We start from the raw sequence: 57,671 nt of genomic DNA on the forward strand, positions 1-57,671 counted from the left end.
TCGCCCACTATCCCAACACTGGTCAACAGCCAAGTAAGCCCAAAAATCTGTGGCAAGTTAAAAGGTGTCAGTAACCGACCAATCGGCAAGCAGATAATGGCGGTAAGAATTGAGCCAAATAAAGCCCCTTCGATGGTCTTATTCGGACTGATGGTCGGTGCAAGTTTACGTTGAAACAGCTTATGCCCCAACCAACGTCCCATCAAATATTGCCCAATATCATTGCTTTGAATTGCAAAAATCACGAATAACAAAACTCCCAGTTTGGCTTGATGATTGAGTAGCCCACCCAAATCCAAAAAGCTCACGATAAACAGCACAAATACCACGACAAATAAGCCATCCAAGTATTTTTGCAAAATCCGTACTTCTTTGAACACCCATTCCGACTGAAAAGTGGTCACTACCTTTAAAAAAGATATCCAGCCGTTCTTGCAACAACTGGACACTTTCACGATTAGGCAGTAAATTTTTGCAAAACAAAAATTCATTTTTTAACAATGCGATTTTTTCTTAGCGATTCACCTTTAAGTTCAATCAAATCCGCGCGATGAACAATACGGTCTAAAATTGCATCAGCTATACTACTGTCTTCAAAAAAACCATGCCATTTTTCAGTTGGAAACTGACTGGTAATCATTAAACCACCAGTTTTTGACTGTTCATCAATAATCTCATGAAAAGTTGGGCATAGACTTGCATCAATGCCACCGAGTCCAAAATCATCAATGACCAGCAGGGTTGGTTTCATATACTTTTATTTTGTCTTATTAATTGAACCATCAAGCGTTGATAGATGTAAATCCTCAAACATTTGGTTAGCAGTAACAAACAAAGTTTTTATTTCCAGCCTGCACGCTTGACTAGCAAAAGCACAGCCAAGCCACGTTTTCCCAGTCCCAGTTGCCCCTGTAATAATTAGTGAATGATTGTTTTTTATCCACTCACAATCGAACAAATGACTGATATCAGAGCGTTTTAACAGCCGAGAAGCTGAATAATCAATATTCTCAAGCCGTGCATCACTGTATCGAAGTTTTGATGATTTTAACAGATTTTGAATCCGATTATTATGACGCTGATTGATTTCAGTATCTAACAATAAATTCAAAATTTCATAAAAATCATAATCTTGATTCTTATAAGTTTGAAAATTGGATTCAAGATTTTTAGCAAAGTGGCTCAATTTTAAAAACTTTAGTTTATCATAGACGACAGAGTTAGACATGAGCCAGCCCTCCTACTTTGAAATAGTCCGCTCCACGTACATTTTTATGCGTATCAAAGTAACTATCAGCATTTGCAGATTTTTGCTTTTGTAGATATGATTTGCTTTTAAAAATGCTTGTTAAACGGTCAATACTATAAATTTTTAATTTTTGTGCATATTCAAAGCCTTGTTCAATATCGACTGGAGAGATTTTTGTATCAATCAACAACTTTTTGAGTTGATTGAGTTTTTTAAGATTGTTCGCATAGTTACGCTTGTTCTCGAGCATATAGTCAATGCTGTCAAATGTCGCTTCACCAATATCCATTGCCCAATTTAACAAGCGGTCAGGCTGTAAGTCTTCATGGATTTTATGATTTTCAGGCATATGTTCATATTTGATGCTGTGTCCTTTAGTTTTGCGTTCATGAACAGCGATAGATTGACGTTTTAAAAATATTTCAACCACGTTTTCAGTAATTTTGACATCAACTTTTTGACTGATAAATTGATACGGTACAGAATATTCAACATTATCAACGCTAACTGTGTAAAACTCAGTCACTTTGACATCATGTACCCAATCACTAATCTGAAATTCATGCTCAGACAAAGGTGTTAGCAAGGGTTTATCAATATTAAGATAAGACTGATACCGTCCTTTTGGAAAAGTCTTTGTTATCTTGTTGTTTAGTAGTGCTAATTCTTCTTGCAGTGTTGCATTGAGTTCAGGCAATGAAAAAAACTTACGATTGCGTAGTTTTGCTAAGATTGTCATTTGCACAATTCTAACTGACAGCTCTGCAAGGCTTTTATCTTTTGGTGTGCGAGGTCTTGCTGGCATAACCACAATTCCGTAGTGGTCGGCAAGTTCAGCAAAAGAAGGCGTAATTGTGATACCTTGATTTGAGTGTTTCAATACAGCGGATTTTAGGTTATCTGTCACTAATTTTTGTGGTGTACCACCATAAAATTCAAACATCTTAATATGGCATTTTTGCCAATCCTTGATTTTTTGTGAAGGCACAGCATAGCAAAATATATACTGTGATGCAGATAATACACCAACAAAAATTTGTGCTTTGATTATCACTTCTCCAGTTTTTTGACAGTAAATTGGCACAATCCGACCGCAGAAATCAACTTCGACAAATTCTCCAGCTTTGTAGAATTTTCTTTTTGAAGGTGGTAATTTGTTAACAAATTCGTTATAAAGCTCGCAAAATCGTGAGTATGCAAGTCCATTTGCATTGGCTTCACGATACTCACGCCATAACAGTTCTAATGTTACATCGGGTTTGGATTTCTCCTCTTGGATGTATGCCCAATCAGGATATTGCTTTTTCTGACGATTTGCTTTGGCTCTGCGAATACCCAACTGATTTTCAAAATCAGTATCGTTACACTGAAGTAATTGTTCGGATGGTAAAATGCTTTTTTCAAGCATTGACTGGACTTTTGAGACAGTTGTCGGTGAGACCTTCTCATTTCGTCCGATTTGGCGAAAGCTCATATCTTTTGATAATTGCATGACGATGCGACGAATCGCACGGGTTGGTAAATTCATGATGAATTCCTCTTTTAAAGTTACGAATGAAAATTAATGTCATCGCCTACCGCCCTAAGACAGTAGGCGATTTTGTAACAATTTAAGAGGATTGCAGAGGTGACCACGCTTGACAGTATTAAGCAATGACCCCATAATAAAAGTATCTGTTAGTTCCAATTAATAGATACCCTGTGCAACGGTTGTAGCTCCAACTACAATCGTTGTGCAATCCTATTTTCTTTCAAAATAAAAAGATAGCTTAACTGGCTTTCATATTACCCTCCTTATTTAGTTGTTTTTCAAAACGTTTTTGTTCTTCATCTAAAACTTTAGCAATAAAACCTGAGAGCGACTGATAGTTTTCAGTCGCTCTTTGTTTTGCCCAGTTTTTGAGCTGTGTAGGAACTTTGACATTGATTTGTTCAGTTTGAAGCATGCGATACTCCGTATTTCGTCACTTTGTTGATAGCGATTAATATATCAGTAACTATATTATACATCAAGTGTTTTTATAAAATAATATTAAAACAATATTTTTTATTATATTTTAATATTTTTAGCGGGGTAATTTAAGCTATAATATTGAATAATATTATTTTTCCATCATTTTTAATATTTTTCTAATATATTTTAACAAGGGTTGGCTATGTCTGATGATGTTCAAGTAAACTTGCGTTTGCCTATTACGTTAAAAGAGAAGATTCACGATGCTGCAAGAGAAAATAACCGTTCATTAAATGCGGAGTTAAATGAACGTTTGATTAATTCCTTTGTAACAATGCAAGATAATTATTCAAATGTGGTTGAGGCTGTGTTGGAGTTAGCCAGTCGTTTTCAGGTTTCCGATAGGATTTCTGATATTAAACAGCGATTGGATTTTTTGCTAGAAGAGATACGAGAGATTCCACACACCCCTTATTTCACGCCTTCGTTAATCGCTGCTAAGTTGGGCTATGAGTATGCCAGTGAGACGGAGAAATGGTTTAAAGGGCAGGCAGAGCCGTCTTTTAGTCAGTTAAAGCAGTTGGCTCATTTTTTTGGTTGTGATGAGAGTTGGTTGCAGTTTGGCATTGGTAAGCCATTTCCAACTAAGCGTCAATCCAGTTTTCATCAGGTAGTGGGCGTAGTAGATTTTTGTACTACTCCTGATGATGGCTATGATAAGGTAAGTGAGGTGTTATTTATTCGCAATGATTCTACTGCTGGGGAGTTGTTGATTGTAAAGGTATTTGATAGCTATCGTTGTCAGGTATATCAAACCTCGGTGCATTTGAGTGATGTTGTGGGAGCGACTGGGACGAGATATCGTGCTGTGGTGACGTTGGTATTGGAGGCGTTTTTTCGTAGTCAGTGGAAAACCAAGGCAAAGAGCTTTTTGGTACAGCCTGCGATGTATGATACATTGATTAGCGGTCAGCAAAATGCGTTGCGGACGTTGGCTCGGTATCATTTTTCGACTTGGATGGATGATATTTGGGATAGGTCAATGTATGAGAAGGATACGATTGATTATTGGGAGGGGTGGCAGGATTTGTGTTTTGCGATTGCGTCTGATATTGAGAGAGATAAGGGGATGAATGAGGATAAGGCGATGATTAAGAATGGGAATCATGAGGCGACTACGTTGTTGAATGAGCGGTTTTATCAGTTTTTTGATTGATTTTTGATTTCCTGTTTTATTGATGTCTTGCTGGAAAAATATAATGGATAAATCTAAAATTTTATTTTTAATCAATTGGTTAGGTGGTTTTGGCGTGTATGGCGACTTATGAATTTAAGTCGCTTTTTTATTGTAAACATTTTTTCTTATTTTGGATAAACGGTAGTTTATTTGTCATAAGGTTATGATATATTATTTTTGTTGACTACTGTTTTTTGGAGATGCCAAGTTGAAAGGTTATCAGTTTTTTGCGTTAGCGTTGGTTATGATGAATCTTAATGGCTGTGATAAAAATGATTCAAGTCGCTCTCTTGGTAGTTATTTTGAGGGGTTGCCTTTTTTTTCTAATCCTTGTAATAGTTTACATAAAGTCACTAGTCGAGATGATTTATTAAAGCAACTATATGAGACTGCTTATAAAGACGACTGCCTTTATAAAATAACCGCATCAGAGTTGCAAAATATATGGCAAGTACCAGTATCCGATAATAGCTTTCGTCGACAATACACAAAAGAACAGCTAGATAAAGATTATAGCTTAAATCTCTATCCTAACAAGTCCCCATTTGAATTTTATGTTTTTTATTATCCTGAAGGACAGGGGTTAATAGGTTTATCACTAACGAGAGATGCTTGGCGGTCTGGACATTACACGCTTTTTCCCGAAGGAGATTTCCCTAATTTTTTGGGGCAACCAACAAAAATTTATAGCACAGTAACTTATCCTGGTTGGAGATATGTAAGAACTCCTTATCAACCAGAAAATGGAACTAATATTCAAAGGTACGGGGGCTATAGCTGGCTTTCAGGATTTCCGTATTATAGAAAAATGGAAGCTGATACTCAACCCAACAGTGAGGTATTATATTTTAGCTTTCGTAATTCACATGACTATAACAACTATAGATAAATTGGCTAACAAGGAGCTACTATAATGACAAATCAAATTAACGAAGTTTCAAGAAGAGAACTTGAAAAATTGGGGTTTAACCAAGACCAAATAAATACAATAAATTTGGTACCTGAACTGGTTAACCAAATCAACCAATTTCATACTGGAAATCCATTAAACCCTTTTGATGGTGGACATTTTGTCAGAGGTGAGGCAGGGGCTGGGTATATAGTTGGAACTGGAAACATAGAAATCAACCCTGACAACAATAATTATATCAAAATCAAAACTATTGCTCATGAACTTGGGCATGCTTTAGGAAAACAACAAGATGTAATTTATAACCAAGGTGCAACTAAATTTGCTGAATCCATGGTGAAATCAGAAGGCGATGCTGTCTTAAACGAATATAATATTATTCAAAATGCAATTGAAACAAATGGTTCAAACCTGCGTATTGGAATGTCTAATACCCAGCATTTAGATATTAAAGGTGATAGTCTGTACAATAGAATTCATTCAATGAAGCAAGCTGGTATGGATGAAGGAGCTATTAGAAAGTTTATTTGTCAAGAATATGGTGACTATGGTGAATTTAGCACTAGTGATACAGGTTTGAATTATTTCGAAAATTATATTTGGCAATATTTTGATATGATTGATAAGGGATTAAAAAGTAGTTATTTTGAAGTTACAGGAGAACAGCTTAATTGGGACAATCACAGCAAACAAATTACTGGCATGATTAAAAATCATCTATATGGTGAATTGGAATCTGATAATTTAAATGCTAGTGTAAAAGGATTGTCAGAGGGGGCACTAATATATGGCGATAAAGGCAAAGATATACTAATCGGCAGTACATTTGATGATATTATTTTGGGTGGGTCAGAGAATGACCAAATAGATGGAAAAGATGGATTTGATAAATTAAGCGGTGATAGTGGTGATGATGAAATTCATGGTGGTAGTGGTAATGATGTAATTTATGGTGGAACTGGTGGAGATGCACTATATGGTGAAGGTGATAATGATACCTTATTTTTAGCGACTGCATTAAAAGATGATAATTTGTATAATTTAGAAATTTATGCTCATGATGATTTGTCCACTAATTATGCAAAAGGAGGAGAGGGTAATGATACGATATATGGTTCAGATGGTACAGATGTAGTTTATACAGGCACTGCTATAAGAACTAGTGATGAAGGCTCTACGAATACTGTATATGGATTTAAAGGCAATGATGAAATTGTTGGTGCAGCAGGAATTGATATCTTGTATGGCGGTCAAGATAATGATTTATTAGAAGGTGGTAAGGGGCAAGATAAACTGCATGGTGGTGAAGGAGAGGATGTATTGGATGGTGGAGCAGATGAGGATGAATTATTTGGTGATGAAAATAATGATATTTTAAATGGTGGATATGGAAAAGATATTTTACATGGAGGGAATGGAAACGACACACTCTATGGAGGACATAGTATTACCCAAGGGCATGACAATAACGCCCAAAACGAACTTTACGGCGAAGATGGCAACGACACCCTATACGGCTCAGGTCGCCTAGAAGGCGGTAAAGACTTCGACACCTACTTCGCATACGACACTGCAATCATCAAAGACGAAGACGGACAAGGCAAAGTCCACATTGAACTTAATGGCTCACCCACCCTACTTACAGGTGGTACACACAAACTCGGAGCAGACGACAATACCTATGAAAGTACTGACGGTAAAATTACCTATATTTGGGATAAACAAGCCAAAACACTAAAAATAAATGATAACCTTACCATCGAAGACTGGGAAAATGGGCAATTAGGCATCAAACTCACTACAGGGCATGATATTGCTTTCGTCATTGATGTCAGTAATAGTATGGATGACGACATGAGAGCAGTCGTTAACGAAGCCAGTAGAATCACTAATGCCCTATTTAACATAAATGATACCTCAAAAGATAACCGCATCGCTATCGCAACCTATGAAACAAATACTTCTATCTTACAAACTTTCACCAACCAAGATACAGTAGCAGGTAAAGTTGCTGCCTTTGACCAAGCAGTCTCAAGCTTGCCTAGTATGGTAAATGGTGGCACAGAAAATATATTTCATGCTTTATATGATGTACTAAAAGGTAAAGTAGGAGAATGGCGAGAAGATGCCACCTCTCGCACCATATTTGTCATTGGGGATGAACCTGGTGATGATACAGACTTAGCAGCCCAAGTATTTGCCCTAGCTAAAGATATCGGAGCTACCGCCAATATTAATACATCAGCTAGAAGTATGAACATGATGAATGTTGCTAGCTACGATGTCACTTTCGCAGATAATATGCAGATAAAGTCACCACTGAATGTTACCATTAAAGCCATTAGTATTAATAACCCAGCAAAATTTGGTTATAATATAGACTATATTGCTAGTGCAAATAATGCTAAAAGCTATCATGCACAAGGTGCTAGTGATATTGTCGACGTTATTGTTCAGGCAATAACTGATATTAGCCTTCAAGAGAATAATCTATTATTAGGAACAGATGGCAAGGATACTCTTTATGGCAAAGGTGGACAAGATGAGTTGCATGGAGGAAAAGGAGAAGATATTTTAGACGGAGGAAGTGATAATGATAAACTCTTTGGTGAGGCAGATGATGACCAACTAGATGGTGGAGACGGCGATGATATCCTCGAAGGAAATGGTGGAAATGACAAGCTAAAAGGAGGCGATGGTAATGATAATCTTCAAGGTGGTGAAGGAAATGACAAACTTCAAGGCGGTGAAGGAAATGATACCTTAGAAGGAAATGAGGGTAACGATAATTTAAATGGTGATGTAGGTGCTGATAAATTACTTGGTGGTAATGGTGATGATACGCTTGATGGCGGTGAAGGAGATGATGTTCTTCAAGGAAATGATGGTGATGATAAACTAACGGATATATCAGGAACAACTGACCAATTGACGATTAAAGATTTCTTCTTGGGCGGTGAAAATGCTGGGGCAACTATTAATTTTGCCAGTGGTGGTAGTTTAACTAGTGAGCAAATTTTTGGGGCGTACGGCTTAACCAATCCAAGCCCAAGTACCAATACAGCGACTGACTATCAATCATCATTATCAACGATGTTGAACTTGATGAGTGATTATAATAAGTTAAGCCCATTGGCGAATGAGTCAACGGTATTGTAATACTCAATATATATTAAATATTTGTTTGTTATTAAAGAAGCTGGTCAATCGACTGGCTTTTTTAGTTAATGACCACTTTAAATCGGAATGGGTGGTCAGGTGAATTTTGGAGAGGGTGAACAGATTAATTGGAATATACAATTTTTGTTGAACATTTTGTGGAATGTCTTGCTGAGTGTTTTGCGTAGCGTTTTGACTAGCATTTGGATTGGCAGGCTGATTGCCAAATTTGCTAGCAGGCTGATTGGCAAATTGGCTAGAAGATTGACTAGAAGATTGGCGAAATAGACGGCAGATTTCATGCTGACCTTTGACCGCCATCAATAGGGCTAACAACCCAATACCAAAGGCAATCTTATCGTTATTGGCAATAAAACCCACTAACAACGCCCCTAACAAAAATATCCATGAGCGTACCGTATGATATACCGAGCCAAACCGCTGATAACCACCCATCAACTTTAAGGTCAGCCAAGCGATAACGGCAATACTGATAAGGCATAACAGAAAAATAATAGGCGTTGAAAATTGGGCATTCACATAAACTTACCAGTAATGATTTTCAACGATTGTAGCATAGTTTTTTACTAGACCATCAATGTTTGGTGGATTTTTGTTTTAGATTTAATAAAACCATATCGCTTAAATAGTCTGTTGAAACATGATGATAGGGATAGTGCGTATCGAGCAACTGGCGAATTTCTGCAATAGCAAGCCGACTAAAATACGCCAAACAACACGCCATCATCGCCACACTTCTTGACCATCCCATACTACATTGACACACTATCAACACAGATGGGGCTTTTGCCAAAGTGTTTGCCAAGTCGATTTGAGCGTGATTGATTACATGGGCTAAATGCCTGTCGATTTGGGCGACAATGTCTTGAAGTTGCTGAGTTGGCAAACTGTCAAATGGCTGTAAATCCATTAACGGAAAGTAAAAATAGGTGACATTTGGTAAATTGTCAATTAAAGTAAAGCTAGCACTGATTTCACTGGCGACATCTAGCCAAATTACCTGTTGGTATTGGCTTAAAACAGCGGTTAAATCTTGATTTGATAACACTTGGTTTGGCATCAGTTTTGCCGTTGCCAACACGTCGACTTGATAAGGCGTGTTTTGGCAGGTCAAAGGCTTTAGCTGATTAAAAGGCGTCAATCGCTGAAATTTGGCTAAACACCACCACAATAGACGATAGCTGATAATAATGGGAGCTTGCCACAAGTAAGCCGACAACTTTAATTGACCCTTATTACCAGTAAAAAGGGTGTTTTTTTTAAAAAAGTGATTGGTAAACTTACTATCAGCTTTCACATACAAGCCACTTAACACGCCTAGGCTTATTAGCCAATACATCGCCATCAAACTACACAGCGTTTCATAAGGGCTAGATAACCCAACAAAAATAGGCAATGTGGCGATTATCAAATACCCCGAAATCACCAATACAATATAGCGAACCGCCAGTTTGACACTGCCCAATGGCAATCTGCGAGCTAGGTAATTTTCAACAGATAAAACGCCAAATGCCAATACACTCCCACCAATGACATCCAAAAAATGGTGTTGCCATGTGAATACTGTGGAAATAGCAATGCCCAAACCCAGTAGCGACAACCCCCACCGATACTCCAGCACATAGCGAGAAAAAAACGCATTGGGTTGCCACAGTGATACCACCAAAACCCACGCATAGGCAACATGGAGTGAGGGAAACTGATTATAGGGCTTATCGACACTGTGCAATAAATTAAACGCCCATTGCCAATTGACACCCAAACTGTCAAAAGCTTGGACATGACTTGGCAATGCGAATGAAAACGTCAAAGGCAACCGATAAAAACACAGACACGCAATCACAGTCGTCAGTAATAAACGCTGGGTCAGATGGTATAAACCAACCCTATCCGCCACCATAAAAAAACTGGCAATCAATAACCATACCGAACAACTGTACAAAATGATAAAACTTGGAATAAAGGGAATATGATGGTCTAATTTTAATGCTAAATTAGCAATTTCAATGGTTTGAGAAAGGATTGCGGTATAGGCATTCATTAAATTATACAGACCAAATACTACAAAAAAATAAATCAGACAGCCAATGCGTTGCCTGATAGATAAGTCATTAGTGGGATAATTGCGTGTCATCATGGTTTTAGATAAATGAGTTTGAATGACTTATTTGGTCAATAGTTAACATAAGATACCGTTGATGACAAATATTTTTGAGATATTCATAAAAAAACCGACCTCAAAAGGGTCGGTTGTGGTTGTGGTTGTGGTTTACCTCATGACACGGTACATGGAAGCCTCACTGGATAGCACCTAAATAGGGTGTCTAGTGCTATAGCTCAATCACGTTTGCGTGATTGCGCCAGCGAGCTATTGCACTAGACACCCTATTTAGGTAACAGCTATCCTGAAACAGGTTTCCTTGTGCAAAATGTAGTGGCTTTATTCAACGGCGACGCAACATCGCCACTCACCTTACGGTGAAACGCTAAATCTCACAACTTGGGTATATTCTGCCTCAATTCTTATTGGCTTGTCAATGTTATTTTTAATATTAAGTTCAACTATACGACAATGAGTGACGTTTTGGTATAAAACCCTATTTTGCGTCATCTACTGTCGTTTTAATTGTATTAAATTAACATTTGTGCTTGATTTTTTGTCAAAAACGTAGTTTGATAGTGGTTTGACAAAAACAATAATCTCATCAATCAAGGCTAAGTCAATGAGTGACCGTTTCCAACAAATTCAGCACGCTTATACGGTGCAAGACCCAGCGTTAATCGACAAATTACTCTTATTGTGTTACCAGCCCGACCCTGCCCCGACTACGCCCATTCCCGATGACGAACTCACCTTTGAGCGGTTTTTAGCCAAAATTTTTAGTTATGAGTTTCGCCAAAAGCACCCAGAAGTACAGTTTGCCGAACGTATCGCCATGATTGCCAAGCTAGAGACAGATGAGGGCGTGTATCCGTTGCCAGACCGTTTTAGGATTCATATTATTTTGCGAAGTCTGTGGGAAGATAATAGTGATTATGCAAGGGCGGTTTTGTTGTCGGCGATTGATAGATTGCCCCTCAGTTATGGGGTGTGGAAAGGGTTTAAGCATATTTTTAAACAAGCCGAAGCCCAGCATGATTATGCGATGTTTGCACGGCTTGCAGTACGCATTGATTGTGAGCGGTTTGACCAGTCGGCTCGCACGCCTGTCAGTAGTGCCACCAAGACCTATATGAGCCTGCGAGCCTGGCGTTTTTTGCGTAATATCGGCGAGCAGTCGGGGTTTTTATATCCCGAAGTGACGGTACAAGTGTTGGCAAGTTATCCCGAAAATTTTGATTTGAACAGTCCGCAACGCTATCAAAGTTGGGTACTAAATCATATTTGTTTTCACAACAGCACCCATTATGGTGTGACTCGCTTCGCCAGTAATCATCGCCGTAAGCTATTTGATGAGAAAGGGCGAGCGTTTGCCAACACGTGGCAACGGGATGCCGAGCCGTTATTGCGGTTGATGCTGACCGCAAGAAACGAGGCGATACGCCAGTTTGCCACCGATAGCCTTAAGCACGAGTTTAAAAATGAACTGCGTGATGTCAGTGTGGCAACCATTCAACAGCTATCTGCGATTAGCGAGCGAAGCAATGCCAAAGATGAGTTGATTGTGTGGCTGATTAGCCATTCGCCCAATTTTGAGCAGTCGCAATTTCGCACCTTGGGCTTGCATGAGGTGGTGCTAAAACTGCTATTTTCTAACGAAGCCCAAGCGTCAAAATATGCGTTTGAGTATGCCAAAAGCTATGCGTTGGATTTGCCCCTTGCGACTTTGTTGTTATTGGCTGATTCGTCAAATGGCGATGCCCGTCAGTTTGCGATTGGGCAGATTTTAAGCCGTGATGCCAGAAAAGACATTGGTTTGGCAGGTTGGGGGCAGTTGCTTGATTCGCCCTATCACCATGAGGTTGCCAGCAAGCAGTTACTTGCCAATTTTAACCGCCGAGATTTTAGCCAAGATTGGTTTGTTCAGCGTTTGCTAAGTCAAAGTGGCTATAGCGTGGATTTTGCGGTCAAAAATCTGCTCAATTTTTACCCTGCTGATGAGCTTGGCATGGCGTTTTTTATCGACCTTACCCAACGCATTGATGATAACGTCATCCACGCTTCGACCATGCAATTAGCATTGGACGGCTTGAAGCAACTGTGTTTGGCAAAAGTTCCTGTCGAAGTTTGGCAACGTTTGTTATTACATCCGTTATCACAAGCTACGGTCAAAGCATGGCTAAATGCCGATTTGATTCATGCCAATACCTTGCCAATGGACTATTGGCACGCCTTGGCGTTTGAAGCCGATTGGCACAGTAGCGAGTGGGTAAAAGCCCTAACCACACCGATTGACGGTCAAATTAGCAATTGGCAACGCTATCTGACTTTTGATACATATTTAGCAGAGCAGGTCATGGACTGGCTCAGTGATGTTCGCCGTTTTGTCCCTGTCAATATTGGTTTTGATTGGCTGATGAAACTGGCAAATAGTGATAACAGTGACGCTCGTCAATTTGCCATTGACCGTATTAACAAAGGCTTTTTACCTGCGGACTTCGTTCCCCAAACTTCTGCATCACAGGTTTCTTCACAACCTGCCACAACCGATGCCAGCCAAACCGAAATCAATGTCGATTTAGCCGAACAAAGCTTTTTATTCACAGGCAAAATGCAAAGCATGACCCGTGAAACCGCTGAAGATATGGTAAAAAAAGCCAACGGCAAAATCTTGGGTGCGGTAAACAATAAGTTAGACTTTTTGGTGATTGGTGATGACGGCTCACCGCTGTACGGCAATGGTCGTAAAGGCAGTAAGCAAGTCAAAGCCGAAGAGCTGATTGCCAAAGGGGCAGGGCTAAAAATCATCTCCGAAACGGCATTTTTGCAAATGCTATCTGGGCAAGCACGCCAAGTCGATGACGACCAAACTTTGGCAGGGGCAGAAGCCTTATGGCACATGGCTGTTAGCGATGCCAACTCGCCAATGAGTGAGCTTGCGACTACGTATCTGTTGCATCATCATACCGAAATTTGCATGGCATTGACCGACCGTCCTGTTGACCCTGATGCGGTGATTCCCAACAGCTTCTTTAGTGCCGAGCGGGTCATTCCGATTTTGAATCATGGCAATGCTCGCTTACGTCAGTTTGCCTTGCAGATAGCCACTTATGAATTTGCCAATTGGCAACTCACCGCCGACCAATGGGTGAGCATAGCGGAGTCAAGCCATAGCGACGTGCAAGACTTTATCAATAAAGCGTTATTGGATAAAGCGTCTGCGGAAAATCGCCGTTATCATGTGCCAGCCGACAAGCTATCTGCCAATATGCTGTATGCCTTGCTTGATAGCCAAAAACGCACGGCTCGCCAATTGGGTGTGACCTTGCTAATGCGAAATCCGCAATTTCACGAACCCGAAACCCTGTATCGCCTTACCGAAAGCACTGATAGAGAAGTGCGGTATGCGTCTGTCAAAATGCTGTGGCAACATTACCGTAAGCGTCATCTGCCTGCCACTTGGCAACCCAAACCTATCAATGCCAAGCTCGAAAAACAGGATACGGCTGTGATTCAAAACAATCCAGTGCAAAATAGGGCGTTGGAAAAAGACAAAACCCTACCTGCAAGCCTTGAGCAGTTGTTATTATTGCTAAAACGTGGGTTATTTGAATTGCCACCTGCTCGTTTGGGTGAAAATACCAAACCCAATGAAGAAGCCAAACCAACGCATAAAGCCAAGTTTTATAACGGTCAGTTGCAACAGCCCAATGAGCAAACACAGCCTAGCAAGCCGATTTCTGCCAGTCGTGCCAAATTGGCATTAATCGAAACTTACCGTGATGTGGCGTTAGGTGATGTCGAGTTTGCCAAATTGGTATTGCCATTGTTGCAACAATTTACTGTATCCGCAGGCAAGATGGAACGCCATGCCTGTTTGGTCGCTGTCACTCGCATTCAGGCAAAATTCCCTGAGTTTGCTGAGGCAATGACGGCATAAACCAACTAAAAAATTGATAACGAGAATAACCATGAGCCAACCTTTAACCACGACTACCTTGCCCTATTGGGGGCAGATTAATGCCTTAATCAGTCAACAGGCGGTGAGCCTATTTACCACCAAAGTATTTGACAAAAAGACGACTGAACAAGCCACCCATTCAAATCAGACAAGCCAAGCCAAATTGTATCGTGTCGATAGCAGTAGCGACCACCCCACATTAACAGCTTTAGCTCTGCCTGTGGGAATGGACGGCTTAACGGCTTTATCAGACGGCACGGTGATGCTGATTGGGCGAGATGGGCAGTTATACCAAAGTGATTGGCAAGCCAAAAAAGTCACGCAAGTCAGCACCCAAGCCACGTTCGAGCTAATCAGCCAAACCGCAAGCGAAGACGATGAGCCAAGCCAACATCTGCCAACGGCGGTGGCGATTGCCAGTTTTGGCGAGGGTGTGGCGGTGTTATACCCCAATCATTTGATAGTATGGGCGTATCAAAAACATAAGCTTGGTGACTGTATTGCCAATATTCGCCTTGATAGCGTACAACAGACTAGCGACAAGACCAACACCACAGGACTTAGCATCAATCAAGCCACGTCGTTGGCGGTATCAGCCGACGGCGATTGGTTGGTGGTGGGTGATAATCAAGGCTTGGTGAGTAGTTTTCATGTCAATGCTGAATGCACAGCGGTACTACATAGCTCAAGCGAGTTATTGCACCAAGGGGCGATTACTGCCTTGTGTTTTGAGCCGATTGCCCAGCAGTTTTTTTCGGCAGGGGCGGACAAGCAACTGTTGCGTACCCATGTACAGGGCAAATTACAAGGCATTGACCGAGGCAAGGCAAGCCAACATACCGAAATGATTCGCAGTATGGTGGTGTCGGAGGTTGGTAAGGGCGAGCGACTTTACACAGGTTCGGATGATAAAAGCGTCAAGTCTTGGCAATTTGACAAAGGTCAGCCCAACACTTGCAAAGATGATTTGGTCAAAGTTCGCCTGTTAAGCGTGTGTCAATATGTGGGGCAAGCCAGCGTGTTGGCGGTTGGCACAGACCAAAGTTTGCGTTTTATCCCTGTTGATAGCGAGGGCAAGCTCACCAATGTGGCTCATGTCATCAAAGACGGCTATCAACGTCTGACCGATTTATTGAGCGATAAAGAGGATAAAGCCTTTAAAGAAGGCTTGGCGTTGCTAGCGGAACACAGCGACAACAATCGCCTCAATATCGTCAGTAAAATTTTGGAAAAATCCAATGACGGCTATCGCAGTGAGCAACTTGCCAAATGGCTTGCCACCAGTCAGCTACCCAAAACCACGCACCAATTAGAGCAGTTACTGGGTTCGCACAGCGTAGAAAAAGTGCGAGCAATTGCGTTTGAGGCGTTAAAAGCCCAAGCCCAAGTCGAAGCCAATGATACTGCCAATAGTAATAGCAATACCACGCCAAATCCCTTGCGTTATCTACAATTAGCCCTTGATAGCAAATTTGTTGATGTCAATGAATTGGCGATTGCTGAATATATTGCCGTTGCCCAAAGCAATCCCAGTTTGCACAGCCAAATCATTGCCGTGTTACAAGTTGCCCTGTCGCACCATGAAGCCCGCATTCGCAAACAGGCGTTATCCGCCCTCGAGACCTTATTACCAAGTGATAGCCCACAAGCGGATTTGTTGGCATTGGCAACGGGCAATAGTGACGTTCAGCAAGCAGGCTTGATTCGCCTATACCAACGAGGGATGTTGAACCATTTTGAGGTCAAGCGTCAGTTAGTGCTGTTGCAAAATGATAACAATGCGGTGGTGCGTCAAACTGCCTTTTATGTGTCAGTATTATCACAACCGACTTTGGCAGAAGCATTGGCAAAATTGGATGACAACCTTACTCGTACCTTGCAGGATTTTAGCGATTTTCGTTTATTGCCAAAAACTAATGCCAAAGCCAATCAAAATAGTGCCAATCAAGGCAATAGCCAAAGCAATGCCAATGAAGTTAATTTATCGCTCGACATTGCCCCCCTTGATGAAACCAAAGAGCAAAATCAAGACCAAGCCAAATCCAAAACGAAAGCCAAACAAAAAGCCGTTGCCGTGCCGACCCTTGATAGCCAAGCGTTAGAGCCATTGTTGCAAGGGTTAAGTAATAGCTATACCGACATTAGTTTTCGTTCTGCCTACAGTTTGGCATTATTGCATGATGACCGAGCGTTTGGGGCATTGATGCGACTGATGCACGACAACGATGATACCACTCGCATTGGTGTTGCCAAGGCGTTTGCCGAACTTGGGCAACAAGACGGCTTGACCGTGTTGCCGTTACTACTTGATGACAAAAACGCCACCGTGCGTCAAGTCGCCATGCAGTCTTATGGCAAACTATCGCAACAACATGGTGTGTCGCTACTGGATTGGGCTTCGGTCGGCTTTGCCAGTCGTGAGCAAGACGTTCACCAACAAGCCTTGTCGGTGCTATTGACCGCTTTGCAAAACCCTGACAACAGCGATTCACAAGGTGCAGTTAATACCCAAGGCATCGACACCCTAAGCCAAGCATTAAATGACCCATTTGAGCCGATTCGTCAAGAAGTGGTGAAAGTGCTAATCAATCGCCTAAACCAAGTCAGCGGTGAGGCGGATAGCAGTCAGCGGAAACAAGCGATTTTTGGTTTGCTAAAACAAAGCCGTTTTGTTGATGTGCATCAAGTGACATTGGATGAATGGCAAACTCTGCTCAAGCAGTCACCACAAGCCAGTGATAGCGTTGTCGCCATGCTTGCCGAATTTTTGGACAACCCATTCCAAGCGATTCGCCAAGGGGCGTTTGACATCGCCCTGCGTGAGCATAAACGCATTGCGGTAAAAACCTTGCTATCACTTGCCTTTAATAGCCAGTTTGTTGATACCCGTCAGCAAGCGTTAAATTTATTGAGTAGCCAAAAAACCGCTGATTTGATGCCGTTATTGAGTGCGTTATTTAATGATGACAATGGCGACTTGCGTTTGCAAGCGTTAAAGGTAGCGTTGGATTATGGCGACCCACAAGTATTGGCAACCGCCCTACAAAGTCCGTACAGCGATATCCAACTGGCGACCGCCCAAGCCCTTGCCAAACAAGGACATGGCGACAGTTATCAGATTTTCGAGCATTTTCTCAATCAGCCGATGCCAGAAATGGCGGATGAGAAAACCAAATGGCAAAAAAACATCATCGAAGCCTTACGAGGCGTGGCAGATTTGGCGGACGGACGTGGTTTTGCGTGGTTTGACAAATACTTACACGATGCCAATGCCGAGTTTGGCAAAACCACCGATTTGGCATCACAGGTGATGTGGGTGAGCCGTGGCGATAACCTTGAGCGATTAGCTGAGTGGCAAAACGATGAGCGAAGCCATGTCAAACAAGGGGCAAGCCTTGCATTAGCCGTGTGGGGCGATAAGCGTGGCGAAATGTTACTTAATGATGACAAACAAGCCAATACCCTGTCCGCTACCCAATGGCTACAGGCTCGTGTTGGCTTGGGCGTGAGCCATGCCAATCAATTACGCCCTGTGCTTGGCAAAGCTGATACCGAACTGGCAAGCCGTGTGTTATTGGCATTTTATGATTTATTGCTTAATCCAACTCAGCCCAAACGCTTGCTTGAGGCGTTAGCCTTTGCCGATAGTGACACTGCCCTGCTGTGTGCAGGGGTGATTGCTCGTTTTGCTGACAGTACACAAGCATGGCAATACCTTGCTGATACCCTTAACCGTCAGTTGCAACAACGCCGAGAACCGCACAAAACCAAGCAAGAAGCCGTATGGTCGCTAGATGTCCCCACCTTACAACAACTAGCTCAATGCGTGGTCTTTGGTGAACCACTCATCAAAGCCCAAGCCGTGAGTTTATTGACACCGCTAAGTCAAAATTTGGCGTATGAGGTGTGGCAAAGCCGTTATTTACGCTTCGTCCAACTCAATCAAGCCTTGCTAAACGACACCAATCGTCAATATCCATTAGTCGCTCATACCAATCCTGCCCACGAGCATCAATGGCAAGCGTTGGCATTTGGGGCGTGGCTGGGTATTTTACGCCAAACTGACTACCGTAGCGTCAGCGTTGCCGAACAAGCGATGCGAGCCTTGTTAAACCTCGCTCAACATCCGCATTGGCAAGACAGCGTGCAACGTGCCTTTATCCCATTGCTTAATCACCAAAACTACAACGTGCGAGAGTTGGCTTGGCAAGGTTTGCAAGATTTGGGCTTGCCGAGTGAGCGATTGGGCGAACACGCCATGAGTTCACCGCATATTGATATGGTGCAAAAAGGCTTGGGGCTATGGCTGACAAGCTTTGAGCAAAACCACAATGCCACCGAAGCCAATCAGCAGTTGCAAGGGCTATTACAGACCAACAGTGCGGTATTGACCCAAGAAGCGTATCGACTATTGGTTCAGCGAGTGGGGGCGTTGTCGGCAGGCGAAATGGCACTTGCCAGTTATTACTTGCCATTGCGTAGCCAAGTGGTCAATGAGTGGCGACAAATCACCACACCAGAGCGTCAAGCAGACCGACTGGCGTTACTCAATCTTGCCAGTGCCAATGACGATTGGCAAACCCGTTTTTCTGCCATTTCACAGCTATTTGATTTGCCAGTTGCCCTGCCTTTTCAACAGCCGTCTAAACAGCTAGTTGGGGCAAGTTTTGACACAGATTTGCTCATTCGTGGCATTCAGCTTTGGCAACATAGCCAAGACATGGGACAACAACGAGCCGTTACCAATTTATTGAGCAACCATGTTGCCGTGATTAGCAAAAAGCTTGCAACCGAGCCAACGCTTGCCAATCCATTACTTGCCCTGCTTGACAGCCCACAACGCAAAGTCGAGTTGGGTAGTACTTATAATTTGCTTGGCGACACTCGTAGCACGGCTTTTGTGCCTGCCTTGATGCAACGCTATTTGGATAAATCCGATGAACGTGCCGATATCGTCAAAACCTTGACCAAAATCAGCGGTTTTGACCAACCGATTGAAGATTTTTATGATGATTATGCCGATAAACGCTGGCTTGAACGTCAATATCCACGCCATGTTGCGGTGTTGTTAAATCTTGCTCAACAGCTACTCCAACACACGGATTATTTACGTTTTACCAATTTATTATATAGTTTAAGTTGGGCAAATGATGCGTCATTGAACCCACAAATTGACAAGCTGTTGCAACGTGCCTACAGCCAAATGCCAAGCCAACATACCGCCAAAATCGTGGAAGCCATGGCATACCGTGCCGACAAACGCCAAGGCGATGTCGCAGGACTGCGAAAAGCCTTGGGCAATAAAGATGCCGAAGTGCAGTTTTTATCCGCAGAAGGCTTGGCAAAACGGGGTATCAAAGACGGCTTTGCCGTGCTTATGGCGACCATTGACTACAATACGGACGGTGAATTGCGTCGCCGTGCGGTGTTGGCGTTGGGTGAGTTGGGTGATGAGCAAGCTTATGACAAGCTGATTAAACTTGCTGATGACCCAGCGCATTATTTGCAAGATGTGGCAAGTGAAGCGTTAGGGCATTTGGGGCAAACCGAATACGGTCAGCGAATCTTTAGCTTACTCCAAACCCATTTACAGCAAGTGACGAGCGAAACCCCTGCCATTGAACATTGGATAAATGGCTTGCGTTGGCTCAATACTTACGACAGTTGGCAACAAATTCGTGACTTTATCAAACGAGATGAAGCCGACCCGTACACCTTTTGGAGCAGTATCGACCATGCGATTAAGACCTTGCAATACCATGTTGCCACGGACGATATCGGCACGGCAAACCGCAATTTGTTGTTAAAACTGATTCGTAGCCATACCAATTATAGCCGAGTTGAGCAAAGTGTGCTTACCGCTCAAATCCTATTTGACAACGAGCCGAACACCGTGTATGCGTATGATTGGGCGGTGCTAGAAAGCCTGTTCCCAACTATTTTGGAGAACCAAAGCCAACACCGTATCAGCCAATTTGCCAGCCTTGATGAATTGCTTGCCTTTATCAATGATTACCCACAACTGGTGCAACGCAATCATGGTTTGCATTTAGAATATTATAACCAAGACACAGGCGAACAAGTCATCCAAGCCTTGATGCAGGCGATTCTTGAGCGAGATAAAATGCCTGCCAGCGACTTGCACAAATTATTGGTAAGCAGTAATCCGTCTAGCCAACAACTGGGGCTACGTTACCTCACCCAACATCCGCAAGACTACTGGCAAAATGAGGTCGAAACTGGGCTATGGCAACAGCTTACCCTTGCCAAAACCGTATGGCAACAACTGGTCGCCCAAGTCAGCGAACAGCCAAGCCTTGCCTCGACCGCTTATAACCGTAGCGTCAATGCCGACACATGGCAACGCACGCAAGAGAACAATGACACCACCGTGAGCCAACTGTTGTGGTTACTGCTTCGCTTTAGCCCTATCAATTCAGCCCACATTGGCGATACGCTAAGTTGGTTGTTAAATCAGCAACAGCAAACCATTGTCCAAGCCGTGCCTGTATTGGCGACCACGTTAAATGGCTGGCTCAAACAAAGCCTACTGGCTCTATTGGTTCGCCCTGCCGATGAACTTAGCACCGCACAGCCTTGGCAAGAGGTGTTACGACAAGTGGCGTATTGGTCAAATGCCGAATTGCAACAACTGGCACAGCAATTATTGGCTCATGCTCAAACTAGCAAAGCTGAAAAAGCGAATAAAGCTGATAAAAAATCCTCGCTGATTGAACAAGTGAAAGGCATATTTGGCAAACGTACCACGCCTGATGCTTCAAACCAAAGTTTAAGCCCAAGCCAACAACTGATTCAGTGGGTACAGCAAAGCGATGTCGAAGCCTTATACCAATGGGGAAGTGATATCAGTTTAGCAGAAAATTTGCGTATCAGTGCGATTGAGGGCTTGGGACAAGTATCGCTAACACAAGCGGATGCGGTGGTGCAACGGCTATCACAGCTTCAACAACATGACAGCGATGCCGATATTCAACGAACTGCCTTTAGTGTGTTACGCCGTTATCAACGCCGTTTAACCCCAAAAATGCCCAAACACACCACCCGTGATTTGAATGTGGGTTAATGAAATCTAGGCAATGAAAAGATTTGATAATGAGCTTCTTTCAAAACAGGACAAATCGTAGCGTGGGTTAGCCGTCTTTTTGGCGTAACCCACGGAATTTAAATGTGTTAGGTAATTATATAGTAAGTAACAGGACAAAATTAAATACAGATATCAAGAACCCCACCCCAACCCTCCCCTTATCAGGGGAGGGAGCGGTTCTCCCCCTGTTAAGGGGGAGTTAGAGGGGGTCAATGAAATTATAATTTAAGATTGTTCAGTTACTTATTCAATTATATTCTAAATTTTTGTGGGTAACGCTTTGCTAACCCACGCTACTTTGTGATTAGCACAGAAGTTTAATAATTAATTTGCCAAAAATTGAAGCCAAAAAATACCAATAGGAATAACAATGACAGCCACCGACCCAAATCCCAATTCAAATTTAAGTGAAGATACCAGTCAAGCTAACGACCCAACTTTGCCACCACAAGGGGTTGCCATGCGGTTGGATTATGCCGAGCCGAGCCAGTTGGTTACGCCTACTTTGACCGACACCCAAGCCGATAACCACACCGACCATGTCGCCCTGTTTGCTCAACTCAATCGCCCCAATGTGGCGTTTCATGCCAACGTAACACAGCCATTGTTATTCCGTGACGGCTTAATGGCGTTATTTGATGTGGTAAGTGCCGATTATCGCTATGTGCCAAAAGACCGCACCGCCTATACTGCCTTTATGCAAATGCGTCGAGCGTCTGCCAATGCCAACCTGTTTGCCTCACAGCGAGCCTATTTTGACTGGCTATATAACAACGACCCACTCGGTTACTGCGTGCTTGACCCGATTGTGCAGGTGCATGAAGACGGCGTGACCTTTGAAGTATTTAGCAAAGACGAGGGCAGTTATGCCTCGCTGACCTTTACCCATAGCCTGTTTGACAATATTGACAACACGGCTTTTGGCACGACTTACATTGACTATAGCCCTGCGTTACGCCAAGGGATTGAGCAAATCCGCAGTTATCGCACCACTCGCTTAGATATCGGACAGCTAGGTATCGGACAGCAAGCGGTCGCCTTACAAACGCTCAAAACCGATGTTGATAGCAATGTGACAACGCCCCCTATTATTGAAAAACGCATCAATGTGGCAAAATCATGGATTCGCTCATTACTACAAGTGCAATCCGCCACCCAACTTTCGCAAGACCGTTTTGAGCTTGACCCTGTATCGCTATACAACTTGCTGTTTGAGTTGCGAATGCACGCCGATATCAAAGGCAAAAAACGTGGTTTGATGATTGAGCTTGTACCGCACAAAGCCCCTGTGCTGACCCTTGAGCCGTTTGGCATTGTGGTGCATAGCCAATCCGCTCCCTATCAAGGCAAATCGGCAAAACTACTCCGCTTGTGGGGTCGTCGCCGTTTGGCGTTGTTAAAACGCCTATTGCCTTACACCGACAAGGTAAGCGTCACGCTACTGGGGCAAGGGATGCCAAGCTATTGGACATTGACAGGGCAAGGCTTTCATCTGACCTTTGCCATGACAGGTTTTAGCCAAGCCAATTGGTCGCAATCGCTGAATTTTGATTTGCTATTGCCAAAACGCCCCACCGAAACACCCAATGCTGACAGCAACGAACTTGAGTCAATCATCAAAGCCTTGCAAACCGCCCAAGACATTCCGACGTTGGCAAAATACCTTGGCAAAAAACCGACTGAAATTCGCCAAAACTTACTGACCCTTGCTCAACAAGGCTTGGTGCGGTATGACCTTGCCACCGAGCAGTTTATCTATCGTCCTTTGACCGATACACCGCTGAATATGGATGATTTTGCTTATCATAATTTGGCAGAAAAACAAGCATACGAGTTGGTCAATCGCCCCAAAGCCATTAGCAAATTTAATGTAGAAACCTTGCCAAGCATGGTCGGAAGCGGTGGTGTGGCGATTTCTGCCGATGTCGAAGTCAAAGAAGACCGCCGTACCTATCATAGCCAGTTACAGCTGAATGATGAGGGCATGGTCACTCGTGCCGAATGTAGCTGTCCGCAGTTTTTGCAACACCGATTGACCCAAGGCGTGTGTAGCCATTTGATTGCGGTGCGATTGATGTACGCCAGTTATGACCGTAGCAAAGATGAAAAACTGCGTTGGCAACAAAGCAAACTGTTTAGCAAACGTCTGGCTAGTAAATCAACTGGTAAATCATCTGACCATTATATTGATAATTCTGCTGAATTAGACATCAATACTAATCTTAACAATGTTGAAGCCAAAATCGATGCTCATGCCAATACCGAAGCAATGGCACAAATTTATCTTACCCTTAATCAGAAAAAACTCATCATCGAGCGAAGCGGTGACAAGCACACAGGGCGACAACAACTGTTATTTAATCGCCCCGAACAAGCCTATGAGGCATTTCTCAAACACATTGCCCAATTTGAATCAGCAGGCTATTTAGAAAATCAGGTAATTTAACATGACAAACACTACACACACTAGCCTACAACAACAATGGGAACAACGCTGGCAAGCGATTGAACAAGCAGGCGGACGCTATCAATACGTCATGGCACAGATGAAACAGCATGGCTTTTTGGTCGAGCGAAAACCAATTGACAATATGCCCCCTGCTGAGCGTGAACGCTATAAAAAACAGCTAAAACAAGAAGCCCTTGAGCAACGCAAACTCAAAAAAGAAGCATGGCAAGCCTACAAAGCCAACCATATCGTGTATTTGGGGCAAGGGATTTATTGGTCGGATGACACCAGTGAAGACCAATGGGATGCCACAGACGGTGCAAAGCGATTATTGGAAAGCCAACTGCCGACCTTTAAAAACGCCAAAGCATTAGCCGACCAACTCAACCTTACCATTCCTCAACTAAAAGGCTTGTGTTTTCACCGTGATGTTGCCACTCGTTTGCCTTACACCCATTTTACCATTGCCAAACGTAGTGGGGGCGAACGCCAAATTTGGTCGCCTATCCCACGCCTCAAATACGCCCAACGTTGGATTTTGGACAATATCCTTAATCCCATGCTGATTCACGGCTCGGCTCATGGCTTTGTGCGAGGTAAATCCATTGTCACCAATGCCGAAAACCATACCAATAGCCAACTGCTTGTCAAAATGGATATCAAAGACTTTTTTCCGTCGATTAACTGGCGACGTGTCAAAGGCGTGTTTCGTCAAGCAGGCTATGCCGAGCAACTGGCGACCTTATTTGCCATGCTATGTACCGAATCCCCTCGTCAATTGGTGAAGCAAGGCAATGCTACCTTGTATGTGGCATTGGCGGAGCGTTGTTTGCCACAAGGTGCGCCCACCAGTCCTGCCCTTACCAATATCATTTGCCTAAACCTTGACCGCCGTTTGGCAGGGCTTGCCGATAAACATGGGTTGCGTTATAGCCGTTATGCTGATGATTTGACCTTTAGTTTGGCAAGTGGTACTGTCATCGAAAAAGACGCAAAAAACGCCCTAATTAGTACACTATTAGGCTCGGTAGCGAAGATTTTGAGTGAAGAAGGCTTTGCGATTAATGCCCAAAAGACCAACGTCATTCACCAAGGCGGTGTGCAACAGGTGACAGGGCTGGTAGTGAATGGTGACGGTGTGCCTCGTGTACCTCGTGCAATCAAACGTAAGCTACGAGCCATTATTCATAACCTTGAGCAGGGCAAGCCACTGCGACAAGGCGAAACCTTTAACCAACTGCGAGGCTATGCGTCATGGATAGCCATGGCAGAGCCAGTGGTGGGGCAACGGTTTTTGAGCCAGTTAAAGGCGATAGAGCTGAAAGTAACGGCATCGAAGGTTAAACAATCTATGCAATCATGATTGATTGATAAATCTAAGAATCTGTTTATAATCTTTTTTAAAGCCAACAAAGATAATCTAATTTCACCATTTGCAAACTCGACTTTAGGGGTTAGCACAGAATTCGGATCATAATGCAAAATAATTACTTTTATTTACTTTTAATATTATTTTAAGCTAAAATTGTCCAAATTTTTGGTAAAAAATGGAAAATAACACTCATATTAAACTATTTTTGATAAAAATTTGCAGGTTTTTATTATACTGGACTTGATGGGGTAGTCAAATTCAGTAAATTGGTTTATTTTCAAAAAAATTAAAAACCTATGGAAAACATCTGCTTTCCATGGGCTAACTCCATAATCACGCAGATTTATAATACTGAAATACTCGACAAAATTTCTTATAATTCTATATAACCCGAATTCTGTGATGAATCCTAATTACCGCCCTATATGTTTCAAATTCTCAGATTACCCCTAACCGGATAAATTTAAGATGTTTTTCGTATCAACCACATAAAGTACACACCGCCTATTATGGATGCGATTGTGCCTGCAGGGATTTCATAAGGGAAAATCGCATACCGACCCAACCAGTCAGCCAATACCATCAAAATTGCCCCAAATAACATACTAATCGGTAATTGTTGATTCAGATTAACCGCCCCGAAATAAGTCGCCAAGTGTGGTATCATCAGCCCCACAAAACTTAACGGACCAACGGCTAGGGTCGTCGCTGTACTTAAGCCAGCAATCACCAACAAGATAGCCATATCCGCCATCCGAATACCAAGCCCTAACGACCTAGCGACTGAACGCCCTAGGCTCAATAACCGAAGGGGCTCAATTAATAGCCAACCGCAAGCGACCAAGATAATCGCAAAGGCGATAAGCCACCATACGGTTTCGGGGCGGGCACTATACGTTGTACCAGATAGCCAACTTAATATCGACTGTAGTCTTGGGTCGCCTGCCAAATTGATTAAGCTTAGGACACCATTCATCAACGCCCCTATCGCCACCCCAACTAAAATCAAATAATCCGAGCTTAATTTTTTAGACAATATTAAAATCAGCCACAAGGTTGCCAATGCACCCACAATACCGCCAACAAAAATACTACCCAATGCCAGTGGCAAGCCTAATAACGAGGCAATCAGTAGATAAATCAGCACACCCACCGCAGAGCCAGAGCTGATACCTAGCACTTCAGGGCTTGCCATCGGGTTTCGGGTATAAGATTGAATCATCACACCTGCCGTTGCCAGCATAACCCCTGTGGCAGCCGCACTAAGCGTTCTGGGTAAGCGAAATTGATAAATCATCTCGCTATCCCATGATAGCCCCCAACCGCCAGTATGGATATTTTTGGTAAACCCCAATGCCATCATAATGATGACAAACAATGCCAAACTTAAACCCACATAAGTCATGGCAGTAATGACTCGCTGTCGATAGTGGGTGAAACTCGCCGTATCACCGAGCCTTTGGTGGCTCTGCCGTAAAATCACCCAAATAATCAAAGGTGCACCCAAAATACCTGTGATTGCCCCCACAGGAATCACCACAGGCATTTTTTGCATGAGCATCATCACCACATTACTGGCAAGCCATAACAGCCCACCACCCATCAAAAACCCCAATACCAACCGACTGGCTAACTGTCGTACCCGACTTATATTAACCAAAGTCGCCGCACCCAGCCCCACAAAGCTCAACACCCCGACCTGACTGACAACCAAAGCCACCAGTACCGCCACCAATATCAATACCAAAGCTCGTATCGTGGTAATAGGCACACCCAGACTTTTGGCTTGGGTATCATCCAAGCTCATCAAGCTAAGTGGTTTGAGTAAAGGAACAACCAAAAGGGGCAGAGCGATTGTGGTAATGGCAAGTAACTGGGTACTTTGCCAACCCAATTGAGATAGCACACCCCCACCCCAAACCATGATGCCCAAGGATTTTTCCGAAAAAAACAACATCATTAATGAGGACAAAGCTGAAAAGAAAATATTGATAATCAAGCCAGACAAAACTAAAACCACAGGATTAAAACGGCTTGGCATCGCCATCAGCCACACCAGCCCCATACTCATAAGTGAGCCAATCAGTGCCACCCAAAAATTACCATACAAGCCAAGATTTGGCAAAAACAAGGTGACTATCAACAGTGCCATTTGAGCACCGCTACCCACCGCCAGTGTGGTATCTGATGCCAGTGGATTTTTTACCAGTTGTTGTAGCAACAGACTGGCAACTCCCAGTAGCCCACCTGCCATGATAGCTACTAATGTGGTGGGTAATAGTTTGAGCTGTGTGGCTAGCTCCTGTACGCTTAACTGTTGGCTTACCATAAACAAATTAGCAATAGGGGCATGCCATAATTGAGCGAATAGATAGTAACTACTAGCAACAATCAGCCCAAGCCAACATATCATGCCAATAGACTGCTTAACAAAAGACTTATCAACAACTCGGCTACGGGTATTTTGGGTAATAACGTTTTTTTTCATGTTTACCCCTTTGGCTTGGTCGTGTTTGACAATGGTAGGGATGACAGGTTTGGTGGTGCTATGCCTTGTAAGGGCGTTTGGCTTAAGTGGTCAGCAAATTGACGTATGGAGGCGATGCCCCCACCATACGACCAAATAGGGTCTATCATAGCCATGCACCGCTTATGCCCAAAGCCAAGTTGTCGCCATAGCAGGCTTTTGTCAAGTTCGGCTTGTAGCATATGACTAAAGGGTTTTATCACTATCAGACAACTGTCGTTCTCAAGTTTTGCCAATTCTGCTAGCTCAATATTGCTAAAGCCCCATTTATTACCTTTATGAAAACTGACAAGTGATACACCGAGTTGGTCAGTGGCAACTTTAAATAGGCTATTGTCAACATACAAACGCAAATGCCCTGCATCCGCAAACTGTACGATTGCCAATTTTTTGATATTAGGATAACGATGCCTAAATTGCTGTCCTTGTTGTTGTAAGACCTGCTGACTTTGGGTAAGGTAAGTCTGCACTCGTTCCTTGGCTTGTGGGTTGCCAGCTTCTTGCAGAATTTGACCCAGTGCTATGCTAGCGTTGGCAAAGTCCTGCCAAGTAGCGACATCCCCTTTGGCTTGAAATAGCACTGACTTGGTAGGCACACTGCCATACATCGGGCGGATATGTTCATAAAAAAAGTTATCAATCACCAAATCGACATTCAGTTGTGCGATAAGCTCTGGGTTGGGCTGATAACGAATACCAAGGTCAATGGTCTGCTCAGGTAGCGGTTTTCCCATCCATTGCTCATACATTCGCAAGTCGCCTGTGGCAATGGGTGGATAGCCCAAAGCTGTTAATTCGGCGGCAATTCCCCAATCAGGGGTTAGAATGCGTGGGGCTTGTGTTATATGCACAGAGGCAGGCGTATCACGGGTGGCAGTGGTCGTATTAGAATGACAAGCCACCAACCCAAAACCCAGTAAAACACTGCTAAAACAACGGCTTAACTGAGCCAAGCGATTATGGGTCGTGTATCGGCTGGTTTTTGTCATAAGATTGCCACCTTATAGTCATGCTCAGGGTGGTCAATCAAGCGTAGCGATACCCCAAATATCGACTCAAGCACCGCTTGGTTCATGGTATCTTGCACGCTACCCAGATGACAGAGCTTGCCGTCTTTAAGGGCGATGATATCATCACAAAACTGAGCCGACAGATTGATATCATGGATAATCAATACCACGCCCAATTCACGCTCTTTTGCCAACTGACGTAATAAACGTAAAATTTCGACTTGATAGACAATATCCAACGGGGCTAATAGCTCATCAAGCAGTAGGTAGCGGGTTTGCTGTGCCAATGCCATCGCAAGCCAAGCCCTTGCTCGCTCACCCCCCGACAATGAAGCAACCGCCTGTGTCGCTTTATGCTGAATTTGGGTTTGGTGCATACTGTGTTCGACAATATCTCGGTCGGCTTGGACAGGCTTACTAAGCCAACGTTGCCAAGGGTAACGCCCCAACATCACCAATTCTTCCACGGTAAATGCGTGGGTCGCAGGTAAACTCTGCGGTAGATAGGCGATTTTTCTGCCCAATGCCTTACCGCCTAATTGTCGTAAAGGCGTATCATCAACACGGATATCACCGTGTGAGGGCAACATTTCACCTGCCATGAGTTTGATGAGTGAAGATTTTCCTGAGCCATTTTGACCAATAAGGGCATACAGTTTGCCTTGGGTAATATCACAAGAAATGTCTTCAAGTATGGGGGTATTACTTTGTTGCCAAGCGACTTGATTGATTGTCAGCATCGAGTATCTCGTCTAAAATTTTAAGAATTTTTTTCAATGAATAACGCTGATAAATTGTCAGCGTTAAAGTTAAGAACCTGCCATAGCAAGGGTTATCATCGCCAATAAACTTTTAAAACCATCTGCTGTCTATTCATGGCTAAGGCTTGTTGCAACCAAGGTCTGAGCGTTTTTACCAGCCCTGCTTGCAGTCCGCCCCACACACTGTCAAAGGTCAGCTGTTCATCCAATAATTGCTGAATATGCCCCTGTATGGCATGGCTATCATAATGATTTATTTGAATTAAGCGATAAGGCGTGGCACTTGCACTGTGTGATAAATACGCCTGTTCGGTGGCATTGTGGGTTATGACCATCACCACAGGTGGGATAGGATTTTGCCATTGCTCAAGTAGCCGTGCCACAGTCGGCAATGATGTTTCATCCGCTATAAGCAAGGCTTTGCCATGATGCAAATGATGAATATGCTCGGCAAACTCTCGCTGGGTGGTGATGGTATCGCCAAGCTTGCGGGATGTCGCCCAACGACTGCCAAGATTATCTCCATGCACATAGACATCTATCCAAAATTCAGCATTTGACGGGGTTTTGGTGGCTTGGCGAAGGGTATAATAACGGTGTGGTCGGGGTCTGCTATCTTTGGTGCTATCAACCAGCGACTCATCGATATCAAATAAATACGCATAGCCTGCTTGGTCAATGACTGTATCGTTTGGTGCAGTTAATACCATACGATACATATTCTTGGTCACAAAAAACCCTTCTACAAACGTAAATTTTCGCTCAAGCGTTTGAATCGGCAATCTACCGAGCTTGCGTTGGCTACGCTCTAGGACTTTGACATACGCCACCATCAAGTCCTCTAATTGCTCAATAGGTTGGTCAAAATCCACCCATAAGCGGTGCAAAACAGGCAAGGGCATTTCTTGGCTTGGCGTATTGGCTATGGCGTTATGAGTGGCTAACTGGCAGACCTTCATCTCAAAACCATGGTGATAAATCTGCTCAACCGACACAGTGATTTGTTGAGATAACTCACCCAGCTTAGCTTCGGCTATCGTGCGTAAATCATGGGCATGCTCATCATTGATATGCGAGATAATGTCTGCCAAAAAAGGGGTGATATTAGGGTCACTGATAGGGGTAGGTGGCAACGTTTGCATAGTAAGATATTTTTGATTCACTGATTTAAACCCTGCCAAAACCCTTTATCATGTAAACAGATAACGGTTTTGGCATAGCTTTGGATAGGGTTTTTGAAAAAAGTTTCGAAAAATTATAGTGAACAAGGTCGTTGGTGGTGAGCTTGTCGAACCATAACGACCGCCACCCCTCGACTTAGCTCAGGGCGAGCGGCGTTCATTTTCATTTCAGATTAGCCAGAAAGTAGGCAAAGACGGTTTAGAACCAGTTTAGGCGATATTGCAGACCATAAGTCCGCCCTTGGGCTTCTTGCCCTGCCAAAGGACCTGCAATCGCTTCGGCGGATTGGTTAAACACGCTACGATAGCGAGTATTGGTGAGGTTATAGACCCCAAATGCTAAATCGCCTTTACCCAGTTTGACTTGCCCTAATAAATCCAGTGTGGCATAGCCTGTGATTTTCGCTTCACGAGATTTGCTAATATTCTTATCCACCGCTGCAGCCTGCATATCGTTATAAGCATCATCTGTACCGCCAATCGCATTACCTTGCAGGCGAAGGCTACTGCCTTGTGGGAAGGTATATTGTGCATACGCTGTTGCTTTGAGTGGGGTTACTCGAAATGCCCCCAAATCACGCCAAGTACCTACCGCATCTTTATATTCGCCTTTGCCATAAGCAAGACTAGAACCTGCCGACCACTCTTGATTAAATCGGTGATTGATACTGGCTTCAACCCCATAGATTCTCTCATCGGTATCAGCAGCGACAACATTAAAATCCTTGGTAAACTGCACCACTTTATCTGAGGTATTATAAAACCCCACGACTTTGGCTTGGGTTTTGTCAAAATCACCCTGCCAACCAAGCTCATAGTTATTGACTGTAATCGGTGCAACCGTATCAGAATTAACCTTAAAGCCGACATTCACATCTCGTAGTACCCGCTGAATATCGGGTAGATTAAAGCCTTGAGAAAAGTTAGCAAAAATTTTCTGTTGGGGTGCGATGTTATAACTTGCCCCAAGATTAAATAAGGTTTTGTTATGGCGGGTTTCACCTGCAGGCACACTACCTGCTTGATAAGGCAACTTGAACTGAGCCAATAAATCTTGTAATTGGGCTTCGTTACGAGTGGTAAAGGCATCTGTCTTGCTGGTGATGTTTTGGTAGCGAACACCGCCACTCACATGCCACTTGTCCGTAATATCAGCATCTAAATTAACAAATGCCCCTACCTTATCAATGGTGCTGTTTGGGCCTGCGGTGTAGCGTGCATTGTTCGGCTGAATCGTCAGCCCATTACTGTCAATAAAGGTTTTCAGGTCGCTACCATCGTAATGCTGTTTGTCTGTTTCTCGCTCATAGTCAGCACCATAGCTCCATAATAGCTTTTTATCTTGCCATGTACTGGGGGTTTGCATGGCGGCACGCAGACCCATCACATTGATATCCGCTGTCGATTGCAAGATACTGTAGGCACTATTTGCCAGTTTCTTTTTATATTTGTCTTTGGTTGCGTTATCAACTGCCAAACTGTCAATCAAGGGATAGGCAGGTTTGACCGATATGGGGGCAGGTGTCGGATAATAGCGTCCGTCTTCTTGACGATAATAACCTGTCACGTTCAGATTAGAGCCTTTGATATCACTGTTATTGTAGTTAAGGCTCACGGTGGATTTTTTGGTAAAGGGTTGATTGTCTAATTGCAACCCTTTGATGGCTTGCATTGATGGCGTATCGCCTTTGAGTAGCACACCTAACCCTTTGCCATAATCAGGGGCATAGTCGGTATCTTGTGCGTCTTTATAATAAGTAGCCGCCAAATTGATGTTTTGTGTGGGTGTGGCTTGATAGTTGAGATTGGTGTTGACACTCAAACTATCAGTATCTTGTAAATCCGTTTGCCAAACTTCTGGGGCAATGCGTTTATTGCCACTATCAAAGCGTCCACCCCTTGATTCATAATCCACATCTACTCGAGCGTTAAGCTTGTCGTTACCAAAAGTCACTGTCTGCCCAGCACTATAACCCAACGCATCTTTGTTAAAATTATTATTGCTCGATACACCGATACGACTTTCACCATGTAGCCCTTGTTGGTAGCTAGATTTGGTCACTAGATTAATCAGTCCACCTGTTGCCCCAGCCCCATAGATACTGGTTGCCCCTGACAAGACTTCGATACGCTCTAACTGTTCAGGGTTGATGCTATTGATTTGGCGTGAAATATCTCGAGAGCCTGTCAAGGGTACGCCATTGATAAGGTATTGGACGGGTCTGCCGTGCATAGTCATGCCAAAGTTACTCGCTGTACCACTGCCCACGCCTAAGCTTGGCACAAGTTGCCCCAACACATCAATGACGGTACGACCTGCTACTGCTTGTTGGGAAATTTGTTTTTCGGTAATGACTTGGGTAACTTCAGGCATTTCACTGATTTTTTGTGCCAATGCCGTGCCTGATTTGATTTCGGAATAGAATGTCAACTCATCCAACGTTGTGGTAGGTATATCATCGTTCGCTGATATTTGTGCTTTGGCGGTTTCGGCATGCAGTTGTTGGTTAACCGCAACTGCTAGCAGGGTCATTATAAAAGCTTTTTGATACATAAAAATACTCACTCAAATCTAACAAATTATTTTGGTTCTGTAACAAGTGAGTAATATTAGCATATTTTATTGATAATGATAATCATTATTATTTGTTATTTTGAAAAAATTTTAACTCTTGAGAGACTGTAAAAGACTCCCCTTAATTTATGATTTATGATTTATGATTATTGTTGATTGATAAAACGACTCGATGTTCTTGGTAATGCAAATGCAAAGGGCAAACTAAGCAATAACATCCCCCCTATTAATAGCAATAGCTCCTGTAAAATACCGACCTCATTAACAGCTTGTATCTGACGATAATTGACATACGCCATCGCAAGCCAAACCAAAACTTGCCAATGACTGACGACTATACCGCCAAGTAGGAGCGAAAAATCACAACAGAATTTGACAGTGACTGTAGTGTGTGTTTTGACATATCAGTAATTACCCATACGACCCTAAGCTAGGATTACAAAGTATCTGTGATTGTTGGATAAAAACTTTGATAGCCGTTTGATTGATAAAAATCCTCACGATGACAAAGGTACAAGCTGGCTTTTTTCTTAGGCATCTCAATATAGTCATAGAAATTATTTTTTGGTACGAAAACCGCTCGCCCTAAGCTTATCGAAGGGTCAGTTTCCGTTATGGTTCGGCAAGCTCACCACGAACGGAAACGTACCAATTTTAAATTTCTTTCACCATAGTAATATTTTACTTATACTTGTAAAAAACCTAACATCATAGCAAATTCTGTATAAATTTTTGTTCAAGATAAACGAAAGGTGCGTTAGACGCACCTTACATTTTATAACTTCACTACTACGCATTAATTCATACGAATCGCACCATCCAAACGAATGACTTCACCATTCATATAGCTATTTTCGATGATATGAGCGACCAATTTGGCAAATTCCTCTGGATGACCCAATCGCTTAGGAAAAGGCACAGCTTGCTCAAGGCTTGTGCGAGCATTTTCTGGCAAACTTGCCATCATTGGCGTGCCGAAAATTCCGGGGGCGATGGTCATAATACGCACTTGATGACGTGCCAATTCACGAGCCAGTGGTAGCGTCAAGCCAACCACACCTGCTTTCGATGATGAATAGCTACCTTGTCCGACTTGACCATCAAAGGCAGCAATCGAAGCGGTATTGATAATGATACCTTTATCTTCATTGGCTTCAACCTCATTTTTGGCAAGCTGACTGGCAACCAAACGAGCCACGTTAAATGTACCAATCAGGTTAATTTGGATACCTTTAGCAAATTTATCCAAATCAGCAGGATTGCCTTCTTTATCCAGTAGTTTTTGTACCACCACGATACCTGCACAGTTGACCGAGCCTGAGAGTTTGCCGAATTTGGTAACCCCTGCATCAATGGCATTTTTGACATCAGTTTCACTGGTAATATCACATTTGGCAAATAATACCTTGTCACCCAGTTCGCTAACCAATTTATCGCCTGCTTCTTGATTCAAGTCAGCGATGATGATATTTGCACCTTGAGCTACCAAGTAGCGAGTGGTGGCTTCGCCAAGACCTGACGCACCGCCTGTGATTAAAAAGGTATTGTTTTGGATTTGCATAACCATTCCTTATATGTGTTTAGAACGTACACTAATTATAACTTCATTTCTCTGAATAAAGACGCTAGACCCCTGTATGCACAGGGGTGACGAGCAATTAAAATAGTTCCGTCATTCCTGCGAATGCAGGAATCCAGTGTCTTTTTGCGTAAGCCTTAGTGTTAAAAACTAATGAGCCACACTCATATTGCGTAGCATAAAGCGTTGGACTTTACCACTTGGGGTTTTTGGCAATGCATCAATAAACTCGACAATACGAGGGTACGCATGAGCCGATAGACGTTCATGGACAAGGCTTTGGATTTCTTTGGCAAGCTCATCGCTACCGCTATAGCCATCTTTTAGCACTACATACGACTTAATCACATGACCACGAATCTCATCAGGCACGCCAATCGCTGCAGTTTCGACCACCGCTTCATGCTCCATCACGGTGTTTTCGACATCGGTAGGCCCAACACGGTAGCCTGCGGTGGTGATAATATCGTCATCACGTCCAGAGAACCAAAACGTGCCATCATCATGTTTTTCGACCATATCGCCAGTAAGGTAATAGCCATTTTCAAACGGATTTTTTTCGTTCCAAGTATAGCCTTGGAAAAATAGCGAAGGTGAATTTACCACGTCAACCGCCAATTGTCCTTCGACACCATTTGCCACTTCATTGTGATTTTCGTCTAGCACTGCCAAACGATAGCCTGCCAATGGCACGCCCATTGAGCCGATTGGTTTGTCATGCTCTAGGATATGGTGGCAACAGCACGCCATGCCAAGTTCGGTTTGTCCATAATGGTCAAGAATCACCGCATCAAGATTGTCATTAATCCATGTCACCACTTCGGTATTCAGCGTTTCACCTGCCGAACTGATACGAGTCAATAGTGGTAATTCATCGGCTTTTTTATCAAACACACCACTCGATTTCATCATACGGAAAGCGGTTGGTGAGGCGGCTAAGTTGGTGATTTTATGGTTTTTGATAAAATCAAGGGTATGCTGGGCGTTAAAGCCTGCTTCATTAAAGTGGGTGGTTGCTCCCAATAGCAACGGCCCTGTGATGGCATAATACAAGCCATATGCCCAACCCGGATCAGCCATGTTCCAGAAGTTGTCTTCATCGGTCAGACCGACTGCATCAACCATATATAAATAGAAAGCAGTCAAGGCTTTGAGTGGCACTGCCACGCCTTTAGATTTGCCAACCGTGCCAGAGGTAAACATTTGCAAGAATGGCTCTTCCCCTGTCAACATCACAGGTTCACACTCATCGCTTTGTTCTGCCATTAGGCTATCAAATTGTAAATCACCATGTAATTGGGCTTCTTCGGCTGTACCGACCATCACCATTTTTGGTAGATTTTTGATTTCGTTGAATTTTTCACGGTTATGAGCATCAGTAAATACCACTTTGGTATCGGCTTTTTCAAGGCGATACTCAATGGCTTCGACACCAAATGCGGTAAATAATGGCTGATACACTGCCCCAATTCGCCATGCACCCACAATAACGGCTAATAAATTTGGGGTACGAGATAGCATGGTAGACACTCGGTCGCCTTTTTTAACGCCTAGCGAAGTGAGCAGATTTGCCATTTTGCCACTGAGTCTATCTAGTTCCGCATAGGTGATTTTATTGGTATTACCATTGGTATCTTCGTGAACAAGGGCGACTTTGTTGGCTTTGTCGGATTCGGCATGGCGACCACAGCATTCAACATAGGCGTTAATGCCGTTGATACGACAGCCTTTTAGGATTTGGCTTTCGAGTTGGTCAATGTTGAATTGGTCGATATAGCTTTGATAATGGTGGGTGACAGGTTTTTGACTTTCCATGAAAACACTCCTAAAGTCGTCCGTGAAATAGGGATTGGGTAAAAATTTTACCCTTAGTGGTATTAGTTTGCCCAATTTTTTATAAAATTTCAAGTATTATGAGATATTTTGTATCGTTATAATATCATCCTCTATTTTAACCATACCTTTATCAAGGCAAAACTCCCCATAATTCACTGGTCGGATAGTCCAATAAAAAATTAACAAATGTCTGCATAGCAGGGGATAACGCACGGTTTTTTTGACGGTATAATAAAAATCGGCGTGTAATGACGGGCTCGACCAACAGTCGCATTTGTAAATTTTGCTGTTGCACCCAGTCTTTGGCATACGGCAAACACAGGGTAATCCCGAGGTTTTTGGCAGTCATACCCAGTGCGGTGGAGAGTAAATTGACTTCGTATTGCGGTTTTAAAATCGGCTTGGCAAGGGTTTGGGGTAAATCGGCATACAATTTTTGAGTAAACGGCCCTGTCAAGGTAATCAACGGCTCATGCTCAAGGGCTGACCAAGCCACCTGCGACTGCTGTGCCAAAGGGTGCATGGGCGGTACTACCACAAAAAATGGCAATTCAAACAGCAATTCGGCATGAATGTGCTGTTCATAACGCCTTTCTGCCCCAATCCCCAAATCCACCGCATTATCCTGTAGGTGCTTTAGCACGGATTCCACCGAACAATCCACCAATTGAATGTGAATATGCGGATATTTTTGACAAAACTCAGCAATAATAATCGGCATGGCAGAGGCGGCAAATTGTTGCGACACTGCCATGCGTATCTGCCCTTGCTCCAAACTGGTCAATTCTTGGGCTTGGGTTTCAAATAATGTGAGTTCATTTAACACCCGTTTGGCTTGTGGTAATAGGTGTTCGCCCATCGTTGAGAGGTTGACTTGGCGAGTAGTACGGTCAAATAACTTTACGTCAATACTCTGCTCTAGGTCTTTTATTAGCCCACTTAATGCCGATTGGGTCAAAAATAATTTGCTCGAGGCTCGGCTAAAACTGCCACTTTCAGCCACGGTGACAAAGGCTCGTAATTGTCGAAAGCTCACATTCATTAGTTTTTCCGATAAATAAATAAAAAAATACTGATAGTCTTATAAATCATACTAGCATATTATCACGTCCATACGGTGGCAAAATTTCGTTTTGTCATTATTTATTTGTCATCATTGAATAAGCAATTCGCTAACATGGAGTAACAGCAAATGACTGATTTATTTGAAAATCCAATGGGATTACAAGGTTTTGAGTTTGTCGAGTACAGCTCACCAGAGCCTGAAAAACTGGCAGAATTATTTGTCAAATTGGGCTTTACCCATGTTGCCAATCACCGCTCAAAAGACGTGGCGTTATACCGTCAAGGTGATATCAATTTTATCCTTAACCGTGAAGCCAAAAGCCCTGCCTCCTATTTTGCCGATGAGCATGGTGCTGGGGCGTGTGGCATGGGTTTTCGTGTCAAAAATGCCCAACAAGCCTATGAACGTGCCATTGAAATGGGGGCTCAACCTGTTGATTTGGCAACCAATGCAATGGAGCTAAAACTCCCTGCTATCAAAGGCATTGGCGGTAGTTTGATTTATTTGATTGACCGTTTTGGTGAAAATAACACGATTTATGATATTGATTTTGAATACCTGCCAAATGTGGACAAACACCCCAAAGGTCACGGTCTTCGCTTGATTGACCACTTGACCCACAATGTCTATCGTGGTCGTATGGCGTATTGGGCTTCATTTTATGAAAAAATCTTTAATTTCCGTGAAATCCGCTACTTTGACATCAAAGGCGAATATACAGGCTTGACCAGTAAAGCCATGACTGCCCCAGACGGTATGATTCGTATTCCATTGAATGAAGAATCAAAACAAGGTGGCGGTCAAATTGAAGAATACTTGATGCAGTTTAATGGCGAAGGGATTCAGCACATTGCCCTATTGAGTGATGACTTGCTGACTACCATTGATAGCTTACGTCAAGCAGGTGTACCGTTGATGACTGCCCCACCAGCGACTTATTATGAGATGTTGGATGAGCGTTTGCCAAATCATGGTGAAAATGTCGAAGCCTTACAAACTCGTGGTATCTTGCTGGATGGTACGACTGAAGGCGGTAGCCCCCGTTTGTTATTACAAATTTTCTCAGAAACCGTGATGGGCCCTGTGTTTTTTGAATTTATCCAACGTAAAGGCGATTATCGTGAAGGCTTTGGCGAGGGTAACTTTAAGGCGTTATTTGAATCCATGGAACGTGACCAAATCCGCCGTGGTGCATTAGAAACGCAATAAGGAGGCAGTATGTCAGCACAACCGATTGCTCAAACTCCACTGATGCAAATTCCTCAAGGGATTCATCATGTTGCGTATCGCTGTAAAGATGCCAAACAAACCGTAGAATGGTATCAAAAACACTTAGGCATGGGCTTTATTTTGGCAATTGCTGAAGATAAAGTCCCCTCAACCCAAGAGTCTGACCCTTATATGCACATTTTTTTGGATGCAGGGAATGGCAATATTTTGGCGTTTTTTGAGCTACCAACCAAGCCTGAAATGGGGCGTGATGAAAACACGCCCATTTGGACACAGCATTTAGCCCTAAAAGTCGATAGCATGGCAACCTTGCTTGATACCAAAGACAGGCTACTGGCGGAAGGCATTGAGGTGATTGGACCAACCAATCACACCTTATTCCACTCGATTTACTTTTTTGACCCCAATGGTCATCGCATCGAGTTGGCGTATGATGTCGCCACGCCACAGATGAATCAAGCGTTGGATAAGGTCAAATGGGAAATGTTAAATGAGTGGGCAGTGACCAAAAAAGCCCCCAAACACGCCCAGTGGCTACATGATGGTAGCCAACCGCCGAATGATTAATTAAGTAACAGGACAAAATTAAACATTAATATGATAACCCCTCCCTAACCCTCCCCTTCACAGGGGAGGGAACGGTTCTCCCCCTGACAAGGTGGAGTTAGAGGGGGTTAATCAAATTAAAATTTTCTGCTTACTTATTTACTATATGAAAAGGATAATGTATGAAACTTGCGACCCTAAACCAAGACGGACGTGATGGGCGATTGGTTATCGTCAGCCGTGATTTGACACGTTTTGCCAAACCTGCCACGTTGACCTTACAAAATGCCCTTGATAATTGGGAGGCGGTGCTACCTAGTCTGACCGCTTTATACGACCAACTGAATGCTGATAGCAGTTTTGGGGAAGCCTTTGACCCAACTGCCTGTCATTCGCCATTGCCAAGAGCCTATCAATGGGCGGACGGCTCGGCATACCTGAACCATGTCGAGTTGGTGCGTAAAGCCCGTCATGCCGAAGTGCCTGCCTCATTTTATGACGACCCATTGATGTATCAAGGTGGTTCAGATAGCTTTATTGCCCCGAATGACGACATTTTGGCACAGCCAGAATGGGGTATCGACTTTGAGGCAGAAGTGGTGGTGGTGACAGGTGATGTAAAACAAGGCACGACCGAAGCCGAAGCCAGCCAGCAAATCCGCTTGGTGATGCTCGTCAATGACGTGTCATTACGCAATTTGATTCCCAATGAATTAGCCAAAGGCTTTGGTTTTTTCCAAAGTAAACCTGCCAGTGCCTTTAGCCCTGTAGCAGTCACGCCAGACGAATTGGGCGATGCGTGGCAAGATAGCAAGGTACATTTACCATTAACTGTGACCTTAAATGATAAGCCATTTGGCTACCCAAATGCAGGCACGGATATGACTTTTAGCTTTGCTAGACTGATTAGCCATGTGTGCAAAACTCGCTCAATGTCAGCAGGTAGCATCATTGGTTCAGGCACAGTATCCAATAAACAAGACAATCTATTCGGCTCGTCTGTAGAACATGGCGGTGTTGGCTATTGCTGTTTGGCGGAATTGCGTATGTACGAAACCATCGAAACAGGTAGCCCACAAACGCCCTTTATGCAACATGGTGATGTGGTAACGATTCACATGAATGATGCTGAAGGTCAAAGTATTTTTGGTACGATTCGTAATCGAGTGAATACCAATTATTAACAGGTAATTGACCTAAGTTCGGTATAACAAACACTGTCAGTATTGATAAATCTATGTTTTTAAAATAATTTAAATTCGTAGGGTGCGTTATACGCACCATTCAAAATCAATATCTTCAATAGGTGCGTATGACGCACCTACCTTTAGAATATTTTATACGGAAATCACTTTTTTGATAAGGAAATGATTATGTCGCCAAAGGTTTTAGTCGAAACCACGACCCGTCATGCCATGTTGATTGCAGGCGTGATTGTTGCCATCATGGGTTTTACCATGATTAGCTTGGGTTGGGTACCCCATTTATCCATTATTTTGGTGCTGTGTGGCTTATTAGGCTTAGGCAAATTGCGAGGACTGGATTTTGAATCCATGCAAGAGCAAATGACCACCGCCGTGCGTGCAGGATTTGGGGCGATTTATCTGTTCTTTTTTATCGGTTTGATGGTCACTGCCTTGATGATGTCAGGGGCGATTCCCACCTTGATGTATTATGGCTTTGAGGTCATTTCACCACAGTTTTTTTATGTGTCTGCATTTGTGCTGACTTCATTGATTGGGGTGGCGATTGGCAGTAGCTTGACTACGTGTGCCACACTTGGGGTGGCATTTATTGGCATGAGTACCGCTTTTGGGGCAAACCCTGCGATTGTCGCTGGTGCAGTGGTATCTGGGGCGTTCTTTGGTGATAAAATGTCACCGCTATCGGATACTTGTACCATTGCCGCCTCAGTGGTGGGTGTGGATTTATTTGACCATGTGCGAAATATGAGCTATACCACTGTACCTGCGTGGATTTTGTCAGCGGTGTTGTTTTGGTGGCTATCGGGCAATACGATTTCGGCAGATATGAATCAAGTGATGGTGCTTAAAGAGCAACTGATTAAAAGTGGCTTGGTGCATGGCTATGCGTTGATTCCATTTGTGGTGCTAGTGGGTATGGCTCTTCGTAAAATCAATGCCATTTATACGATTATTGCGACCATTGTGGTGGCAATTGTCATGGCGTATTTTCACAGCACCCCTACCCTACAACAGCTTGGTGGTTGGTTCTTTAGTGGTTATAAACCTGCCGAAGGTCTAGACTTAGGTAGCGTTGGTAAGTTGGTGGCTCGTGGTGGTATCGAAGGGATGTTTTTTACCCAAACCATCGTGATTTTGGCATTGAGCCTTGGTGGATTGTTGCAAGCCTTGGGGATTTTACCTGCCCTATTGCGTGGTATTACCCACATGTTGACCAATGCAGGGCGTGCGACCTTTGCCACGGCATTGACCTCATTGGGCGTGAATGTGCTAATCGGTGAGCAATACTTGAGCCTATTATTGGCAGGCAATACCTTCTTACCTGTATATGAGCGTTTGGGGCTACACCCTCGCAATTTGGCTCGTACCATCGAAGATGCAGGCACGGTCATCAATCCGCTTGTACCTTGGAGCGTGTGTGGGGTATTTATCAGTCATGCGTTGGGCGTATCGGTACTTAGCTATTTACCTTATGCGTTTTTCTGCTATTTCTGTTTATTCTTGACCCTAATCTTTGGTTTTACAGGGGTGACTATCAGCCATGCAGAGCCAAAACCTGCGGTTGCTTATTCGTAACTTATATTTATAAATGTAGAAAACCTATGAAACTTTATTCGTATTTTCGCAGTTCGGCAAGTTTTCGAGTGCGGATTGCCTTAGCCCTCAAAAATATCGCTGTGGAGCTACAGCCAATTCATTTGCTCAAGCAAGGTGGCGAACACAAGCTACCTAGCTATGCTGACCTCAATCCGCAAAAACTCGTCCCTGTCTTACAACTGGACGATGGCACGGTGATTGGTCAGTCACTAGCGATTATGGAGTATTTGGAAGAATGCTATCCTACCCCTGCCTTGTTGGAAGGTGATGCGGTTCATAAGGCAAAAATTCGGGCGTTTTGCCAAGCGATTGCTTGTGACATTCACCCACTCAATAATCTGCGAGTATTGGCATACCTCAATCAACAGCTTCATGTCACCGCTGAGCAAAAAACCGAGTGGTATCAACACTGGGTCACGCTAGGGTTCGAGGCGATTGAGGCGATGTTGGGCGATGATACGTTTTGCTTTGGAGATACACCCAGCATGGCGGATTGTTGTCTGATTCCGCAAGTGTATAATGCCAAACGCTTTGACTGTGACTTAACTGCGTTTCCCAAAATTGTCCGCATTTATGAGCATTGTATGAGCTTGCCTGCGTTTATTTCTGCATCGCCAGAACAGCAACCTGATGCGAATTAAACAAAATGCGAATTATAGTGAATTAAATCAAAAATAAGACTTTGAAATTCTGGGCGTATGCAATACGCCCCTACAAAACTGTCTTATTTCCAGTTTAAACGACTATAAATAAAAAGCCCAATATTATCAAAATATTGGGCTTTTGTTTTACGCTTCAATAAACTTAAAAAAATGCTGTTTATAATGACGTAACTCTCGAATCGAATCTCGAATATCATCCAACGCCAAATGACTGCCCTTTTTCTCAAAGCTATTCAAAATATCTGGTCGCCAACGATACGCCAATTCTTTAACCGTTGATACATCAAGATTACGGTAATGGAAAAATCGTTCTAAATTCGGCATCTGACGTGCCATAAAACGGCGGTCTTGGCAAATCGAATTACCACACATGGGGGAACGCCCTGCTTCGACATATTTTGACAAGAAAGCAATCGTTTCGGCTTCGGCTTGTTCTAGCGTGACCGTACTTCTACGAATACGGTCAATCAGCCCAGACTGTCCATGTTGGCGAGTGTTCCAATCATCCATACCGTTTAATACCACATCAGCAGTTTTGATAGCAAACACAGGGCCTTCGGCTAGAATGTTTAACTCACTGTCAGTGACAATGGTGGCGATTTCGATGATGGTATCATTCATCGTGTCCAAGCCTGTCATCTCAAGGTCAATCCAAATCAGATTTTTTTTATCAATTGCCATAATATGTCCCAATTTATACCAAGCCCAATGAATATCATACTGTAGGGGCGTATTGCATACGCCCAATATCTACAATCGCAAAAAAGGCGTAAACATTACGCATCCATGACGTTAAACGTTGGACTTCGTACTAGATTAAATAATTATCACAAAAATTTTGTGCCATCTTAACAGATTTTGAGGGTAAAATAGGGGTTTATTTCACAACAACAGGATAAATTATGGTATTGGACAACGTATGGCACTGATTCGCAAACGCAAACTCACCGACCAACAAACTCGCCGTATCGCCAAACAGCAACAACAAGGGCAAGCGGTCGATAACGACACGCTAATGGACGGCATTGTTATCAGCAATTTTGGTAAACAATTGGACGTACAAGCCACCACTTTACCCAAACAACTGCCCCAAAAACCCACCATCGCCCCCAATGAGCCAGAGCCGTTTTGGCAAGCGATTGAACTCCATAGCGTTTGGCGGTGTCACACTCGCACCAATTTACCACTGATTGCCACAGGCGACAAAGTCCGCTTTAGTGCCGACCCCAACACTGGGCTTGGGCGGATTGAGGCGATTTATGACCGTGCCAATATCATCAACCGTCCCGACCGCTACCACAAACTCAAGCCCATCGCCAGTAACGTGGATATTTTGGCGATTGTGTTTGCCCCCTTGCCCGCCCCTTCGGCACAATTGATTGACCGTTATTTGGTGGCGTGTCATTATTCCAATATTCAACCTTTGTTAATTTTAAACAAAGCCGATTTGTTAAGCGACCCCAACCACCAATCCGCCAAAGATTTGCTAGATACCTATGCCAAACTTGGCTATGCCACGCTCACGACCCAAGCTAAGGGCGATTTAAGCGAACTTGAAGCCACTGTTAAAAACAAAACCGTGATTTTTGCAGGTCAGTCGGGCGTGGGGAAAAGTAGCTTGGTAAATAAACTTCTCCCTAATGTCGAGCAATTAGTGAATGAAATTTCAGTGATTTCCCAACTTGGACAGCACACCACCACGACTAGCCGTCTAATGCCGTTTGATAAAACCGACCTAGCGAAAGGGGCGATTATTGATACCCCTGGTATTCGAGAATATGGGCTTTGGCATTTGGATAAAGCGGATATTTTGGCAGGATTTATTGAGCTTGAGCCACTTGCCAGCCAGTGCCGTTTTCGAGATTGTAAACACACGCAAAACACGCCCAACTGTGCCATGTGGCAAGCGGTGGCGGATGGCGAAGTGTTAGCAAGCCGAGTGGAAAATTTGGTACTCTTGCAAGAAGAAACCCAAACGCAGGCGTTTTAATCAAGCAAAATCAATAGGACTTACGCATTTCTAAATCGTAGGTTGGGTAGAGCTTGCGATACCCAACAATTTGAATGGTTTATGTTGGGTGTCATGCTTCCACCCAACCTACACATGGCATTTTTGCGTAAGTCCTAATCAACATTCGCATAATCACCTAATTACCGTTATAATAGCCCCAAGTTTTTATTGTGTTGGAGAATGATTTGGAACGCTGGTTAGAATTTATGGGGCATCACCCCTTTTTATTTGGCATCATGTTTGTGCTGATTGTATTGTTTTTTATGATAGAAACCAAACGTGGGGGCAAAAAAATCAACCCCAATGCCGTGGGTCTATTAGTCAACAACGACAATGCCGAACTCATTGACATCCGCCCTAAAAAAGACTTTGACAAAGGCTATATCCAAGGCAGTCGCAACATTCCATTTACCGAACTTGCCAAAAATATCGACAGCCTAAAAAACGCCCAACACCCACTGATTATCGTCTGTCAAATGGGCATGACTGCAGGCACAGCCGTGGCAATGATTGGCAAAGACAATGTGTATCGTCTTGATGGCGGTATCGCCAACTGGCAAGCGTCTGGACTACCATTGGTCACTGAAAAAGTGGTTTCTGGTAAAAAATAGCCCAAGTTTGCCATTGAATTTTTAGGGATAAACCTTATAAAAAAGGAAACTTATCAACTATATTTACCAAGGAAAGTCCAATGGCAACTGTTAAAATTTATAGCACCCCTGTTTGTCCGTATTGTTCACAAGCCAAAATGTTACTCAAAAACAAAGGCGTGGACTTTGAGGATATTGGCATGATGAATTTATCCGCTGAAGAGCGTCAAGCCCTTGCCCAAAAAACCAATAACTATCGCACCGTTCCACAGATTTTTATTGGTGATGAATTTATTGGTGGCTTTGACCAACTATCTGCCCTAGAGCGTGAAGGCAAACTGGATACCATGCTAGCGAATTAAATGAACGATTTATGTTATAAATTGTAGGGGCTTATTGCATACGCCCAAAAAGCAATAGTATTATTTTAAACGCAACCCATTAATACAAAAACAACCCAACTACCACTGATTATTCGAGGAGAAAATCATGTCAGACGAACAAAATTTACCACAATTAGCCCTTGAACGTATTTATGTCAAAGATATGTCATTAGAAGTACCAGGGGCAGAAGTATTCACTCGTGAATGGCAACCAGAACTTGATATCAACCTATCAAGCAGTGCAGAAAAACTGGATGATGAGCATTATCAAATCGTTTTGACCGTGAATGTCACTGCCAATAACGGTGGCGAAACCGCCTTTATCGCAGAAGTACATCAAGCAGGTATCTTTATGCTACAAAACATCCCAGAAGACCAATTGGGAGCGATTTTGGGTGCATACTGTCCAAACGTGCTATTCCCTTATGCTCGTGAAGTGGTCAGCGATATCGTGACTCGTGGTAGCTTCCCTCAATTGTTGCTTGCTCCTGTCAACTTTGACCAAGCTTACCAAGCAAGCCTTGAGCAACAAGCTTAATTGAATAAGACTGACGTAAAAATGCCATTTTATAGGCTGTGAAAATACGTAAGTTCTATTTAGGGCGTGTCCCTAATTTGGCATACTAAAAGTTTAAAGACCCTCTAAACAATGTTTAGGGGGTTTTTACTGCATCAAAATTGGCATTTTGTAAAAATTTATCCACCACGGCAAATTGCCCTGCGGTCGTGTCCTCAGCATACATGGCTTGACGAAAGGCATTGGAATTGACAATCCCTGTGGTGTACCATGCAATGTGCTTACGAGCAATACGACAGCCAGAGTATTCGCCATAAAATTGATACAGCTCTTGTAAATGCCCCAGTACAATCTCACGCAACTCATCCATCGTTGGGCTTGGCAATAGCTCTCCTGTCCGCAAATAATGGGCAATATCTCGAAAAATCCACGGTTGCCCCTGCCCTGCACGCCCTATCATCACCGCATCTGCTCCTGTTTGCTCATACACGGCAAGGGCTTTTTCAGGACTGTCTATATCACCGTTCACGATGACTGGTATGCTTAGGCTATTTTTAACCTCTTTAATCAACTCATAGCGAGCCACACCGCCATATTTGTCTTCACGAGTGCGACCATGAATCGCAATCGCCGACACCCCAACATCCTGTGCCATTTGAGCCACTCGCAAGATATTTTCCTCGCCATTGGCATAGCCGAGCCGAGTTTTGAGGGTGACAGGGACATCCACCGCATTGACAGTGGCATCAAGCAGACGTTTTACCAAATCTTCATTCTTGAGCAATGCCGAACCTGCGAGTTTTTGACAGACTTTTTTGGCAGGACATCCCATGTTAATATCGACAATTTGAGCCCCATTGGCTACTTGATATTTGGCAGCCTCAGCGATTTTGGCTGGGTCATTACCTGCGATTTGGGCGGAAATAGGGGCGATTTCACCGTCAAAATTGGCACGGTAAAGGGTTTTGTGGTGAGCAAAAAGTGTGGCATCCGAGGTCATCATTTCGGACACGGCATGACCTGCCCCAAAGGACTTCGCAAGCTTGCGGAATGGGTTATCAGTCACGCCAGCCATCGGTGCAACAATCAGCCGATTGGCGATGGTTTCTGAACCGATTTTTAACGGGGTTAAAAGGGGGTGAACGTTAGACATAATAGTGACTAAAAATGCTTATTTTACAAAAATTTATCTAAACAATAAAGCTTTTATCGAAGCCTATGATTTTGCATAGTTTTTAATCTCACATTCTTCCATGACTTTTGGCATAAAATTGACTATAATAGTGGGTTTTAATTTTGACGCTTAATACGATTACGCCATGACCCAAATTCCTGTCATTAACCACCCTGACACCCTAAATCCTCAAGACCTCACGCCAAAAACCAACTTACTTGGTATGAGTAAAGCCGAATTGAGCGAATTTTTTGCCAGTCTTGGTGAAAAACCATTTCGTGCCACCCAAGTGATGAAATGGATTTATCAGTTTGGCGTGACAGATTTTTTTGCCATGAGCAATATTTCCAAAAAACTGCAAGAAAAATTGCATGACGTTGCCACCGTGACCCCACCGACCGTTAAATTTAAACAGTTTAGCGAAGACGGCACACGCAAATGGGTGTTTGAAGTGGCAGGTGGCTCATTGGTCGAAACCGTGCTAATTCCTGCCGAAGATAACAAGCAATTTGGGCGTAAAACCCTATGCGTATCGTCACAAGTCGGCTGTGCGTTGGATTGTTCATTTTGTAGTACAGGTAAACAAGGTTTTGAGCGAGATTTATCACCCAGTGAAATCATCGGTCAGCTTTGGGTCGCCAACCAGTCTTATATGGAAAATGTTCCTGTCAATGAACGCCAAAATTTTGTCACCAATGTGGTGATGATGGGGATGGGCGAGCCATTGCTCAACTATGACCCTGTGGTCGCCAGTATGTCGCTGATGCTGGATGATAATGCCTTTGGGTTGTCAAAACGCCGTGTCACACTTTCCACTTCGGGTATTGTGCCAAAAATGTACGACTTGGCAAAAGACATTGATGTGGCGTTGGCAATTAGCCTACACGCTCCCAATGATGAGCTACGCAATGAGCTTGTACCAATTAACAAGAAATATCCGCTGAAAGAACTCATGGCAGCCGCCAAATCGTATGTGTATGACGAAAACCCTCGCCATAAAAAACACGTCACCATTGAATATGTCATGTTAAAAGATGTCAACGACACGGATAAACACGCTCACGAATTGGTAAGTTTGTTAAAAGATTTACCTTGTAAAATCAATCTGATACCTTTTAATCCTTTCCCTCATGCCCCATATGGACGTTCAAGTAATAACCGCATTCATGCGTTTAGTAATATTTTGAATAACGCTGGGTTTGTGTGTACTATTCGACAAACTCGTGGCGATGACATTGATGCCGCCTGTGGTCAGTTGGTGGGGCAAGTGGCAGATAAGACCAGACGTTCCCAGCAATGGCAACAAAAAATTCATCAACAAAAATCCTAATTGATCATAAAAATTATAGGATAATCATTGTCAGCCTGTTGCTTTTGACTTAGACTAGGCAAGCTTATTAGTTTTTTGTTATAGTAATTGCTTAAAATAATAAATTTTAACATGTGCCAATAAATTTTCACAAATGGGCATAAGGTGAACATAATGATATCCGCATTAAAACAACCCATAACCACTGTGACCCAAGCTTGTATATTCAGTGTGGCATTATGGGGGCTGACGGCTTGTTCACAAACGGTACAAACCACCCAAACGGTGACGACCAGTGACCCCAGTCAATGGAAAAAAGACCCCAAAGAAATCGCCAAAGTACGCACAGCGATTGCAGCCGAATTTATTCGTGACCATCGGCTTGATGATGCCAAACGTCAATTAGAAAGTGCCTTACAATCGGATAAAAAATATGCCCCTGCCTATGACATGATGGGGGTATTATTACAGCAAGAAGGTAGCCCATCCAACTTACAAAAAGCGGAAGGTTATTTTAAACAAGCCATCAGCCTAGACCCTGAATTTGTCCAAGCTCGCAATAATTACGGCGTTTATCTTTCTCAAATGAAACGCTATAACGAAGCAATTGCTCAATTTCAAATTGCAGGTTCGGCTTTAGGCTATGAGGGGCGTGCCAGTGCCTTAGAAAATTTGGGACGTACTGCCCTAAAAGTGAATAACCGAACACTGGCAACTGAATCATTTTTAAAAGCCCTTGATGCCAATCGCCAAAGCATTATTGCTCGTGCTGAACTGATTGATATTTTATTAGCTGATAACCGTAGCCTTGATGCAAAACAACTGCATAACGATTTGATTTTTTTATTGGGTGATAAAAACCTTGACCCACGCACCTTATTGCAAGGGGCAAGAATTGCTAAAAGCACAGGCAATCAGCTTGATTTGCAAAAATACACTCAGCTATTATTTGACCGTTACCCTTTAAGTGAAGAGGCAAAGCGTTTAAGAATTTGGCTCTCTAACCCTGCGACAATTTGGAAATAAGATGGAAACTAGTAACAAAGACCTGAACCCAACACCTCAACCCACGATTGATACCAATCAATCGTTAGGACAGCTATTCAAAACCACTCGCCAACAAAAAGGGCTAAGTGTGGATGATGTGGTGGCTCAGACCTTTATTCTCAAACGCCACATCGAAGCGTTAGAAGACAATAACTATGAAGCCCTACCCCAACCCACCTTTACCAAAGGCTTCGCTAGCACTTATGGTCGTTTTTTGGGCTTGGATAACCAACAAATCAATCAATTATTTGACGCCCAATATCCTAATCATCTTAAACAAAAACATGATGTTATCAACGCCTCCCCTTTACAACAACCCATGGGGACACTGAGCCGTGAGACACGCTCTGGCATCAAAATTAACCCCTTTATCATCATTGGTATTGTATTGGCATTGGGATTGGCGATTTTTATTTTTAACACCGTTACCAAAGCCCATACTGATAACCAAACCCCACCACCTGCCACAGGGGTTCAGGATATTTCCCCACAAGAGCAAGTGACAGGGGCATCCTTAAACAATGCAGGCTCTGCTATCACCACGCCAGCCACCAATGCCAGTATCGCCAGTGGTTTACCCCAAACAGGCACAGCGGTGACAGGCGTAAGCTCTAGCCCCACCAGTGCCAATCTTGCTTCCGTTGCTGTCGTCAGCAACTCAACAATTGAACTATGGGTCAAAGATGACACCACCATTAGCATTACTGATGCCACAGGTAAAGCCTTACTGCAAGGCAAACAAGCACGTGGTGGTTATAGCTTATCAGGGTCAGCTCCCTTTAATGTGAGCATTGATAATGTCAGTAACGTGAGCTTGGACTTAAACAAACAACCAATTAAGCTCAGTCAATATGCTCAAAATAACCAAGCGAGTTTTAGCTTAAATCCATAACGCCCAATCATAGCATACATAGGAAACCACCATGTCCGCCCACAATCCCATCAAAAGACGCTTAACCAAAAAAATCTACGTTGGCAATGTCGCAGTGGGCGGTGATGCACCAATTAGCGTGCAGAGCATGACCAATACCGAAACTTGCGATATTGAAGCCACAGTCGCCCAAATCCAAAAATGTGTCGATGCAGGGGCAGACTTTATGCGAGTATCGACCCCCACGATGGAGTCGGTGCAAGCCTTTGCCGAAATTAAAAAGCGTGTCAGCGTACCATTGGTGGCGGACGTGCATTTTGACCATAAAATCGCCATTGCGGTGGCAGAAGCAGGGGCAGATTGTTTACGTATTAATCCCGGAAACATCGGTAATGAACAAAAAGTCCGTGAAGTCATCGCCGCCGCCCAACATCATGGTATCAGTATGCGAATTGGGGTCAATGCAGGGTCATTGGAAAAAGATATTCAAAAGAAATATGGCGAACCGACTGGCGAGGCAATGCTTGAATCTGCCATGCGTCATATTGATATCCTAGACCGTAATAACTTTGACCAATATAAAATCTCGGTCAAAGCGTCCAATGTGTTTTTGACAATGGATGCGTATCGCTTGATATCCGCTCAAATTGACAATCCGCTACACTTGGGCGTGACCGAAGCAGGCGTGTACCGCACAGGCACGGTCAAATCTGCCATTGCGTTGGGTGGTTTGTTACTCGAAGGCATTGGCGATACCATGCGAATTTCGTTGGCTGCCGAGCCTGAAGAAGAGATTAAAATTGGCTTTGATATCCTTAAATCATTGGGCATTCGCAGTAATGGGGTGAACTTTATCGCTTGTCCTAGCTGTAGCCGTCAAGAGTTTGATGTGATTCGTGTGATGATGGATTTGGAAAAACGCCTTGAAGATATCCGTGAGCCAATGGATGTGTCGGTGATTGGTTGCAAGGTGAATGGACCAGGGGAAGCCAAAGAAGCGGATATTGGTGTGGTCGGTGCAAGCCCAAATAGCCTAGTGTATAAAAATGGTGAAAAATCGCATTTGATTGATACCACTAAGCTTGCCGATGAGATTGAAGCAATGGTAAGAGCGAAGGTGGCGGAACGTGAAGCCAGTCGTGCTAATGAAATTTTACGTGTGCAAGGTTAAACAATGAGCAATAAAATCACCGCCATTCGTGGCTTTAACGACATTTTACCCACCAACAGCCAAACATGGCGAACGGTAGAAACCAAACTATCGCAAGTGCTAGACAGCTACGGTTATAGCCAAATCCGTCTGCCATTGGTCGAAGAAACCCAACTATTCGCACGAGGCGTTGGCACAGATACCGATATCGTATCCAAAGAAATGTTTTCGGTCAGCTACCACTCTGCCGATGACAGCGAAACCGCAAGTCTAGCCTTACGTCCAGAAGGGACAGCAGGTTGTGTACGTGCCATTATCGAGCATAACCTAACCCGTGGTGATACCCCAAAACTTTGGTATGTTGGGGCGATGTTTCGCTACGAACGCCCACAAAAAGGACGTTATCGCCAGTTTCATCAACTAGGAGTCGAGAGTTTTGGTAGTGAACTGCCTGATGCTGATGCCGAACTGATTGCCATGACCGCCAATATGTGGCAAAAACTGGGGATTAGCGAACATTTAACGCTACAACTGAACTCATTGGGCGAAAGTGACGAACGCGGTGCGTACAAAACCGCATTGGTGGCGTATCTCAATCAGCATTTTGACAAGCTGGATAAAGACAGCCAACGCCGTGTCACCACCAATCCGCTACGAGTGTTAGATAGCAAAGTCGAAACCACGCAAGCGATTTTACAAAATGCCCCTCGCCTGTCCGAGTTTTTGGGTGAAGATTCCAAAGCCCACTTCGAGCAAGTCAAAACCTATTTGACCGCTTTGGGTATCAAGTTTGAAATCAATGAAAAATTGGTGCGTGGGCTAGACTATTACAACAAAACCGTGTTTGAATGGGTCACGGATAAACTTGGCTCACAAGCGACTGTTTGCGGTGGCGGGCGTTATGATGGATTGGTTGGTATTCTAAAAGGTAAACCTGAGCAGTCTGAGCCTGCGGTGGGTTTTGCGATGGGATTAGAACGCCTATTGTTACTCATTGAGGCAGTGAATTCGATGGCACAAACTGCTGATTGTGATGTGTTTGTGGTCGCTCATCCAGATTTTTATGTTAATGGAATTTTGTACGCCAATCAATTACGCCAACAGGTTGATGGGATGCGGGTCAAGATGGCATCTGCCAATAGCATGAAAGCCCAAATGAAAAAAGCCGATAAATCTGGGGCGAAGTTTACCGTGATTATCGGTGAAAATGAAGTGACAAACAACCAAGTCACCGTTAAAAATATGGCGACTGGTGAGCAAAAAACCGTTGAAAATACGGATTTTAGTTTTGCATAAATATGCTTGTTTATGGTATATAGTTGTAGTGTGTAGGTTGGGTTGAGTATACGAAACCCAACATAATCATTCACGTTGGGTCTCATACTTCGACCCAACCTACAATACATAAAAATATATAAGTCCTGTATTTTAAGATTTTATCAAAAAGGCAAGAAGTTAATGGTAAAAGACGTTACCCCAAGTTCTATCAATGACGAACAACAATCCATGCAAGCCCTACGCCAATATGGTAGCTACATCATCATGGCAATCGTACTGGCATTGGGTGGCTATTTTGGCTATAGCTATTGGCAAAATCACGGTGGACGCATTGACACATCTGCCGCCAATGACTTTGCCAAAATCCAAGCTGACCAAACCAACTTGACCGCCCTAGCTGATACTAACACGCCAGAAGCCAAGCAACAGCTTGCTACTGCTCAAGCCACTTTAAGCAAGGATTTGGATACTTTTATCAGCCAACATGGTGACTCGGTCTATACTTGGCAAGCCCTAATGCTCAAAGCCCAACAACAAACCAATAGCAATGACCTGAAAGGGGCGATTGCCACGTTACAAAAAGCCAATGGCTTAAAAGTTGGTGACGCAGGGCTACAAGCCATCGCCACCTTACGCTATGCCCAATTGCAATTGGCGAATAATCAAGTCGATGATGCCCAAAAAACCCTACAAGCTACTTTACCTGCTGAATTTGATGCCAGTAAAGCCGAGTTATTAGGGGATATTGCCATCAACAAAAATGATAAAAAAACCGCCACTGAGCAATATCAAAAAGCATGGCAAGCCATCGAAGCTCGTAATGAGAACAGTGATACCAAACAAGACCGTCCATTATTACGCCTAAAAATGGAAAATTTGGGACTTAGCCCCAAACAACCCGACTTAAATAGTGGCGTTGTTGCTCAACCCACGGCAACAGCCAGCTCCCCTAGCATTGCGGTGGCGAGTGCTACTGCCAAACCCAGTGCCTCTACTCCACAATAAATCGGTTAATTCAATACATAAAAATCCGCACATTAGCGGATTTTTATCTAAAAACAACACACTTGTTAAAGGGCGTACACATTACTCCCCTACAAATCTGTCTTATTGCTCATTTAAACAACGATACAAACAAAACCCCCTCTTTGGTCAAGAAGGGGTTGGGTGAGATTTAAAGTCATTTAACCCAATTAACCAAACTTACCTGTGATATATTCTTCGGTTTCTTTACGGCTAGGATTGGTAAACATTTTATCCGTTTCATCCATTTCCATCATGTCACCAAGATACATAAATACGGTGTAGTCCGACACACGAGCCGCCTGTTGCATATTATGCGTGACGATGGCGATGGTATAGTCATTTTTTAGGTCAGTGATAAGGTCTTCAATTGAGCCTGTCGAAATTGGGTCAAGGGCAGAGGTTGGCTCATCAAGCAATAATACTTCTGGGCGAGTTGCCACGCCACGAGCGATACATAAACGCTGTTGTTGTCCACCTGACAATGATAGTCCAGAATCTTTAAGTTTATCTTTGACTTCATTCCATAGGGCAGATTTTTTCAATGCCCATTCCACACGCTCATCCAGCTCTGCTCTACTTAGGCTTTCGTACAAACGCACACCAAAGGCAACATTGTCATAAATCGACATCGGAAATGGCGTAGGCTTTTGGAATACCATCCCCACCCTTGCACGCAGTAAGTTAACATCCACTGATTTATCAAGGATATTCTGCCCATCAAGCAAAATTTCCCCTGTGGCACGCATGCCCGGATAGAGGTCATACATACGGTTAAAGGTACGTAGCAAGGTGGATTTACCACAGCCAGATGGCCCAATAAAAGCAGTGACTTTTTTGTCAGCGATGTCCAAATTAATATTTTTTAACGCATGAAATTTACCATAATAAAAATCAAGGTTACGAATTTGCATTTTTGCGGTCATGATAACTACCTTTTAAACTTTAAATAGCGAAATAAATGGTCTAAACATTAATGCGAGGCTTGTTCTTTACCGCTGAGTAGACGTGCTAAAATATTGAGTGTCAAGACTGCCAGTGTCACTAGCAATGCCCCTGCCCATGCCAATTTATTAGAAATTTCATACGGTTGGGCGGCTAGCTGATAAATCACATTCGGCAAGTTTGCCATCGGTTGGTTCATATCCGTGCTAAAGAACTGGTTATTCAGTGCGGTGAATAGCAAAGGTGCAGTTTCACCAGAAATACGGGCAAATGCCAATAGTACACCTGTCAATACCCCAGTTTTGGCAGCACGTAATGTCACACCAGATACCAATCGCCATTTTGGTGTACCCAAGGCATAAGCCGCCTCACGCAAGGTATTAGGCACTAGGCGAAGCATATTTTCGGTGGTACGCACGACCACAGGAATCACCAATAACGCCAATGCCAACGAGCCTGCCCAACCTGAAAAGCTACGCCCTTGCACCATCAAGGCAAAGATAAACAAACCGATGACAATCGAAGGGGCGGATAGCAAAATATCATTCATAAAGCGAGTCGCTTTACCAAGCCAACTTTTATCCGAAAATTCTGCCAAATAAATGCCTGCCATGATGCCAATCGGTGTACCAATGACCAAACCTAAGCCTGTAATCATAATTGAACCAACAATGGCATTTTTAAGACCACCGACTTCATTAGGTGATGGCGTATCTTGGGTAAAAATCGGCATGGTCAATAAGGCTTCACCACCTGCCGAAAATAGCTTGAGCAGAATCAGCCCCAAAAATGACAACCCAAATAAGATGGAAAATCCTGCAAATAATAGCCCCAAAACATTGGTCAAACGGCGACGTTTATAAAGCACATTATTACGGTTATTTAGTGTTTTGGTGGGTTGTTGCTGGTTATCTGACGTGTTGTTTACTGTGTCTTGTAACTGTTCCATGCTTATTTACCCCCTGCATTTTTATCCATACGTGCTAGCATCAATTTAGAAATTACTAACACAATAAAGGTGATGATAAACAATAAGAAGCCCAAATGTAGTAATGATGACTGGTGTAAGCCTTCCGACTCGGCAAACTCATTGGCAAGGGCTGAGGTAATCGATACACCTGATTGGAATAAACTTGGGCTGACATTATAGGCATTACCAATCACGAATGTCACCGCCATGGTTTCGCCCAATGCACGTCCTAAGCCCAAAATAACACCCCCAACGACCCCTGCTTTGGTATAAGGCAATACCACATTACGCATCACTTCCCAAGTGGTTGCTCCCAAGCCATAGGCTGATTCTTTGAGCATTTTTGGGGTAATCGAGAAAACGTCACGCATCACCGAGGCGATAAATGGAATAATCATAATTGCCAAAATCAAACTGGCAGTAAACAGACCAATCCCCATGGGAGCCCCTTGGAAGACTTGACCAATCACAGGCACATTACCCAAATGGTCAATCAGCCAAGGCTGAATATGCTCAGAAAACCACGGAGCAAACACGAAAAATCCCCACATACCATAAATGATAGAGGGAACACCTGCCAATAGCTCAATCGCAATCCCTAAAGGACGCTTGAGCCAATTTGGGCAAAGCTCGGTCAAAAACATCGCAATACCAAAACTCACAGGTACAGCCACCAAAATGGCAATAACCGAAGTCACCAGCGTACCATAAATTGGTGCTAATGCCCCATAGCTATCCATGCCTGTATCCCAGTCACTACTGGTATAAAAGCCAAATCCAAACTGCTTAATACTGGGTAATGCACCCAAAAATAGCGATACCAAAATACCGCCCAATAATAGCAAAACTAGAAACGCAAAAAATCGTGTTGCATTGACAAACAGCCAATCTAAGCGTTGCTGTTTTGCAAGTTTTGCCTGCAAATCCGACATGATAAACCCTACCCTAGTATGCGATGAAATATACCATCAATCACAACAGTTAACTCACTAAAAAAGCGTAGAGCAGATAAGTGGATCTTATGTTTATTGCTCTACGCTTGTATACAGTTGCTAATTCGCTGGCTTCATAAAACCAACGAATCCTTGCGATCTTATTTAGTAGCAGAAGC

41 protein-coding genes and 1 pseudogene (2 of these 42 cut by a window edge) are annotated in these 57,671 nt (G+C 43.4%); 22 read left to right on the plus strand and 20 right to left on the minus strand.

Features of this window, described 5'->3' with window-relative positions:
- The 4 genes and pseudogenes from ACK1U4_RS03365 to ACK1U4_RS03380 form a co-directional block, all read right to left on the minus strand.
- Positions 1-491, minus strand: the 5' portion of a protein-coding gene (locus ACK1U4_RS03365; RefSeq protein ID WP_419399959.1) for a phosphatidate cytidylyltransferase. Its footprint begins 148 nt before the window's first position; only the first 491 of its 639 coding nucleotides appear in the window; it begins with the start codon at positions 489-491; the stop codon falls past the left edge of the window.
- Positions 488-1,228: pseudogene (gene istB, locus ACK1U4_RS03370) on the minus strand (IS21-like element helper ATPase IstB). Before istB ends, ACK1U4_RS03365 begins: the two are co-directional and overlap by 4 nt.
- The gene (istA, locus tag ACK1U4_RS03375; RefSeq protein ID WP_419399960.1) at positions 1,221-2,777 is read right to left on the minus strand and encodes an IS21 family transposase; all 1,557 of its coding nucleotides are present in this window, start codon (positions 2,775-2,777) and stop codon (positions 1,221-1,223) included. Before istA ends, istB begins: the two are co-directional and overlap by 8 nt.
- Positions 2,778-3,018: 241 nt before the next feature.
- Entirely contained in the window at positions 3,019-3,195 is a 177-nt protein-coding gene (locus tag ACK1U4_RS03380) for a hypothetical protein (protein WP_419399961.1), read from the minus strand.
- Positions 3,196-3,405: 210 nt separating this feature from the next.
- Between ACK1U4_RS03380 and ACK1U4_RS03385 the strand changes: the two genes are divergently transcribed.
- From ACK1U4_RS03385 to ACK1U4_RS03395, 3 genes are all read left to right on the plus strand, one after another.
- Positions 3,406-4,419 (plus strand): Arc family DNA-binding protein, encoded by a 1,014-nt coding sequence (locus tag ACK1U4_RS03385; protein ID WP_419399962.1) that lies wholly within the window; start codon positions 3,406-3,408, stop codon positions 4,417-4,419.
- Positions 4,420-4,648: 229 nt separating this feature from the next.
- Positions 4,649-5,329 carry a hypothetical protein gene (locus ACK1U4_RS03390; RefSeq protein ID WP_419399963.1) on the plus strand — a complete coding sequence of 227 codons (681 nt, stop codon included), beginning with the start codon at positions 4,649-4,651 and terminating at the stop codon, positions 5,327-5,329.
- A gap of 24 nt (positions 5,330-5,353) precedes the next feature.
- The gene (locus tag ACK1U4_RS03395) at positions 5,354-8,509 is read left to right on the plus strand and encodes a VWA domain-containing protein (protein WP_419399964.1); all 3,156 of its coding nucleotides are present in this window, start codon (positions 5,354-5,356) and stop codon (positions 8,507-8,509) included.
- 3 nt (positions 8,510-8,512) lie between these two features.
- Here ACK1U4_RS03395 and ACK1U4_RS03400 read toward each other — a convergent pair whose 3' ends face one another.
- The gene (locus ACK1U4_RS03400) at positions 8,513-9,049 is read right to left on the minus strand and encodes a hypothetical protein (RefSeq protein ID WP_419399965.1); all 537 of its coding nucleotides are present in this window, start codon (positions 9,047-9,049) and stop codon (positions 8,513-8,515) included.
- Positions 9,050-9,104: 55 nt separating this feature from the next.
- A complete protein-coding gene (locus ACK1U4_RS03405) occupies positions 9,105-10,667 on the minus strand; it encodes a phosphatase PAP2 family protein (RefSeq protein WP_419399966.1) in 1,563 nt (520 codons plus the stop codon).
- Positions 10,668-11,253: 586 nt separating this feature from the next.
- On the opposite strand from ACK1U4_RS03405, the gene ACK1U4_RS03410 reads away from it, so the two are divergent.
- The 4 genes from ACK1U4_RS03410 (at position 11,254) to ACK1U4_RS03425 (ending at position 25,509) form a co-directional block, all read left to right on the plus strand.
- Complete coding sequence (locus ACK1U4_RS03410; RefSeq protein WP_419399967.1) at positions 11,254-14,571, plus strand: BRCT domain-containing protein; 3,318 nt, start codon at positions 11,254-11,256, stop codon at positions 14,569-14,571.
- Positions 14,572-14,602: 31 nt separating this feature from the next.
- On the plus strand, positions 14,603-21,676 hold the full coding sequence (locus ACK1U4_RS03415; protein WP_419399968.1) for a HEAT repeat domain-containing protein: 7,074 nt from the start codon (positions 14,603-14,605) through the stop codon (positions 21,674-21,676).
- A 391-nt stretch (positions 21,677-22,067) separates the two neighbouring features.
- Positions 22,068-24,143, plus strand: coding sequence for a hypothetical protein (locus ACK1U4_RS03420; RefSeq protein ID WP_419399969.1), 2,076 nt, complete (start codon positions 22,068-22,070; stop codon positions 24,141-24,143).
- A 1-nt stretch (position 24,144) separates the two neighbouring features.
- Positions 24,145-25,509, plus strand: a complete 1,365-nt coding sequence (locus ACK1U4_RS03425) for a reverse transcriptase family protein (protein WP_419399970.1) — start codon at positions 24,145-24,147, stop codon at positions 25,507-25,509.
- Positions 25,510-25,981: 472 nt separating this feature from the next.
- Here the strand turns inward: ACK1U4_RS03425 and fhuB are convergent, their stop codons facing one another.
- From fhuB to ACK1U4_RS03465, 8 genes are all read right to left on the minus strand, one after another.
- Complete coding sequence (gene fhuB / locus ACK1U4_RS03430) at positions 25,982-28,006, minus strand: Fe(3+)-hydroxamate ABC transporter permease FhuB (protein WP_419399971.1); 2,025 nt, start codon at positions 28,004-28,006, stop codon at positions 25,982-25,984.
- A 2-nt stretch (positions 28,007-28,008) separates the two neighbouring features.
- Positions 28,009-29,034 (minus strand): ABC transporter substrate-binding protein, encoded by a 1,026-nt coding sequence (locus ACK1U4_RS03435; protein WP_419399972.1) that lies wholly within the window; start codon positions 29,032-29,034, stop codon positions 28,009-28,011.
- Positions 29,031-29,795 carry an ABC transporter ATP-binding protein gene (locus ACK1U4_RS03440; protein WP_419399973.1) on the minus strand — a complete coding sequence of 255 codons (765 nt, stop codon included), beginning with the start codon at positions 29,793-29,795 and terminating at the stop codon, positions 29,031-29,033. Before ACK1U4_RS03440 ends, ACK1U4_RS03435 begins: the two co-directional genes overlap by 4 nt.
- A 95-nt stretch (positions 29,796-29,890) precedes the next feature.
- Positions 29,891-30,958 carry a siderophore-interacting protein gene (locus ACK1U4_RS03445; protein WP_419399974.1) on the minus strand — a complete coding sequence of 356 codons (1,068 nt, stop codon included), beginning with the start codon at positions 30,956-30,958 and terminating at the stop codon, positions 29,891-29,893.
- 238 nt (positions 30,959-31,196) lie between these two features.
- Complete coding sequence (locus tag ACK1U4_RS03450; RefSeq protein WP_419399975.1) at positions 31,197-33,530, minus strand: TonB-dependent receptor; 2,334 nt, start codon at positions 33,528-33,530, stop codon at positions 31,197-31,199.
- 838 nt (positions 33,531-34,368) lie between these two features.
- Positions 34,369-35,133: a 3-hydroxyacyl-CoA dehydrogenase gene (locus ACK1U4_RS03455; RefSeq protein ID WP_419399976.1), complete on the minus strand. Its 765-nt coding sequence runs from the start codon at positions 35,131-35,133 to the stop codon at positions 34,369-34,371.
- A 168-nt stretch (positions 35,134-35,301) separates the two neighbouring features.
- Positions 35,302-36,966: an AMP-binding protein gene (locus ACK1U4_RS03460; protein ID WP_419399977.1), complete on the minus strand. Its 1,665-nt coding sequence runs from the start codon at positions 36,964-36,966 to the stop codon at positions 35,302-35,304.
- Positions 36,967-37,117: 151 nt separating this feature from the next.
- A complete protein-coding gene (locus ACK1U4_RS03465; RefSeq protein ID WP_419399978.1) occupies positions 37,118-38,029 on the minus strand; it encodes a LysR family transcriptional regulator in 912 nt (303 codons plus the stop codon).
- Positions 38,030-38,179: 150 nt separating this feature from the next.
- Here ACK1U4_RS03465 and hppD point away from each other — a divergent pair, with 150 nt between their 5' ends.
- The 5 genes from hppD (at position 38,180) to maiA (ending at position 43,271) form a co-directional block, all read left to right on the plus strand.
- The gene (gene hppD, locus ACK1U4_RS03470) at positions 38,180-39,262 is read left to right on the plus strand and encodes a 4-hydroxyphenylpyruvate dioxygenase (protein WP_419399979.1); all 1,083 of its coding nucleotides are present in this window, start codon (positions 38,180-38,182) and stop codon (positions 39,260-39,262) included.
- A 9-nt stretch (positions 39,263-39,271) separates the two neighbouring features.
- Positions 39,272-39,850: a VOC family protein gene (locus tag ACK1U4_RS03475; protein ID WP_419399980.1), complete on the plus strand. Its 579-nt coding sequence runs from the start codon at positions 39,272-39,274 to the stop codon at positions 39,848-39,850.
- Between the two features lie 161 nt (positions 39,851-40,011).
- Positions 40,012-41,013 carry a fumarylacetoacetate hydrolase family protein gene (locus tag ACK1U4_RS03480; protein WP_419399981.1) on the plus strand — a complete coding sequence of 334 codons (1,002 nt, stop codon included), beginning with the start codon at positions 40,012-40,014 and terminating at the stop codon, positions 41,011-41,013.
- A 189-nt stretch (positions 41,014-41,202) separates the two neighbouring features.
- Positions 41,203-42,609 (plus strand): Na+/H+ antiporter NhaC, encoded by a 1,407-nt coding sequence (nhaC, locus tag ACK1U4_RS03485; RefSeq protein WP_419399982.1) that lies wholly within the window; start codon positions 41,203-41,205, stop codon positions 42,607-42,609.
- A gap of 26 nt (positions 42,610-42,635) precedes the next feature.
- Positions 42,636-43,271, plus strand: coding sequence for a maleylacetoacetate isomerase (gene maiA / locus ACK1U4_RS03490; protein WP_419399983.1), 636 nt, complete (start codon positions 42,636-42,638; stop codon positions 43,269-43,271).
- 147 nt (positions 43,272-43,418) lie between these two features.
- Here the strand turns inward: maiA and orn are convergent, their stop codons facing one another.
- A complete protein-coding gene (orn, locus tag ACK1U4_RS03495) occupies positions 43,419-43,973 on the minus strand; it encodes an oligoribonuclease (protein ID WP_419399984.1) in 555 nt (184 codons plus the stop codon).
- A gap of 238 nt (positions 43,974-44,211) precedes the next feature.
- Here orn and rsgA point away from each other — a divergent pair, with 238 nt between their 5' ends.
- The 4 genes from rsgA (at position 44,212) to secB (ending at position 46,814) form a co-directional block, all read left to right on the plus strand.
- Positions 44,212-45,282, plus strand: coding sequence for a ribosome small subunit-dependent GTPase A (rsgA, locus tag ACK1U4_RS03500; RefSeq protein ID WP_419399985.1), 1,071 nt, complete (start codon positions 44,212-44,214; stop codon positions 45,280-45,282).
- 206 nt (positions 45,283-45,488) lie between these two features.
- Entirely contained in the window at positions 45,489-45,914 is a 426-nt protein-coding gene (locus ACK1U4_RS03505) for a rhodanese-like domain-containing protein (protein WP_419399986.1), read from the plus strand.
- An 80-nt stretch (positions 45,915-45,994) separates the two neighbouring features.
- Positions 45,995-46,255, plus strand: a complete 261-nt coding sequence (gene grxC, locus ACK1U4_RS03510) for a glutaredoxin 3 (protein WP_419399987.1) — start codon at positions 45,995-45,997, stop codon at positions 46,253-46,255.
- A gap of 127 nt (positions 46,256-46,382) precedes the next feature.
- The gene (gene secB, locus ACK1U4_RS03515; protein WP_419399988.1) at positions 46,383-46,814 is read left to right on the plus strand and encodes a protein-export chaperone SecB; all 432 of its coding nucleotides are present in this window, start codon (positions 46,383-46,385) and stop codon (positions 46,812-46,814) included.
- 115 nt (positions 46,815-46,929) lie between these two features.
- Here secB and dusB read toward each other — a convergent pair whose 3' ends face one another.
- On the minus strand, positions 46,930-47,946 hold the full coding sequence (gene dusB, locus ACK1U4_RS03520) for a tRNA dihydrouridine synthase DusB (RefSeq protein ID WP_419399989.1): 1,017 nt from the start codon (positions 47,944-47,946) through the stop codon (positions 46,930-46,932).
- Positions 47,947-48,112: 166 nt separating this feature from the next.
- Here dusB and rlmN point away from each other — a divergent pair, with 166 nt between their 5' ends.
- From rlmN to ACK1U4_RS03550, 6 genes are all read left to right on the plus strand, one after another.
- Positions 48,113-49,297: a 23S rRNA (adenine(2503)-C(2))-methyltransferase RlmN gene (gene rlmN, locus ACK1U4_RS03525; RefSeq protein ID WP_419399990.1), complete on the plus strand. Its 1,185-nt coding sequence runs from the start codon at positions 48,113-48,115 to the stop codon at positions 49,295-49,297.
- A 153-nt stretch (positions 49,298-49,450) separates the two neighbouring features.
- Positions 49,451-50,302: a type IV pilus biogenesis/stability protein PilW gene (gene pilW / locus ACK1U4_RS03530; protein WP_419399991.1), complete on the plus strand. Its 852-nt coding sequence runs from the start codon at positions 49,451-49,453 to the stop codon at positions 50,300-50,302.
- 1 nt (position 50,303) lies between these two features.
- Positions 50,304-51,215 carry a RodZ domain-containing protein gene (locus tag ACK1U4_RS03535; RefSeq protein WP_419399992.1) on the plus strand — a complete coding sequence of 304 codons (912 nt, stop codon included), beginning with the start codon at positions 50,304-50,306 and terminating at the stop codon, positions 51,213-51,215.
- Between the two features lie 31 nt (positions 51,216-51,246).
- Positions 51,247-52,365, plus strand: coding sequence for a flavodoxin-dependent (E)-4-hydroxy-3-methylbut-2-enyl-diphosphate synthase (gene ispG / locus ACK1U4_RS03540; RefSeq protein ID WP_419399993.1), 1,119 nt, complete (start codon positions 51,247-51,249; stop codon positions 52,363-52,365).
- Positions 52,366-52,368: 3 nt separating this feature from the next.
- Entirely contained in the window at positions 52,369-53,640 is a 1,272-nt protein-coding gene (hisS, locus tag ACK1U4_RS03545) for a histidine--tRNA ligase (protein WP_419399994.1), read from the plus strand.
- A gap of 162 nt (positions 53,641-53,802) precedes the next feature.
- The gene (locus ACK1U4_RS03550; protein WP_419399995.1) at positions 53,803-54,627 is read left to right on the plus strand and encodes a YfgM family protein; all 825 of its coding nucleotides are present in this window, start codon (positions 53,803-53,805) and stop codon (positions 54,625-54,627) included.
- A gap of 188 nt (positions 54,628-54,815) precedes the next feature.
- Here the strand turns inward: ACK1U4_RS03550 and pstB are convergent, their stop codons facing one another.
- The 4 genes from pstB to pstS form a co-directional block, all read right to left on the minus strand.
- Positions 54,816-55,571 carry a phosphate ABC transporter ATP-binding protein PstB gene (gene pstB, locus ACK1U4_RS03555; RefSeq protein WP_419399996.1) on the minus strand — a complete coding sequence of 252 codons (756 nt, stop codon included), beginning with the start codon at positions 55,569-55,571 and terminating at the stop codon, positions 54,816-54,818.
- Positions 55,572-55,618: 47 nt separating this feature from the next.
- Positions 55,619-56,539 carry a phosphate ABC transporter permease PstA gene (gene pstA, locus ACK1U4_RS03560; RefSeq protein ID WP_419399997.1) on the minus strand — a complete coding sequence of 307 codons (921 nt, stop codon included), beginning with the start codon at positions 56,537-56,539 and terminating at the stop codon, positions 55,619-55,621.
- A 2-nt stretch (positions 56,540-56,541) separates the two neighbouring features.
- Positions 56,542-57,492, minus strand: coding sequence for a phosphate ABC transporter permease subunit PstC (pstC, locus tag ACK1U4_RS03565; RefSeq protein WP_419399998.1), 951 nt, complete (start codon positions 57,490-57,492; stop codon positions 56,542-56,544).
- 161 nt (positions 57,493-57,653) lie between these two features.
- Positions 57,654-57,671: the final stretch of a phosphate ABC transporter substrate-binding protein PstS gene (gene pstS, locus ACK1U4_RS03570; RefSeq protein ID WP_419399999.1), read on the minus strand. 1,158 nt of this gene lie beyond the right edge of the window; only the last 18 of its 1,176 coding nucleotides appear in the window; its start codon lies beyond the right edge, outside the window — the gene reads right to left on this strand; its stop codon occupies positions 57,654-57,656.

Source organism: Moraxella sp. TY6 (assembly GCF_048551375.1).
Taxonomy (GTDB): Bacteria; Pseudomonadota; Gammaproteobacteria; order Pseudomonadales; family Moraxellaceae; genus Faucicola.

Excerpts from the sequence above, each read along its gene's own strand:
- istA (WP_419399960.1), bottom strand. The coding sequence starts at position 2,777 with ATGAATTTACCAACCCGTGCGATTCGTCGCATCGTCATGCAATTATCA.
- ACK1U4_RS03380 (WP_419399961.1), bottom strand. The coding sequence starts at position 3,195 with ATGCTTCAAACTGAACAAATCAATGTCAAAGTTCCTACACAGCTCAAA.
- ACK1U4_RS03385 (WP_419399962.1), top strand. The coding sequence starts at position 3,406 with ATGTCTGATGATGTTCAAGTAAACTTGCGTTTGCCTATTACGTTAAAA.
- ACK1U4_RS03395 (WP_419399964.1), top strand. The coding sequence starts at position 5,354 with ATGACAAATCAAATTAACGAAGTTTCAAGAAGAGAACTTGAAAAATTG.
- ACK1U4_RS03405 (WP_419399966.1), bottom strand. The coding sequence starts at position 10,667 with ATGATGACACGCAATTATCCCACTAATGACTTATCTATCAGGCAACGC.
- ACK1U4_RS03410 (WP_419399967.1), top strand. The coding sequence starts at position 11,254 with ATGAGTGACCGTTTCCAACAAATTCAGCACGCTTATACGGTGCAAGAC.
- ACK1U4_RS03415 (WP_419399968.1), top strand. The coding sequence starts at position 14,603 with ATGAGCCAACCTTTAACCACGACTACCTTGCCCTATTGGGGGCAGATT.
- ACK1U4_RS03420 (WP_419399969.1), top strand. The coding sequence starts at position 22,068 with ATGACAGCCACCGACCCAAATCCCAATTCAAATTTAAGTGAAGATACC.
- ACK1U4_RS03425 (WP_419399970.1), top strand. The coding sequence starts at position 24,145 with ATGACAAACACTACACACACTAGCCTACAACAACAATGGGAACAACGC.
- fhuB (WP_419399971.1), bottom strand. The coding sequence starts at position 28,006 with ATGAAAAAAAACGTTATTACCCAAAATACCCGTAGCCGAGTTGTTGAT.
- ACK1U4_RS03435 (WP_419399972.1), bottom strand. The coding sequence starts at position 29,034 with ATGACAAAAACCAGCCGATACACGACCCATAATCGCTTGGCTCAGTTA.
- ACK1U4_RS03440 (WP_419399973.1), bottom strand. The coding sequence starts at position 29,795 with ATGCTGACAATCAATCAAGTCGCTTGGCAACAAAGTAATACCCCCATA.
- ACK1U4_RS03445 (WP_419399974.1), bottom strand. The coding sequence starts at position 30,958 with ATGCAAACGTTGCCACCTACCCCTATCAGTGACCCTAATATCACCCCT.
- ACK1U4_RS03450 (WP_419399975.1), bottom strand. The coding sequence starts at position 33,530 with ATGACCCTGCTAGCAGTTGCGGTTAACCAACAACTGCATGCCGAAACC.
- ACK1U4_RS03455 (WP_419399976.1), bottom strand. The coding sequence starts at position 35,133 with ATGCAAATCCAAAACAATACCTTTTTAATCACAGGCGGTGCGTCAGGT.
- ACK1U4_RS03460 (WP_419399977.1), bottom strand. The coding sequence starts at position 36,966 with ATGGAAAGTCAAAAACCTGTCACCCACCATTATCAAAGCTATATCGAC.
- ACK1U4_RS03465 (WP_419399978.1), bottom strand. The coding sequence starts at position 38,029 with ATGAATGTGAGCTTTCGACAATTACGAGCCTTTGTCACCGTGGCTGAA.
- hppD (WP_419399979.1), top strand. The coding sequence starts at position 38,180 with ATGACTGATTTATTTGAAAATCCAATGGGATTACAAGGTTTTGAGTTT.
- ACK1U4_RS03475 (WP_419399980.1), top strand. The coding sequence starts at position 39,272 with ATGTCAGCACAACCGATTGCTCAAACTCCACTGATGCAAATTCCTCAA.
- ACK1U4_RS03480 (WP_419399981.1), top strand. The coding sequence starts at position 40,012 with ATGAAACTTGCGACCCTAAACCAAGACGGACGTGATGGGCGATTGGTT.
- nhaC (WP_419399982.1), top strand. The coding sequence starts at position 41,203 with ATGTCGCCAAAGGTTTTAGTCGAAACCACGACCCGTCATGCCATGTTG.
- maiA (WP_419399983.1), top strand. The coding sequence starts at position 42,636 with ATGAAACTTTATTCGTATTTTCGCAGTTCGGCAAGTTTTCGAGTGCGG.
- orn (WP_419399984.1), bottom strand. The coding sequence starts at position 43,973 with ATGGCAATTGATAAAAAAAATCTGATTTGGATTGACCTTGAGATGACA.
- rsgA (WP_419399985.1), top strand. The coding sequence starts at position 44,212 with ATGGCACTGATTCGCAAACGCAAACTCACCGACCAACAAACTCGCCGT.
- grxC (WP_419399987.1), top strand. The coding sequence starts at position 45,995 with ATGGCAACTGTTAAAATTTATAGCACCCCTGTTTGTCCGTATTGTTCA.
- secB (WP_419399988.1), top strand. The coding sequence starts at position 46,383 with ATGTCAGACGAACAAAATTTACCACAATTAGCCCTTGAACGTATTTAT.
- dusB (WP_419399989.1), bottom strand. The coding sequence starts at position 47,946 with ATGTCTAACGTTCACCCCCTTTTAACCCCGTTAAAAATCGGTTCAGAA.
- rlmN (WP_419399990.1), top strand. The coding sequence starts at position 48,113 with ATGACCCAAATTCCTGTCATTAACCACCCTGACACCCTAAATCCTCAA.
- pilW (WP_419399991.1), top strand. The coding sequence starts at position 49,451 with ATGATATCCGCATTAAAACAACCCATAACCACTGTGACCCAAGCTTGT.
- ACK1U4_RS03535 (WP_419399992.1), top strand. The coding sequence starts at position 50,304 with ATGGAAACTAGTAACAAAGACCTGAACCCAACACCTCAACCCACGATT.
- ispG (WP_419399993.1), top strand. The coding sequence starts at position 51,247 with ATGTCCGCCCACAATCCCATCAAAAGACGCTTAACCAAAAAAATCTAC.
- hisS (WP_419399994.1), top strand. The coding sequence starts at position 52,369 with ATGAGCAATAAAATCACCGCCATTCGTGGCTTTAACGACATTTTACCC.
- ACK1U4_RS03550 (WP_419399995.1), top strand. The coding sequence starts at position 53,803 with ATGGTAAAAGACGTTACCCCAAGTTCTATCAATGACGAACAACAATCC.
- pstB (WP_419399996.1), bottom strand. The coding sequence starts at position 55,571 with ATGACCGCAAAAATGCAAATTCGTAACCTTGATTTTTATTATGGTAAA.
- pstA (WP_419399997.1), bottom strand. The coding sequence starts at position 56,539 with ATGGAACAGTTACAAGACACAGTAAACAACACGTCAGATAACCAGCAA.
- pstC (WP_419399998.1), bottom strand. The coding sequence starts at position 57,492 with ATGTCGGATTTGCAGGCAAAACTTGCAAAACAGCAACGCTTAGATTGG.